The following is a 55,655-nucleotide window of genomic DNA, read 5'->3' as shown; positions in this document are numbered from 1 at the left end:
GATGCGTTGCCTTACCGGGCTATCAAGTCTTTTCTATAAGCCTTCTCACGTATTCATAATCCTCAGAGAATCCGCGCACCTGGCAAGCTAGGGTTTTACTTGAAGCTTGCGGCTTGAGGCTTGTAGCCGCTCTAACGGGCGGGCACAAAAAAGGGCGACCGAAGTCGCCCTTTTTTACAGCTGGAAAGGCTTAGTTGCCCTTGCCTTCCATCTGCTGCTTGATCAGATCACCAATGGTGGTCGGACCAGCGGCCAGCATTTCCTGCTTACGCAGATCCTGCATGGCTTCTTTCTCGTCTTCAACGTCCTTCGCCTTGATGGACAGGCTGATAACGCGGCTCTTGCGGTCGACACCAATGATCTTGGCTTCGACTTCATCGCCAACGTTCAGAACGTTGCGAGCGTCTTCGATACGGTCACGGCTGATTTCGGAGGCTTTCAGAGTGCCTTCGATGTCGTCGCCCAGAGTGATTACTGCACCCTTGGCATCAACTTCCTTGACGGTACCGGTGATGATGCTGCCTTTCTCGTTCAGGGAAACGAAGTTGGAGAACGGATCATCTTCCAGTTGCTTGACGCCCAGGGAGATACGCTCACGCTCCGGATCAACAGACAGGATGACAGTCTCGATCTCGTCGCCTTTCTTGAAGCGACGTACCGCTTCTTCGCCAGCTTCGTTCCAGGAGATGTCGGACAGGTGAACCAGACCGTCGATGCCGCCATCCAGACCGATAAAGATACCGAAGTCGGTGATGGACTTGATGGAACCGGAGATCTTGTCGCCCTTGTTGAACTTGCTGGAGAACTCTTCCCACGGGTTCATCTTGCACTGCTTGATGCCCAGGGAGATACGACGACGGTCTTCGTCGATGTCCAGAACCATGACTTCCACTTCGTCGCCAACGTTGACAACCTTGGACGGGTGGATGTTCTTGTTGGTCCAGTCCATTTCGGAAACGTGAACCAGGCCTTCAACACCTTCTTCCAGCTCGGCGAAGCAGCCGTAGTCGGTCAGGTTGGTGACCTTGGCAGTCACGCGAGTGCCTTCCGGATAACGACCGGTGATAGCGACCCACGGATCTTCGCCCAGTTGCTTCAGACCCAGGGAAACGCGGTTACGCTCACGGTCAAACTTCAGGACCTTGACGTCGATCTCGTCGCCAACGTTGACGATCTCGGACGGATGCTTGATACGCTTCCACGCCATGTCGGTAATGTGCAGCAGGCCATCGACGCCGCCCAGGTCGACGAACGCACCGTAATCGGTGAGGTTCTTGACGATACCCTTGACGACTTGACCTTCCTGCAGAGTTTCCAGCAGGGCTTCGCGCTCGGCGGAGTTCTCGGCTTCCAGGACAGCACGACGGGAAACGACAACGTTGTTGCGCTTCTGGTCCAGCTTGATGACCTTGAATTCCAGTTCCTTGTTTTCCAGGTGGGTGGTGTCACGTACGGGACGTACGTCAACCAGCGAGCCCGGCAGGAACGCACGGATGGTGTTGACGTCGACGGTAAAGCCACCTTTGACCTTGCCGTTGATGACGCCCTTGACGACTTCTTCTGCAGCGAAAGCAGCTTCGAGGACCTTCCACGATTCGGCGCGCTTGGCCTTCTCGCGGGACAGCTTGGTTTCACCGAAACCGTCTTCAACGGCATCCAGTGCAACGTGCACCTCATCACCCACAGCGATGGTCAGTTCACCCTGCTCGTCCAGGAACTGATCACGCGGGATGACACCCTCTGATTTCAGACCGGCGTGAACGGTGACCCAATCGGAGTCGATGTCCACAACGATACCAGTGATGATGGAGCCCGGCTCCATATCAAGGGTTTTTAGGCTTTCTTCAAAAAGTTCGGCAAAGCTTTCGCTCATTTGGAATCCTGTAAATTAAGTATTTGGGATGCTACCGCATAGCCGCTCAAGAGCGCGCTGTGCAGCCACTGTCCCGCCACGCCACCAGCTTGCGTGGGTTGATTATCTCAATGCGCCTTCCGGTGTCGCTGGTTGCCCGGAAAGTACCAACTGATCAGCCCAGCAAATTACGCTCAAGCGCCATTGCGTGGACTGTTTCAAGTACTTCTTCGATGCCCATCTGCGTGGAGTCGATCTGAATGGCATCGTCCGCCGGCTTGAGCGGAGCGACGCTGCGATTCATATCGCGCTCGTCACGTGCGACGATCTCATCTAGAAGACTCGCCAGATTAGCAGTTTCGCCCTTTTCGAGCAACTGTCGATGACGACGGGACGCACGCTCCTGGGCGCTGGCCGTCAGATACACTTTAAGCTGGGCGTCGGCAAAGACCACTGTGCCCATATCGCGACCGTCAGCTACGAGACCGGGTGCCTCGCGAAACGCACGCTGACGCTGCAGCAGCGCGTCGCGCACGGCCGGCAGCGCCGCAACCTGAGAGGCGCCAGCGCCGACCGCTTCGGTGCGAATAGCCCGGCTGACGTCCTCGCCTTCCAGGATAATCTGCTGTTCGCGCCCGTCTTCGGCAGCAACAAACTGCACGTCCAGGTGCGCAGCCAAGGCCTCAAGCGCGGCTTCGTTGGTCAGATCAACCCCGTGATTGCGGGCGGCAAATGCCAGCAAACGATACAGCGCCCCCGAGTCGAGCAGATTCCAGCCAAGTCGGCGGGCCAGCAGACCGGCAATGGTCCCCTTGCCTGAGCCGCCGGGGCCGTCGATGGTAATGACGGGGGCCTGTTGATCAATCACGCGCTTTCCTCCAGTTGGACTTTCATGCCGACCGACTGCGCCAGTTCGACAAAGCCCGGGAACGACGTTGCCACGTTGGCGCAGTCCTTGATGTGAATATCACCGGTGGCGCGCAGCGCGGCTACCGAGAACGACATGGCAATACGGTGGTCTCCGTGGCTTTCAACGCTGCCACCGCCAATCGGGCCGCCGTCGATGATAATGCCATCCGGAGTCGGCTCCGCCTTGACGCCCAGCGCCTGCAGACCATCGGCCATGACTTGGATCCGGTCCGACTCCTTGACCCTCAGCTCTTCGGCGTCACGCAGGATGGTGCGCCCTTCGGCGCAGGCTGCTGCAACGAACAACACCGGGAACTCGTCGATTGCCAGCGGCACCTGGTCCACCGGGATATCGATACCTTTGAGCGGAGCGTAACGCACGCGAATATCGGCAACCGGCTCACCACCTACTTCGCGCTCGTTCAGCAACTCCAGGTTGCCGCCCATTTCGCGCAGGATGTTGATGATGCCGATGCGAGTCGGGTTGATGCCGACGTGCTCGAGCGTCAGATCCGCGCCCTCGCAGATGCTGGCGGCAACCATGAAGAACGCCGCAGAAGAGATATCTGCCGGCACGTCGATACGACAGGCAGTCAGCTTGTGACCTGACTCGATAGTGACGGTATCGCCATCGACTTTGACCGGATAACCGAAGCCCTTGAGCATGCGCTCGGTATGATCACGGGTCGGCGCTGGCTCGGTCACGGACGTGGTACCGGAGGCATACAGGCCGGCAAGCAGAATGCAGGACTTGACCTGCGCACTGGCCATCGGCATCTGATAATCCATGCCCATCATGCGACTGCCACCCTTGATACGCAGCGGCGGACGCCCTTCATCACCGGTTTCGATCTGCGCGCCCATCTCGCGCAGCGGCTTGGCCACCCGTCCCATCGGGCGCTTGGACAACGACGCATCGCCGGTCAGCACGGTGTCGAACTCCTGCCCCGCCAGCAGGCCGGAGAGCAGGCGCATGGAAGTACCGGAGTTACCCAGATATAGCGAGCCCGGCGGCGCCTTCAGGCCATGCAGACCCACACCATTGATCGTGACTCGACCATGATGCGGACCTTCGATAACCACACCCATATCGCGAAATGCCTGCAGTGTTGCCAGGCTGTCCTCACCCTCGAGAAAGCCCTCAACCTCGGTCACACCCTCAGCCAGGGAGCCGAGCATGATGGAGCGGTGGGAAATGGATTTGTCGCCCGGCACGCGAATGCGGCCGCTCACCTGCCCGCCAGGGCGCGCGATGAAATTGAATTCTTTGCTTTGCATAGGTTCCATGTAAGCCCTGCGGGCCAGAATAGTGCTGAAATGCTCTCGTGCCGACTTGGCTCGGGTAAACACACCGAGCAGCGTGTTGGCATCGCGGGTTTCCACCGCCTCACGCAGCCGACCCAGATCCTGAGTAAAGGCATCCAGGCTGCGAAGTACCGCATCCCGGTTGGCCAGAAACACATCGCGCCACATCACCGGATCACTCGCGGCAATGCGGGTAAAGTCCCGGAAACCACCTGCCGCGTATCGGAAAATCTCAAGATTCTCGTTACGCGACGCCAGCGTATCGACCAGCGAAAAGGCCAGCAGATGCGGCAGATGACTGGTGGCCGCCAGGACTTCGTCATGGTCGGCCAGTGACATCTGCTCCACATCGGCGCCCAGCGCCTGCCAGCAACGCTGCACCAGCTCGATGGCACTATCGGCCGTCTGCTCCAAAGGCGTCAAAATGACCTTATGATGACGAAACAGATCGGCGCGGGACGCTTCCACACCGCTCTTTTCAGAACCGGCGATCGGATGTCCCGGCACGAAGTTGGCCGGCACCTGTCCAAAAACCTCTTCTACCGCCAGCGCCACCGCACCCTTGGTACTTCCCACATCGGTCATTACCGCCTGACCGAGGTCCATCGCAGCCAACTGGGCCAGTACCGCGCGCATACCCAGCACTGGCACGGCCAGCATGATCAGATCGGCACCCCGGACGGCTTCCGCCAGATCCGCAGTCGTACCGTCAACCACACCAAGGGGAACAGCCTGACGACGGGCAACCGGGTCCAGATCACAACCAATGACTTCCCGACAAAGGCCGCTCTCGCGCATACCCTTGGCAAAAGAGCCGCCAATCAGCCCCAGACCGATAACAGCCAGGCGCCCGATTATCGGCGTGCCCTGTGACAGCGTGGTTACGTTAGACACGCGCCAGCACCTGCTTCAGGGCATCGAGAAAACGCTGGTTCTCGGCCGGCAAGCCTACGGTCACTCGCAGGTAATTCGACATGCCGTAGTTGGCCACCGGCCGCACAATCACACCCTCACGCAGCAGCCCCTGGAACACCGGAGCAGCCTCGCGCCCCAGATCAATAGCCAGGAAGTTGCCACGGGACGGAATCCAGCTAAGCCCAAGCGCGGCACATCCTTCTTCCAGCTGCTGCATGCCAATACGGTTGATGCGGCGACTTTCGATCAGGTACGCCTCGTCCTCCAGGGCAGCCAGCGCAGCGGCCAGCGCGAGGCTGTTGACATTGAACGGCTGACGCACCCGATTCAGTGCATCGGCAATCGCCGGATGTGACAGGCCGTAGCCCACCCGCAGCGCCGCCAGACCGTAGGCCTTGGAGAATGTGCGCGACACCAGCAGGTTGCTGTAGCGCCCGAGATAGTCGACACCGTTGGGAACGTCGTCGGTTTCAACGTACTCGGTATAGGCCTCGTCCAGCACGACTATCACGTTCTCGGGTACGCGATCCAGAAACGCTTCCAGCGCATCGCGCTCAATCCAGGTACCGGTCGGATTGTTCGGGTTGGCGATAAAGACCACGCGGGTAGACGGCGTGATGGCCGCCGCCATGGCGTCCAGATCATGCCCCCAGTCCTTTGCCGGCACCGATACCGCCTTGGCACCAACCGCCTGGGTCACAATCGGATACACCGCAAAGGCATGATCACTGAACACTACTTCATGTTCAGGCCCCACGAAGGCACGAGCAACCAGCTCAAGAATATCGTTGGAACCGTTACCCAAAGTAATACCGGCAGTATTCACTCCCGACTTCGCCGCCAACGCCTGCTTCAGCGCAAAGCCGTTACCGTCCGGATAACGAGTCAGCTCCGGCAACGCAGCGGCAATGGCCTCGCGCACCGCAGGGCTGGGACCAAGCGGGTTCTCGTTACTCGCCAGCTTGACGATATCCTGAGGGCGCAGCCCAAACTCGCGCGCCAATTCCTCTACCGGCTTACCCGGCACGTAAGGGGACAGCTTCTGCACGCCTGGACGCGCCAGGCTGAGAAAATCGCAACTCATAGAACACAAGCCTCAAGCTACAAGCAGCAAGCTTCAAGTCACACCAGGCCGCAGATGCTTGCAGCTTGCGGCTTGCAGCTTGTCGCTGATGATTTAGAGCACCGCCTTCGGATACGACCCCAGCACCTTGAGTGCCACCGAGTCGTCGTTGATCTTCTCCAGCACATCCTTGATCAGCGGATCGTGCTGATGACCGAAGAAATCGATAAAGAACACATAGGTCCACTTGCCGCTGCGCGACGGGCGGGTTTCGATGCGACTGAGATCAATGCCATTGGAATGGAACGGCTGCAGCAGATGATGCAGAGCACCCGGCTTGTTGCGCATGGAGACGATGATCGATGTCTTGTCGTCGCCAGTCGGCGGAACCTGCTGGTTACCGATGATCAAAAAGCGCGTGGAGTTGTCCGGGCGATCCTCGATCTTCTCGGCCAGACGGGTCAGACCGTAGAGGTCGGCCGCCATATCGCCGGCGATCGCCGCCGAGTTCCACTCGCCCTTGACCCGCCGCGCCGCATCGGCGTTGCTGGCAACCGCAACGCGCTCCACGTTCGGATAGTGGGCATCGAGCCATTTACGACACTGGGCCAGAGACTGGGCGTGGGAGTAGACGCGGGAAATCTTGTCGGTCTTGGTGTTCTCACCCACCAGCAGATGGTGGTGGATACGCAGCTCGACTTCACCGCAGATCACCAGATCATGCTCAAGGAAGCTGTCCAGCGTGTGATTGATCGCGCCTTCGGTGGAGTTCTCTACCGGCACCACACCGAAATGCACCGCGCCTGCAGCAACTTCACGGAAGATCTCGTCAATTGCCGCCATCGGCACACTGACCACCGAGTGACCAAAATGCTTGAGTGCAGCCGCTTGGGTAAAGGTGCCTTCCGGGCCGAGGTAGGCCACACGCAGCGGCTCTTCCAATGCCAGGCAGGCCGACATGATCTCACGGAACAGGCGGGCCATTTCTTCGTTATCGAGCGGCCCCTTGTTCAGCTCCATGATGTGCTTGAGCACCCAGGCTTCACGCTCGGGGCGATAGAACACCGGCTTGACGCCAGGCTCCAGCGCCTTCTGCTTGACCTGAGCGACCGTCTGCGCACAAGTTGCACGCTCACTGATCAGGTCAAGAATCTTTTCATCAATGGTGTCGATGCGCTTGCGCAGCGCCTTCAACTGATCTTCATCAGACATGAGTATCAACCGTGCTGCTGTTCGAACTCGGCCATATAGGCCACCAGAGCGTCAACCGCCGCTTGCGGCACCGCGTTGTAGATGGAGGCACGCATGCCGCCCACCGAACGGTGACCCTTCAGGTTCAGCAGGCCGCGCTCTTCTGCGCCAGCCAGGAAGGGTTTGTCCAGGCGATCATCGGCCAGACGGAACGGGATGTTCATCCAGGAGCGATCGGCCACGTTGATCGGGTTGGTGTACAGCTCGCTGGCATCAATCGCCGAGTACAGGGTTTTCTGCTTGGCATCGTTGACGCGCTTGACCGCCTCCAGACCGCCCTGCTCCTTCAGCCACTGGAAGATCAGGCCAGACAGGTACCAGGCAAAGGTCGGCGGCGTGTTGTACATCGAATCGTTCTTGGCGGCGACGGCGTAGTCCAGCATGGTCGGACAGCTGGCACGCGCTCGACCCAGCAGGTCTTCACGCACGATCACGACGACCAGACCGCTCGGGCCGATGTTCTTTTGCGCGCCGGCGTAGATCATGCCGAATTGCGATACATCAACCGGGCGCGACAGGATGGTCGAGGACATATCTGCTACCAGCGGCACCTCGCCGGTCTGCGGCACCCAGTTGAACTCGAGCCCGCCGATGGTCTCGTTCGGACAATAGTGCACATACGCCGCATCGGCGGCCAGCTGCCATTCATTCTGACCGGGAATCGCGAAGTAATCGTATGCCTTGGCGCTGCCGGCAACGTTCACGTTACCAAAGCGCGAGGCTTCCTCGATGGCTTTGCGCGACCAGATACCCGTGTCGATATAGTCAGCACTGCCGCCTTCGGGCATCAGGTTCAGCGGAATCTGGGCAAACTGCTGGCTGGCACCGCCCTGCAGGAACAGCACCTTGTAGTTATCAGGAATGGACATCAGGTCGCGCAGGTCCTGTTCGGCCTGCTGGGCGACGGCAACGAACTCATCACTGCGGTGACTCATTTCCATGATCGACAGGCCCTTGCCCTGCCAGTCAAGCAGCTCGGCCTGAGCCCGCTGCAACACCGCTTCCGGCAACGCGGCCGGCCCAGCACAGAAATTGAACAGACGCTTACTCACGATTACTCCTGATCATCCACGGGTTGCTGCTCATCACCTGCCGGGAGCTGGGCCTCGCCATCGGCGGCCGCCTCACCTTCCAGCTCAACATCTTCTTCGTCTTCGTCAGACGGTTCCTGCACGCGCTCCAGACCGACAAGCTTCTCTTCCGGCGCCAGGCGGATCAGCATGACGCCCTGGGTATTGCGCGACAGACTGGACACCTCGCTGACCCGGGTCCGGACCAGCGTACCCTGATCGGAAATCAGCATGATTTCCTCACCATCAACTACCTGTACAGCACCAACAAGCGGGCCATTGCGTTCATTGGACACCATCGCGATCACGCCCTGACCGCCACGACCGCGACGGGGGAACTCTTCCAGCACAGTGCGCTTGCCGTAGCCACGCTCGGAGGCAGTCAGAATCTGTGCTTCGCGCTCCGGAATCAGCATCGAGATCAGGCGCTGACCGGTCGGCAGGCGCATACCACGCACACCGCGGGCAGTACGCCCCATGGTGCGCACGTGGCGCTCCTTGAAGCGAATGACCTTGCCGCCGTCGGAGAACAGCATGATGTCGCGCGAACCATCGGTGATGGCTGCAGCGATCAGGGTGTCGCCTTCTTCGAGACGCAGCGCGATTAGACCGTTGCTGCGCGGGCGGCTGAATTGCACCAGCGGTGTTTTCTTCACGGTGCCGCGCGCGGTTGCCATAAAGATGTAGGCGCCGGTCGGCTCATCGCTGTCGTCATCGTCGCCATCTTCAGCATCAGCGTCAGCGTCATCGGACTCGACCTCAACAGCCTCGCCTTCGATCACACTGTTTTCATCATCCAGCTCTTCGCCTTCCTCGGCACTCTGTTGCTGCAACGCTTCCAGATCAATCTGCAGCATCGCGGTAATCCACTCGCCCTCTTCCAGCGGCAGCAAATTCACCAGCGGACGGCCGCGCGCAGTGCGCGAAGCCTCAGGAATTTCGTAGGTTTTCAGCCAGTAGACCTTACCGCGGCTGGAGAACAGCAGCAGCGTGGCGTGGCTGTTGGCAACCAGCAGGTGCTCGACGTAGTCTTCATCTTTCACACCGGTCGCCGCCTTACCACGACCACCCCGGCGCTGCGCCTGATAGTCGGTCAGCGGCTGGCTCTTCGCGTAACCACCATGGGAGATGGTAACCACACGCTCTTCTTCGGTAATCAGGTCAGCCAGGGTCAGATCCATGCGGGAAGCGACGATTTCAGTACGACGCGCGTCCCCGAAGGCTTCCTTGACCTGCTCCAGCTCCTCGACGATCACTTCCATCAGGCGCTCGTGGCTGTTGAGGATGCGCAGCAGCTCAGCAACCTGCTCGAGAATCTGCTGGTACTCGGTGAGCAGCTTTTCATGCTCCAGACCGGTCAGGCGATGCAGGCGCATGTCGAGAATCGCCTGGGCCTGTTCGGCAGACAGGTAGTACTGACCGTCGCGCAGGCCAAATTCCTCACCGAGCCCATCAGGGCGGCAGGATTCGGCACCAGCGCGCTCGACCATTTCGATCACCGTGCCCGGCGCCCAGGCAGTCGCCAGCAGGCGCTCCTTGGCTTCGGCCGGGGTCGGCGACTGCTTGATCAGCTCGATCACCGGATCAATGTTGGACAGCGCAACCGCCTGACCTTCGAGGATGTGACCGCGCTCACGGGCCTTGCGCAGCTCATACACGGTACGACGGGTAACCACCTCGCGGCGGTGGCGTACGAAGGCTTCCAGCAGCTCCTTTAGGTTCAGGATCTTAGGCTGGCCATCGAGCAGGCCGACCACGTTGATGCCGAAAACACTCTGCATCTGGGTCTGAGCATAAAGGTTGTTGAGGATAACCTCGGGCACTTCGCCGCGACGCAGCTCGATTACCACGCGAATACCGTCCTTGTCGGACTCATCGCGCAGCTCGGTAATACCCTCAAGCTTCTTCTCTTTTACCAGCTCGGCGATCTTCTCGATCAGACGTGCCTTGTTGAGCTGGTAGGGCAATTCGGAAATCACGATCTGCTGGCGACCACCAACCTTGTCGATATCTTCGATATGGCAGCGAGCACGGACGTAAATGCGACCGCGCCCGGTACGGTAGGCCTCAACAATGCCGGCACGGCCGTTGATGATACCGGCGGTCGGGAAGTCAGGCCCCGGAATGAACTCCATCAGCTCGTCGATGCTGATATCGGGATTGCTGATCACCGCCAGACAGCCGTTGATCACTTCGGTCAGGTTGTGCGGCGGAATGTTGGTCGCCATACCGACAGCGATACCACTCGAGCCGTTGACCAGCAGGTGCGGGATCTTGGTCGGCAGAACGTCTGGAATCTGCTCCTTGCCGTCGTAGTTGGGTACCCAGTCGACGGTTTCCTTGTCCAGATCGGCCAGCAGCTCATGGGTCAGCTTGGCCATCCGCACTTCGGTGTAACGCATTGCTGCCGCGTTATCGCCATCGATGGAACCGAAGTTGCCCTGACCGTCGACCAGCGGATAGCGCATGGAAAAGTCCTGCGCCATACGCACGATAGTGTCGTATACGGCAGAGTCACCGTGCGGGTGGTACTTACCGATCACGTCACCAACAACACGGGCCGACTTCAGGTACGGCTTGTTCCAGTCGTTGCCCAGTTCGCTCATCGCGTACAGCACGCGACGGTGCACCGGCTTGAGGCCATCGCGCACGTCCGGCAGTGCCCGTCCGACAATTACGCTCATCGCATAATCCAGATAGGACTGCTTCAGTTCGTCTTCGATATTGACTGGAAGGATCTCTTTGGCCAGTTCACCCATGAAACGGCATTCCTTTTATTGTCGGCAACCCATTGATGCCAATAGCATTAGTCACATGCGCAAGGAGGACGAACACGCCGACCAACCCGCACCGCAGGCCGAGGCCCGCAGCGGGACGCGTCCCGCCCGATCAAAGCGGCAGAGGATACCACAGACAACCCGCCGGCGGGAGCATGAAGCACACCTGCGCCAGCGTCTCAGTGCAGCTGACGCACACTCATCAGATTGGCAATTTTGCCCTCGTCCGGTTGCTCGATAATGCCCTTTTCAGTGACGATCGCGTCTATCAACTCGACCGGCGTCACATCCAGTGCCATCTCCCCGCCACCGAACCCACCGGGCGCACATCCCAACTGATCCGGCCTCAGATCATCAGCATCAGGCAAACTCGAATCAATGGTGGCTGTGGATGCCACCACCATAAAACGCAGACCGTGGTGCATTGCCAGAATGGCCAGCGCGTAGCTGCCCAATGGACCGATCACGTCGCCATTGGCCGCAATTTTCTCCGCGCCAACCACCACCCAGGTAACCCCGTCATATTTCATCAGCCGCCCGGCTTCGACGTCGGCATGCAAGGAGGCGGATACCCCGTCACGCACCAGCTCGAAGACACCCGCCTCCGCGTGCGGCATGGTTGAACGGGCCTCGTTGACCAGCACCTCGCCCACCAGCCCTGCCGCACTTGCAGAGCGCACGACCCCATAGGTGGTGCCACCACCGCCACCGGACAGGTCGCCACCATAGCCATGCAGCATGATCCGATGAACAGATGCCTTGTGGCGCCGCAACAGCTGCACCCCGAGCCGCGCCATCACCTGATTGGCCTCACGATCGGCGGCCTGAATAGCCTGCGCCGCCTGCAGCAGCCGCAGCGCCATATCATCCCCCGGCTTCGAACTGACAACCGTTTGACGCATGATGCCCAGCGCCCACTGCAATGCCGCTGCCATCGGCTGTATCGCCGCCAGTTCATCCATCAGCGGCTGCAATGCTTCCATCCAGGCAACCGGAGGAACCGGCCTGCGCGCAGCCAGCGCCAGCGCATAGGCTGCAGCGATCCCCAGCGCAGCCCCTCCGCAGACGGCGCCATCACGCATCAACGCCAGCACCTCGGCCGGCGCCGAGCAGGTAGCAACTGCCGGCTGACCATTAAGCGTGCGCAAATCCAGCACCCGGAGCTTTCCCTCGGGCAACCAGACCAAGCCCTGCAACGGATGGTCTACAGCTACAGTCTCTACATGCAACATGAGCGAATCCCCTATTTCGATGCGGCGACCTGTCAGCAACCGCCGCCACTTTCACGCTGCATTTGCGCACCACCAGCAGGTATACTTGCCGACCATGATGCAAGGTGAACTGAACATGACCACGCTGCCCCGCGAGCTCGACCTGCTGATCGTGCCACGCTGGATCGTGCCCGTTGTCCCGCACGGCCAGGTGCTTGAAGATCATGCCCTGGCAGTCCATCAGGGGCGCATCGTCGGCATGGTACCAGTGGCCTCCGCCAACGCGTTGAATCCGCGCGAGCGACGCGACCTGCCAGACCATGTCCTGATTCCGGGTCTGATCAACGCCCATGGCCACGCAGCGATGACGCTGTTCCGTGGTCTGGCCGACGATCTGCCACTGATGACATGGCTGACAGACCATATATGGCCCGCAGAAGGCCGCTGGGTCAACGCCGATTTTGTCCGTCTGGGCACTGACCTTGCGATTGCCGAGATGCTGCGCGGCGGCACGACCTGTTTTTCCGACATGTATTTCTTCCCGGACGTAGCCGCGGCCGCCGCCATGGACGCGGGTATCCGGGCCCAACTGTGCTTTCCGGTCATAGACAATCCGATACCGGGCGCACGCAATGCTGAAGAGGCCATTGCCAAGGGATTGCGCCTGCGCGATGACACCCGTCACAACGGCCTGATCAGCGTCGCGTTCGGCCCACACGCTCCCTACACCGTCGGCGATGAGAACCTGGCCCGCATCCGCACCCTGGCGGACGAACTGGACATGCCGATTCACATGCATCTCCACGAGACTGCCGGCGAGGTAGACGACGCGGTAGCGCAGACCGGCCTGCGCCCGTTGCGTCGCCTGCAACAGCTGGGTCTGCTGAGCCCGCGCCTGCAGGCCGTGCATGTAACCGAGATCAACGACGACGACCTCGACCTGCTGGTCGAGCACGGCGTACAGCTGATCCACTGCCCCGAATCAAACCTGAAGCTGGCCAGCGGCATGATGCCGGTTCAGCGCCTGCTGGACGCCGGCCTGAATGTGGCGCTCGGCACCGACGGCGCCGCCAGCAACAATGATCTCGACATGCTTGGCGAAATGCGCACCGCTGCCATGCTGGCGAAGATCGTCGCCGGCGCCCCGACCGCACTGGATGCCCACAGCGCCCTGCACATGGCTACGCTCGCCGGCGCACGTGCGCTGGGACTGGAGGAGGAAACCGGCTCCATCGAAGTCGGCAAGGCCGCCGACCTGACCGCAGTCAACCTGTCCGGTCTGGCCCAGCAGCCGCTCTATCATCCCGTGTCCCAACTGCTTTATACCTGCAGCGCCAGCCAGGTCAGTGATGTCTGGGTTGCCGGGCGCTGCAAGCTGCGTGACGGACAACTGACCGAAATCGATCCACAACCCATTCTGCAGCAGGCTCGCAGCCTGGCTGAACTCATCGCCAAAGGGGATACCCATGAGTCTTAACGTCGATCGCGCCGAAATCGCCAAGTTTGAAGCGTTGGCCAGCCGCTGGTGGGACCGCAACAGCGAGTTCAAACCACTGCACGAAATCAACCCGCTGCGTACCAACTGGATCGATGAGCGCGTTGGTCTGGCGGGCAAGAAGGTACTGGATGTAGGTTGCGGTGGCGGCATTCTGGCCGAAGCCATGGCCCAGCGCGGAGCCCAGGTCACCGGCATCGACATGGGCGAAGCGCCGCTGGCCGTGGCCCGCCTGCATCAGCTCGAATCCGGCGTCAGCGTCGAGTACCAACAAAGCACCGCCGAAGAGTTCGCCGAGCAACACGCCGGCACCTTTGACGTGGTGACCTGTCTGGAGATGCTGGAGCACGTACCCGACCCGGGCTCGGTCATTCGCGCCTGCACCCGCCTGCTCAAGCCCGGCGGCCAGGTGTTCTTCTCGACCATCAACCGCAACCCCAAGTCATTCCTGTTCGCCATCGTCGGCGCCGAATACGTCCTGCGCATGCTGCCGCGCGGCACCCACGAGTTCGCCAAGTTCATTCGTCCGGCCGAGCTGGGCGGCTGGATTCGTGACGCCGGGCTGGACCTTCACGACATCACCGGCCTGACCTACAACCCGCTGACCCGCACCTACAAACTCGGCAGCGATGTCGACGTGAACTACATGGTCTACTGCCAGCTGGGAGCCGACGCCTGATGCTCAGCGGCGTTCTGTTTGATCTGGACGGCACCCTGTTGGACACCGTTGACGACTTCATGGCCGTCATCGACGCCATGCTGGACGACCACCAGCGTCCACGCGTGGCACCGGCGCTGATCCGCGCCCAGGTATCCGACGGCTCCATCGGCATGCTGTCAGCCGCCTTTGCCACGCGCCCGGGCGAGCCCGGCTTTGATGCCCTGCGGGAGGAATTTCTCAGTCGCTACGAGCAGGCCTTGAGCGTGCACACTCGACCGTTCCCCGGCATCCTGTCGCTGCTCGACTGGCTGGAAGCCGAGGGCCTGCCCTGGGGTGTTGTGACCAACAAGCTGAGTCGTTTCAGCATACCGCTGATGGAACAGATTGGTCTGGCCGAGCGCTGCGCCAGCCTGGTCTGCCCGGATCAGGTCAGTCGAGGCAAGCCGCACCCGGAACCGGTGCTCAAGGCCTGCGCCGAGCTCGGCGCCGATCCGCAACGCTGCGTCTTCATAGGCGACCACCTGCGCGATATTCAGGCGGGCCAGGCAGCCGGACTGACAACCATAGCCGCACTCTACGGCTATCTGCCGCCAGACGAAGACCCTGCAAGCTGGCAGGCTACCCACAGTGTTCAAACCGCCAGCGATCTGCAGCCCTGGCTGCGCGGCCGGCACAACCCGGAGACAATGCATGTTTGACTATACCGCCCCCGCCGACCTGCTGGCCGGACGCGTGATTCTGATTACCGGCGCCGGCGATGGCATCGGCCGCGCCTGCGCGCTGAGTTGTGCCGCCCATGGCGCGACAGTTGTGCTGGTGGGCCGTACCCAGAGCAAACTGGAAGAGGTATACGACGCCATTGAGGCAGCCGGTCATCCGCAACCGGCGTTGTGCCCGCTGAATCTGGAAACAGCAACGGAAAAGGACTACGAAGACCTGGCCGACCAGCTGTTCGATACCTTCGGCAAACTCGATGGCCTGGTACACAACGCCGCCGAACTCGGGCCGCGCACCCTGCTGGACAACGTCAAGGCGGATGCCTGGATGCGGGTAATGCAGGTCAACGTCAATGCTCCCTTCCTGCTGACCAAGGCCATGATGCCGCTGCTTAGAGCGTCCGCGGATGCCTCCGTGGTTCTGCTCTCATCCAGCGTCGGCCGCAAGGGGCGCGCCTACTGGGGACCCTACGCCGTCAGCAAGTTTGCAGTGGAAGGCATGATGCAGGTTCTGGCTGACGAGCAGGACGGCACCAGCCATATCCGTGTCAACAGCCTGAACCCGGGAGCCACGCGCACACGCATGCGGGCCAAGGCCTATCCGAACGAGCCGGTAGAAACCAATCCGGCGCCGGATGCCATCATGCCCGCATTTCTCTATTTGCTCGGCCCCGATAGCCAGGATTGCAATGGTCAGGCGATCGACGCCCAGTAAGACGGGATATTGACGATCCCTTGCCGCGCCACCATCGCCGCCCCGGTCGAGGGCGGCATTTTTTTGCCGCAAGCAGCCATAACCCAGAACAAATAAATACTAAGGCATTGATTATAAAGAACTTTAAATAATGGCACATTGCTTGCTTTACCTACCTTGTCAGTAGACTAGCGGATAAAGCAATCATGCCAGTTCAGGGAAATACCATCGACTTCGACTTGGCGCGCGTAAAGCTCGGTCAAACCTGCTCGCAGCGACGTCGCAACGGCAAGCCCAATATCACCCTGCAGGACACCCGACGCGAGTTGACCCAAACGCTGCAAACCAGCCTTGAGCTTGAGCGCGTGCTGGGCATGTTTTACGACGCCTTGCGCGAGCTGCTGTATATCGATGGGCTGGAGTATCGCCATACCGGCGCAGCCAGCCCGATTCTTCATGGACACTACGGAATCCACCGTTGCAGCTATCGCATGTCGCACGCCGGAGATTACCTGGGAGAACTGCAATTGAGTCGTCAGACGCGGTTCGACGAGGCTGAGCTCGTCAGCATTGAGGGACTGCTGGCCACCCTGCTGTTCCCCCTGCGCAACGCACTTCTCTACCGAGAAGCTCTGACCTGCGCGCTGAACGATGCGCTCACTGGTGCAGGCAACCGGCTCGCGCTCAACCAGAACCTGGAACGCGACATTCGCAGCAGCAAACGCAGCGGGCAGCCGCTCTCACTGCTGGTACTGGATGTTGACCACTTCAAAAGCGTCAATGACAACTACGGTCACGCATACGGAGATGAGGCGCTAAAGGCCGTAGTCGACTGCGTCACAGCGACATTGCGAAACGTAGACGGGCTTTATCGATTGGGCGGCGAGGAATTCGTGGTCCTGCTGAACAACACTGACGCCGACGCCTGCAACCTGGTAGCCGAGCGCATCCGACAATCGATTGAACAGTTGCAGTTCCAGATTGACGGCCAGCCACTGCCAATGACGGCCAGCCTTGGCCATGCCACGCTGCGACCCACCGACGACGCACGCAGCCTGCTGGATCGCGCAGACCAGCGCATGTATGCGGCAAAGCGCAATGGCCGCAATCAGGTTGTCGGGGAAGAGTAGGAAAGAGATAGCAAGAAACGGGGCGACGAGCGCCGCCCCGTCCAGACTCAGTGAGTCTGTGCCGGCTTGTTCGCCAGATAGTCTTCAAACAGCAGATTGGCATTGCCCAGCGACATCAGGTGGGCGTAAACCCAGCCGAGGAACCCGGCCTTATTCAATGCCAGGACCTGCTCGTCAGCCAGTGCCAGGAAGCGCTCTTCATCAACGGCGTGGAAGTCCTTCAGGACAAAACTCTCGCCACTGACATGGGTCAGCTTCAACGTACGCGGTACCAGCAGATCCATTTCCCGCAGCATTGCAACGAACTGGCGGGTGCGCTGCATTTCGGCGGTGAAGTTCTGCAGGAACTGGATCATCTCGTCCAGATAGGGGCTGTTCTCACCGGACTCGGCAAACAGCTCACGGCCTTCCTCTTCGTTCCAGCCGGCATAGGCCTCATCAAAGCAGACCGTAAACTCATCGTTGTCCGATTGAGCAAGCACAAAAGGATAGCGACGAATGAACGCGGGCACGTATGTGTTGCTGCGCCACTGCCCGGAATCGCCAACGAAACTGTTCAATCCCTGTTTTAGACCCATCAACGCAATCGGACTGAGCCCATCGCCTTCACCGATAAATACAATGGGATAACTGCGTGCAGCCTGGAAAAACTCCAGACCAGCCAGCGGCACAATGTGTGTGCCTGCGGCAAACTCGCAACCCTTATCGGTTTTCAGCTTGAGCGCCTTGTGCTGATCACGATTGAGCGCCTTGATTTCCTTGTAAAGCAACAACGTTGACATCCTTCTACTCCCTGTCCGGACTTGGATCCGGTTATTTCGTTTTTTCCAATGCCCGAGCCTATCGGAAAACCAGCTGCAGCAATACCTGTCCGCTGTCCTGGTCGGGCACTACGTCCTTGAATGCGCCTGCAACCACCAGGCTTGCAGACACCCGATCATTCCACCAGCGGCTGTTGATACCGGCGCCGCCGCTGATCAGGTCCACATCTTCATCGCCCAGCTCCATAGCCCTGCCGTAGTCCATGAATACAAAGGGCTGCCAGCGTTCGCTCAGATGCCAGTATCCTTCAACGCTGGCGTTGACTCCCCATGGGGCCGTAATGATGCCGGGTTCATAGCCGCGCTGGGCACTGATCCCGCCAAACTGTTTGTGCAGCGCCGAGGGCAACTCGTCCTGACGGGTTGCATATTGCCAGCCCGCTTTGCCCACCAGTTCGTACGCCTCACCCAACTGACGCGACGAGTACAGGTCGCCGGTCAGAATGGTAAAGTTGCCGCTCTCTCCGGTCAGGGCGTTATCCGGCGAGGCCTGACGAAGGCGCTGTTCGTAGCGGGAATACCAGGGTGCGGCACGGTACTCGAACTGGCCCTTGAGAAAGACCTCCTGAATGTCCACTTCACTGAGCGTCACACCCTCCAGCGTCGTTTCAGAGGTTTGAAAGGTGTAACCCACGCCGCCCAGCAGCAACCAGCGGTCAGACAGCCACCACGGCTGATCAAAGCCCAGGCCGTAGTTGCTGGAGTCCCCTTCGATATTGAGATCAGCCAGCGGACCTCGCTTGATCTCCATGCTGTTGGCCCCCGCCTCAACCCAGGCAAAGCCGTTGCTGCGGGTAACCGGACGGGTGTAGCGCAGATTCAGATACTGGCTACCACGCGTACCGACCAGCACTGCGCTGATGTTGTCCGCCATGCCGGTCGGCGAGAACCAGTTGAACGTGCCACCCAACTGCTCGTAGCCCGTTCCCTCACTTCCGTAGTTGTTAGCAAACAACGACCAGTCGAAGCGTTTCGGCTCGAAACGCTCCAGATCCACCCGCGTTGTGCCGAAGCGCTCGCCTGGAGCCAACCCTGCAGAAAGCTGCGGCCCCTGACTGGTCGCATTGAAACGGCGAATCGCCTCGATCAGCATCGGACTGTCCAGCGTCTCCCCGTCGGTCAGATCAATCCGGTCGCGATAAAAAGACTCGTCAACCTGTTGCCGCTCGCCACTGAATACCACGCTGTCCAGCTTTGCCTCTACCAGCACAACACGGAGCTGACCGTCCTCCAGGGACTGCGGCGGGATAATCGCCCGGGCCGTCAGCTGACCACCGTCGGTATACAGCTGGTTGACCTGCCGAATCATGTCATTGAGGTCAGCAAAGGTAATCTCGCGTCCCACATACTGTCCGGCGATATCCTTCAATTGCGTCTGGGTGAGAAAGACCGACGGGTTGAAGCTGATGCCACTCAGTACAAAAGGCGGGCTGTCGCTCGGGAGTGCATCATCCTGCTCCGGCTGCGCGCCCTGCAAAGCCGGTATCTCGATTCGGCGCGCACGCTCTTCAATCTGCTGCTGACGCTGCTGGGCATCAATTTGCTCGCGTTGCAGACTCGGGTTGACCTGCCCGGCGCTCACGCCACCGGGCAATACTACCTGAGCGTGGGCAACGCAAGGCAGCAAGGCCATTGCCGCCAGCGTCCATACTCGCTTGGTGCTCCATGCATGCGCTGCCATCAGATTTTCCACCGCTGTTCATCATCCTCGTTGTTGGTTGCACCCTGTGGCCACTGCAAATTCAGCGGGCCCGTCATTTCAGGGACCTGCACCTGCTCCTGTGGCACCTCTCCGAGACCCGCAGCGCGATTCATCAATTGGCCAAGGCGAAGGTGCATCATGTCCGGCGACAGCATTGCCTGGGCATAACGCGCAGCCGTAATGCCCTGGTAGTCGACGCCACCGTCCTGGTGCCCTTCGGCAAAGTTCGGCACCCGCACCAGATGAGTCGCATCGCGGTGCAGCACATAGGCGTTGGTATAGGTCGATACATCGCTTTGATACAACCAGAAAGCCTTATCCAGCTCGTACAGCTGCACATTGGCGTCCGCGCGATAAGCCGGTGACAGGTTATCCGCGATCAGCAGCGCCTGAGGCGTGCTCAACTGGAAGAAGTCGGCATTGCGAATATCGTCGAAGTCGGCGATGGCAGCGGTCGTTTCAAAGTCGGTGTAGACCATGTCCAGCAGCGAGGTTGTAACCGCACTGCCCTGCAGCCGCAGGACAAAACGATCACCGGCCGCGCCGTCGTTGTTCAGGCCGGTCACCAGCAACTGCAGAGCACCGCTGCCAGTTTGCTGCGCACCCAGCTCAACGTCCTGCGCATGCAGATCGGCGGCGACACCCAGTTGCGCATCGGCGACCCGAATAGCCGAGCCGGCCCACAGACTCATGGTCGGTGTTACCACCTGCCGCAACGCGATAACCGCCGGCGTGGCAGCGCCATCGCGCCAGCCCGCATTTGCGGTCAGACCGCCGTCAGCTACTACCTGATCACCCGTGGTATCAAGCAGGCTGTCGAGCAACACCTGACCACCGGCCAGCAGACGCTGGAAGCTGATTTCCTCATCGGCACTCCAGTCCTGGTCGCCGCCGCTGGTGCTCTCACCAACCGCTATCGCGCCCAGTGCCAGCAGGTTGATGTCCTGCTCGGCAATCAGGTTATCGAACGACAGGTGGTGACCGTCAGCGTCAATCTGCCCCAACGCTGTGCTCACTGTCCTGGCGCGGATGTCACCAGATGCGGTCAGGTGAATATTGCCGCTCAGCGACTCACCTTGGTAGGGCACGCCGGTAGAGATAATGTCGTTGCCGACGGTAATGTCGCCGTTTGCCGCATCCAGCAGAATATTGCCTCCGGCCACGACGCTGTCGTTAATGTTGATGTACTCGCCGGAGGTGATGCTCACATGCCGGCCGGCCGTCACATTGGCCAGATCAACAGAGCCGCCGACCACAAAGGTCAGATCACGGCCCGCTTCTGCCGACCCACCCAGACTCATATCCTGTCCGATACCGACAGTCAGGTCGCGGCCAGCCTTCAACGAGTAGGTGCCACCGTAGCGAACCGTCGGCATCAGCAGGTTGCCGTTGGCCAGGATGGCCACATCTCGGGCAGCCTCGACCATCAGGCCGGTGATGTTGCCGTCGCCCTGCTCCGCGTCGCCAGTTGCCTGCAGGAACACATCGGTGCCGAGACTCTGGGCGCGACCGAAGAACAGGTTGCGACCAATCATCCGGACTTCACCTTCGGCCTCGGCATTGCCGCCAAAAACATCACCGTCGGTTTGCACCAGCAGGTCTGCTCCCGAGTAAAGGTGGGCAGGAACCAGCACATCGACGGCCTCGGCGTCGGCCAGCTCGCCGAAGCGGATGGTACCGAGCGATCCGGCTTCGGTAGTCAGCGTGAGATTGCCGCCACTGCGACCAGTCCTGATAGTCAGGTCACCGAAGGTGTGCGCATCAAGGGTCGAATAGGCCTCAACATCCCCCAGCAGAGCGGAGCCGGCCTGCAGGTCAACCCATTGCGTCCGGCTTGTCAGCTGCTCGGCGGCAAACAGCGAGCTGGCTGCCAGCGACAGGGTGCCGGTAATGCTGTCGACACTGCCCAGATCGGCGCTGCCAACGTCGAACACCACGTCGTTTTCAACAGTGGCCTCGGTACCTTGCCAGTCACCTGCGCCATCCACAGTCAAATCGCCGCCGATAATCAGGCTGCCATACTGCAGCGCAGTACCGGCAACACCACGATGCCGCAGCAGTGCGTTGCCATCGACCTCGGCGCGGGTCAGCACCAGTTCACCATCAACCAGCAATTCCAGATCACCCGCTGCGTCCAGGGAGCCGATATCAACAGCACCGCTGGCATCAACGACCATATCGTCGTTACGCGCCCAGATTTCGGTCGCAGTCAGGCTGCCACCTGTGAAGTCGAATAAGTGATAGGCATCCAGTGTGCCGGCCGACAGCAGCCCGCCATTGTTGCCCAGCGCCACGTGACCGTCATGCGCCAGCAGGCTGCCGATCGACAGGTCGTTACGGTGTTGCAGATAGATATTGCCACTCAACGCCTCGACCGACGTCAGCTGCGGCAAGTCGACCAGCAAGGCAGTGGTCTCGCTACCGATGCCAAGCCCCGCCTCGATCTCGGCGATGCCTGCGTGCGAACCAGTGAGGTTGACCTGGCCGTCGCCGTTGCCGCGTACGAAGCCACCAGCCTTGAGCAGGAACTGGGTGGCGGCGGTACCGGTATTTTCCAGCAGCCCCAGATGCATGTCGCCGACAGTGGTCAGCGCCAGCGTGCCGCCGGCACTGAAACGGCTGTCGTCAGCCATGTCCAGGCTGCTCGCCAGCAGGGTCAGATTGCCATCTGCCTGCGCACTGCCGGTCAGGATCGCATCAGACAGCGTATTGATCAGCAGATTGCCGCCCGCCTGGGCCTGCGCGACGGTGATGTCACCCTGGGCATCAAGCTGCATGTTGGCACCTGACTGCACATCACGCACCTGCAGATCAACAGCGCTGCTCAGACTCAGATCACCCTCGGCAGCCAGCTCGCCAACCGACAGGGCTTTGCCGCTGCTCAGGTCAGCATCGCCGCCGGCATAGCCAGACAGCTCACCCGCACTGGCAGACTGCAACTCGATCTGCAGCGCGCCGTCGACGCCCCGAATGTCGTCCCTGGCAACCAGGTGGATGTTGCGGCCACTGACGCTCACCTGATCGAGCACACCGATCAGACTGCCGTCGATGGCGTCCAGATGAATGTCGCCTACAGCAAACACCTGGCCAATCTCGAAGTCGCCATTGGCCCAGCGCAGCGCCACATCCTGACCTGAGGATGCCGCAAGCAGGCGCCCGCCGACATTCAGGGTCAGCATGGTGTCTACACTCTCGCCTGTGCCCAGACTGCCGGTGCCCGCTTGCAGGGTCAGATCCTGACCAACCTGGAACTGGCCAAAGCCACTGCCCTCTGCGGCCAGAATGCTGCCGGCTGCGGCCAGCCGCGCATTCTCTCCGGCACTGACCGAGCCAATCTTCAGGTCACCCGCCGACTGCAGATACAGCGATCCGGTCACGTCGGCATCAAAACGCTCGGATGCCTCTACATAGAAAGGTGCAGTTCGGCTAACCGACAGACTGACCACTTCACCGGCATCATTGCGGTTGAACACCACATCACCCGGTGCATTGGCCAGCGCCAGCGCGGCAGCCTGCTCGGCACTGAGTGCACCGGACTTGAGGTCTGCCAGATCAATCAGCAACGCATCAGCCAGCTGACCAACATCACCGGCAACCTGCACAGTGACATGACGCCCGGTCAGGTTAGGCTCGGCAGAACCCACAGAGGTGCCCGAAGACGGACGCAGCGCCGCCAGCTCGATCGCGTACAGCAGTTCATTCTCGGTCCAGATCGCGTCACTGGTAAGCGACTCGATCTGCGCTGCCGATGCCGTGTAGGCAAACAGCGCGTCATAACTCTGGAATGCGCTCTGCGACCGCCAGTCGCCCGCAACATTATTGCTGAAGAAGGATTCCAGCTCGGCAAAGCGTTCGCTGGCAAACTGTTGCACCTGCGCATCAGTCAACCCGGAGACACCCAGCTTCAACTCAGCCAATGGCCGCATGAACGCCAGATTGCCGGCATCAAGCACAAACTCCGAGCCGCTGACGCTGCCCAGCGCCTTTAGCTGCCAATATTCACGGTAGCTTGCATCCACCAGATCCTGGAACGGCTTGACCGAGGTGGCGTAAATATTATCTTCGGCGCCATAGGCTTCGGTCAGTCGCAGTTTCTCCCAAACCGCCTTGCGCTGGGTTTCATCCAGCGTGTCGGAGGCGAGGCGACGACCTGCATCGTACAGAGAGCCCTGCTCAACCCGCAGCCAGACGTCGCCGGTTTCCGAGCGGATACTGCCGACCCAGCTGTCGCCTTCGGTTTCGTGCAGGTAGATACCGCGATTGGCAGTAGCGTTAAGTACCCCGTGCTCAACACCGCCATTGAGGGTTGAAACCTCTTTGGCATGAACACGCAGAGCCTTGCCGCTCTCGCCAATGCCGCCCGACAGGCTGGTCAGTGTAATGTTGCGGCCGCGAACGTGCGGGGTAGCAGCAGCGGTTTGCTGGCTGCCAAGCAGGTCACCGGAAGCCGAAATAACCACATCGCCACTGCCGTTACCGGCATCAACACGCTTGATAATGGCATCAGAACCCAAGTTCAGGTTCACACCAGCCGAGCCGGCCTGAACGGTCAGGGTACCGCCCGGCGCCAAACTCGCGGAGAAGCGATTGCCCGCGTTACCGATCTCGCCACCGGCGTTAAGGGTCAGATGCCCGGTATAGACGCTGCCGTCAGGCATATCGATGATATCGCCACCAGCCGTCAGCGTAGTCGAGCCGCCCGGGTTATTCAGACGACCGCCCACATACAGGTCGTTGAGTGTGGTCGCTTCAATCAGCCCTGTCGCGTTTCCGATAAAAGCAATCTGGAACGGATTATCGGCCTTGACCGAATGGCGAATAGTGATCGATGCGTCGAGCGGGAAACGATAGTTCCACTGCGAGTAGTACTCACCGGCGCGATCGCCGCTGGTGTACTGGCCACTGGCCTTGAAGCCCCAGTTACAACCGGATCCCAGGCTTTCACCGCAACCGTGGTAGTTGACGTTGAAACCTTTGAAGTTGCTCAGCGAACCACTGATATTCTGCTCATACACGCCTTGCGAAGCGTTCCCGTAAACCACGTTTCCGGTGCTGACATTCCAGGGATCATTCGGCTGCCCTGACGGGTAGACCCACGCCCAGTCGCTGACATAGTAACTGTCGCCGTCGTAGCTGTATGTGCGATGGAGTGATGCATGCTGACTCCATTCATAGCGCAGATTCGTACTCGGTGAATACGTTGCACTGCTGGCCGAGGAGCTGCTTACCAGGTAGGCGTTGGAGATAGAGGTGCCGCCATTGCGGTTATCGAAAACCGACAGACCGCTGCCCTGGGTATGCACATACCAGGACGTGGCGTGCTGGCCGGCGACTGGGGCCTTGAGCGTATCGACGATCTGTACGATACCCACCGATCCCGCGCCGGTATCAATGGCACCCAGCTGCAGTTGAGCCTGCGACAGGTTGTCGATACTGACCTGACCGTAGCCGTTGTTGACCTCAATCCGCCCCAATGGATTGGTACTGATGATTCCGCCCTTGAGGTAGACGTAACCGCCACCCGAGGCGTTGACGTCATCGACCAGAATGCGTTGATTGACAAAGTCGTACTTGGCACGAATCAACGAGCTGCCACCGGTCGCGGACAGGTATTCCAGCGGGATGTCGACCGCCGAAACACAGGTATTGCTGGCGCAGTAATGGCTGGCAAGCCAGTTGTCGAGGCTGGCACTGACGGTCAGGGTGCGGCTGGTTGCCTGACCACTCGAAATGGTGCCGTTAATGTCGATATAGCGGGCCTGAATGCCAACCTGACCGCCGACTATTCGTTTGCTGGCAGCGCTGCCGCTCAGATCAGCCGACGCATAGCTGGCGGTACTGCTGTGAAGATTGCGCTGGCGCAGAATCGGCATCCAGGACGCAGCGTTATCGATGCCACGGAACTGCCACGCCAGCCCGGTGTAGGACTTCCCGGTACTCTCCGAGCAGTTACTGCCGCTGCTTACCGACGCAGGCAGACACCCTCCAAACAGAACATCACTGCGACCGGACTGTCCACTGCTGGGCGCTCCCTGCAGGAGCAGACCCGCATTGTTGTTCGACAGTCCACCGCTGCCGTAAACATAGTTGGCAATCAGTTCGATGGCGACAGTGGTGGAACCGGTCACGCCGGCGAAGCTCTTCCACTCCGAAAGCGGGTTTGAGCCGACAGACCAGTAGCCGTTCGGCTGGAAGACCGACATCGAGCCTTCCGGTACCTCAACCAGCACCTGCTGGCCGAAGGTAGCGCCGAACTGTCCGAGCGAGCCCTTGGCATTGGAGATATGAACCAAACCACCCAGGTTGTAGATATCGCCGGTCAGGAAAATGGCCGGGCCATAGCTGACGTTGCCCGAGTAACCGCTGTAACTGTTGTCAATGCGCACCTGGGCTCGCCGATCAGCGTTGACCTCATTGATGGTGCCACTGGTGAAGCGCGAGCGATCGGCTCCCCCGGTGAACAGCACATGGCCGCCCGGCTCATCCGGAATCAGCACGTCACCTACCAGCAGATACTTGCTGCTGCGGTTGGTCACCTGGATCTTGGGACCGCCGTTGGCCGTCAGGGTACCGGCGCCCGATAGCCGGTCGGCATTGACGGTGATATTACCGCCTGCCGCCAGCATGGAACCCAGCTCCACCGAACCGGTGGCCGAACTGGAAATGGTACTGCGCAGGATCTGCTTGGTAACCGGGTCAATACCCGAGTAACTGTCAAGGAAATCAGTCGGAACAAAGCTGCTGGTGCTGAGAACCAGAACCGGCAAACCGGCACTCTGGGTCACATTACCGTTGGGCGCGATATCGATGATCAGCTCGTTATAACGGCCGGCCAGGAAGTTACCATCAAGATGGGCGAAGCTGTCGCGCACGACATTGGTTCTGCTGTCACGGTTGGTAACCGGGATAAAACCGAGCTGATAACCTCGCGCCTCGCCATCGGCGAGCGCGGCGTTAAGCCCGTTGTAACCGCCTGCGGTGATGTTGCGCGCGGCAAGAACCGAAGCACCCTGCTCAACGGAAACGCCGGCAACGTTAGTGATCAGACTCTCGGCGCGCGCATCAGGCACCGCAATAATACCGCGCACGACACTGTGCGCTACGGTATCGGCATTGATGCGTGTCTGCCACAGCCCCTCGGGATCACGGCCTGCCGACAGATCGATATTGCCCAGCGCAGACAGCGTCGCGCCCTCGCCTACGGACACGGATTGCTGGCTGGCAATATCGGCCTTGGCATTCGCGACACCGACACCTGCTGCTCCCCAGGTGCTGACCAGGGATTCGATAGCTGACGACGATAGGGTGTAGGTACCCAGACCGATCTGACCATAGGCCGTGAGGGTTGCCCCATCACCCACGTTGACCGCATTGGTAAAGCTGGCATCGTGAACGTTGTCCGCACCGCCGCCGGCAATCGCACCACCGGTGCTGAGCGTGACACTTTCGTTTACCTCATGGCGAGTAAAGGCACGGGCAATCAGCTTGCCGTCATAATCGCCACCGGCCAGTCCGGCAACCAGAATTACCCGTTCGCCGATATCCACCAGCGAATCAGCCGTCACATCAGACCGATTGGTGACCGCCTGGCCGCTGATCACGCCGCCACCGGCACCGCTGGCAGCAGAACCAAGATGACGCGTGTAGATGTTGGAGTTGGCGCTGAGCAATGCGTCCTGCCCAAGGTACAGTTCGGCATCATTACCGATCCTGGCTCGGGTAGTGACTGTCACCTCATTATCGGAGCTGGCACCACTGCCGCCCACTACCGCGGCGTTGACCGAGTTGGCATGGGTCCCGTAAAGGGCATTGAACTTGGCGGTAAGCGCCAGGCTATCGGCAGCAATGTCAACGGCTTTGCCGATCTCGGCATACACGTTCCCGGTAGTGCGGGTCCGGGCGATGGTGGCATTGCCCGCGACGAGACCGCCGCTACCCGCGATGCTCTTGGCCTGATTGATGTCCTCGCCGTCGGCAGAGACGACCAGATCAGTCAGCAGCGACGCGCCCTGACGATCATTGGCGCGATCACCCAGCTTCGCCTCGGTGGTGGTTGTCGAGCGCGCCTCGGCAACAGATGCCCCAACCGCCAACCCACCGACCGCAATCCCGGTGGCTTCGGCGTACTGTTGGGTTTCGCTACGGGCATCGATTTCAACCCGACCGGAGGGCAGTTTGAGGTCAGTTCCTGTGGTAGCGCTGACGGTAGAGCTGTTAACCGCCTCGGCAACTGAACCATTGGCAGAGAAATACAGGCCGCCACTGCCGGCAACCGAACGCGCCCGGACCGCTGCCTCGTCGGGATCAACCTCGTTACCGCTGCGCTGGTTATCCAGTTTGGCAGCGACCTTGAGACCGCCGGTGCCCTTGATATCAACGGCATTACCCAGCTTGGCCGTGACCCGAGTGCTGCCTTGCGCCCGGGCGTAGGAGGCACCCACGCCGGCACCTGCAGACACACTTGCGCCGATGGCACTGACATCAATCTGCGGCGCTGCGGATGCCTGCACTGTCACGCCGCCGGCCTTGCCGTCCAGCATGGCACCATCACCCACTTCGGTGGCAACCCGGGTACTGTCGATACCCAGCGCCGCGACGGCGGTACCTGCGGCAAACAGACCACCCGCCGCACCAACCGTATCTACGCTGAGCAAACCGGCACCATTGGCCGACAGACTGATGCCGTTGGCCGTCAGACTGCTGCCTGCCGTCACGTTGACACCCACAGTGCTGTCGCGCAGACCGGTACCGATAACCAGACCGGCTGCCACGGCGCCCAGAGCGGCACCATCGGCCTTCACCGAGAGTCCCAGGGTATCTTCTGCAGTCGCGCTGAGAGCATTGCCGTATTGCTGGTCACCACCCAGATTGACGCCGATGGTGTTGTTCATATCGGCAACCGATACAGCCGCACCAATACCGGCAGCAAATCCCGCAGCGCCGGTGTAACTCTCGACCTTGACTGCAGGCTCGCCGTTAAGGGCCTTGCTCTTGGCCGTCGCCGACAGCGAAGCGGCACGTACGGTCGCATCGACCTCGGTACTCACCCGGGCATTGGACAGGGTATAGGCCACCGCAGCGCCCACTGCCGCGCTGCCTGACAGCTGAGCGGAGCCGGTGAGATTGCGCGTTGCAATCGAGTCGAGCGCGCTGACCGTGACGGCTCCCTGACTGTCAACACGCCCACCCTTGATGCGGGCCAGCGTCTCGTGGGAGTAGGTGGTGCCTGCCTTGAGGCGATCCGAACTTGAGCCGACCTGCCCGCTTCGATTGAGCAGATTGGTCTCGTCTGTGTTACTGCGACGCTCGATGACGTACTCACCGGTTGCGCTGTCATACACCACGGTGTCATAGCCGGTCTCGGCGGTTTCCCGACTGGTGAAACCGTCAACCATGGACAGTGTGCCGTTACCGCCACTGTTCAATTCATCCAGCGGATCGGTACCCTCGACCGAGGTCGCGCCGGAACCCAGCATCAGCAGACCGACACTGCCACCCAGCGCAGCACTGCCACCCACACCACCGGTGACGGTGTAAAGCTGCACATCCACATCGCGCGCAGCGGCAACCTTCACCTCTCCGGTGGTATACACCTGCGAGTCGAGCAGCATCGCGCGGGTCGCATTGTTGGCGACCAGCACGTTGGCACTGGCGCCAAGGGATACATTGCCGATCGCGGCAGAACCGGCATTGCTCAGCGCAATCAACTTGTCGTAGGCGTCTACCGTCAGACTGCCGGCCCGGTTCGCAGACGTACCCAGATCCAGCTTGCCGGCTCCGGCTTCGGTGACGTTCTCAACGATAAACACGTTCACCGAGCCCGCCATGGCAGCGCCACCACCACTGACGCTGACACTGTTGCCAAGCAGACGGGTCACGCTGTCGGCCTCGACACTGATTGCGCCGGGGCTGGTGATCTTGGTGCGGGCCTCGCTACTGCCCTGCTGGGCACCCAGCCAGGCACGCACGGTACTGCGGTTGTAACCTACCGCCACACCGGCACCGGCGCCAACCGCGCCACCACTGGCGGTATCGGCACTGGGCGCCAGGCTGTTGATCGCATCTGCACTCACATTGAGGCTGCCAACGGTCAGATCACTGCCTCCATCGACCAGCGCCTCGGTGTTGCCTTCAAGCACCAGCACAGCGGCACTGCCGGCTACACCGACAATGGCACCGGAAGCACTGACAACAATGCTGCTGGCCGAGTTGGTAGCACTGGCATCAACGTCCATCGCACCACGGCTGGTGACTTTGGCGCCACGCACCCGTGCGGTAACGTCGCGACTGATCACGCCGGTATCTGCGGTCACAGCGACCGCTGCAGCGCCAAGCGAAAGCGCCGCGTTGAGCACACCGCCGAAGCTGTAGCTATGGCTGGCGGCACCCACGCTGACCTGCTGATCCGCTGCAGCGCCCGCATTGGACTGGTTGATCTGCGCATCATCAATCGCCGCCAGTGTGGAGCCACCCAGTACCTGGGTATTGCTCACACCACCAACCGAGGCGCTGGCCAATGGGACCAGAGATACGGCAGCACTGACGCTGGTCTGACCGGTCTGCTGCAGCGATGTGGCTCTTACCGCCACCCCTTTGACCAGCTCGGAGCCAGTCTGCAGATTGAGCACAGGATTGAACTGTTCGGCATCAGCCCAGGCATCGGTATCCGGCGCATTGGCTACTTCGCCGTTATCAACCGACACGCCGGCACCCAGTGCCAGCGCGGTTACCTCGGTTGTCGCACCGCGAATCGCTGCTTCGGTTTCGCTCTGCAGCACATTCACTGTTACCAGACCGGAGACAGCCGCGTTGCCGCTGCCGGCGACAACACCGGCATAGGAATTGACGGTGTCATTGTTGAACGCCGTCACTGCGACGTTGTTGCGGGCCAGAATTGCCGCACCACCATCGATAAGCGCGCGCGCGCGGGTATCCAGAATGCTGGTTGAGATACCACCATTTACCGCAGCGGTACCGGAGAAGCCGCCGGAGACCGAGATGGTATTTATCTCGGCATTCGACTCAGCCTGCACCGCCAGGTCATTCAGCGTGAATCCGCCGTCCGCATGGCGGCCGGAGACACGGGCTTCGATATCGTTGTTGATGCGGTTCACCGCCGTCGCGACGCCGACGGCGACACTGCCAGCGGCTGCAATGCCACCCGACAGCGAATTGATGCTGGAGGCATCACGCGCCTTGACCAGCATCCGGTCCGCGTCACCGCCACTGTTGAGCACCCGCGCATAGGTACGCGCATCGATATTGTTGCTGGTATTGGAGAAAACGGCAGCGGCAGTGCCCGCACCGGCACCGCTGAGCGCCAGGGTATCGATGTTGGCTTGGGTGAGCGCCTCGACACGGGCATCGGCGCCGCTCGCCAGATCCACAGAGCTGTCGCTGATCCAGGCCTGACGCACCTGAGTAACCGTGCTGACTGCGACCGCTCCGGCACCGGCACCGCTGCCGGCGCCCTGCACGTTACCGGCGAGGGTTTTGATATCGACCTCGCCGCGAGTTACCTCGACCGTCAGTTCACTGGCACCGTCGATATCGCTGTTTTCAATGCTGGCAGACTCTTCGCCAGCCACCACGTTGACCGCGATGGAGGCGCCGACTGCGGCAGTGCCGGCACCGCCGCCACCCAACGCGGCGGAGCGTATCAGCGCATCACCGCCACTGCTCAGATTCAGGGTTCCGGTCAGTGCGATGGCCGACTCGTCAATCTTCGCCACTCGTTTGGCAAGGATGATGTTATTGACGTTCGCAGCCCCTACCGCAGCGGTGCCGGCGCCATTGACAACCGCACCAAGGCCCCAGATGGTGCGGTCTCCCTCCGCTGCAGACAGCGACAGGTTACCCACGTTGTCGAGCTGGCTATCGAGAATCTCTGCCCGCTCCTCGCCATCCAGAATATTGGTGGTGGTCGCGCCGTTAACGGCTACCGTACCGGCACCGCCACCGGCAACAGCGATCGAATAGATCGCCTGCTGCACACCGCTCTTGAGGCTGACATCGGCAAAGCCATCAATCAGGCTGCCGCCTCCGATCACTGCGCGGCGATCAGCGGCAATGCGGTTGACCGACGCAGCAAGACCCACCGCAGCGGTACCGCCTCCGGTAATCGAACCGGCCAGCGAAGCGATGGTCAAGCCCTGACCTGCGCTGGCATCCAGTGACAATGTCTGGTTGCTGCCGGCAGCGTTAACGGTGCTGCCGAAAATGCTGACTTCGTCCTTGCCGTTAATGTTGTTGGCCGCGAAGGAGCCACCCACGCCCGCGGTCCCACCACCGGCGGCATCGATACCGATGCTCCAGATTTCGCCATCCAGGGCCGATGTCATAGCAGCATTGCCGCTGAGATTGACAGTGCTGTTGCTCAGTTTTGCTTCGCGTTCGGCGTCAATCAGGTTGACCGCCACACCGGCGCCAACGCCGGCAGATCCCCCGCCGGCAGCCAGGTTGAACGCCAGCGACCAGATGCTGGCACCGAGATTCGGCTGACTGGCGGAAATGGTCAGATTTCGTGCGTTCAGCAGCGCCGAGCTGAGCTCTGCGGTGGTCGCGTCGGCAATGCGGTTGTAGGTCATGGCGGCACCGACTCCGGAGCCGCTGGCGGAGACCGAACCGGACAGCGCAGCGGTAATGATTCGGCTCTGCTGCGCAGCACTGAGTGTGGCGTCACCGGTCAATTCATAGGTGCCACCGACGATATTCGCTGTCGCGCTTTGCTGCATGTCGTTGATGCTGAATGCCGCACCAACGGCAGCCGTGTTACTGCTGCCGGCAATACTGCCGGCCAGCGAGTAGAAGCCGCCGGTTTTCAGCGCCTGAACCGTCAGATCGTCGGCGTTCAGGGTGCGACCGGTCATATCCAGCTCAGCGGATACGGAGCCGCGGCCGATCAAGGCCGTAGCAGAGCCGGCAACAGCAATATCTGCGGCCCCCGCGGCGCCAATCGTGCCGGCGAGAACATCGCTTTCATTGCGTGCGACAACCGCCAGATCGCCGGTCAGGCCAATATCGGTGTTGGCGACATTGGCACTGTAATCACTGCCGTTGTACACCACGCCAATGGCGCCACCCACAGCAGCCTTGCCACCGGTGCCGGCAACACTGCCGGCAATCGCCAGTACCGCCTCACCCGCGATGTCGCCACTGTCGAACAGGTTGCGGGTAGTGGTATCGGCAGTGCTTGATGTCTCGTCGGTATTGGTATCGATACCGTCTTCGCTGAACAGCTCATCGTTGGTTTCAGCTTCCACCTCAATCTGTGAGGTGGCGCTGCTGCCGGTCATATCGAGACCGGTTTCACTGAGCGTGGTGTCGGCGCTGGCGTCGTAGTTGAAGATATCGTTCAACGCGTCGCCACCCGGCACACTGGCTGCAGCAACTGTCACGTTTGCGCCAGTCAGCGAGGAGTCATTGCTGTCTGTCTTGTCGACGTTCGCCTTGACCTTGTTGTTCATCACCACAACGAACAGCGATCCGGCACCGGAGCCACTCTGTTGCCCGGTACTGGCAGCAACAGCCAGCGCACCGGCCAGCACGCGAGAGGCACTGTTGGCCTTGACTTCCAGGCTGTCAAAATCGGTTGCGGAGCTGCCCAGCCACTCGGCTTCCAGCTCGTTACCCATAATGGCCAGCACCATGGAGCCACCGCCACTGCCGCCCTTGTCCTTGCTGACAGCAAATGCACCACCGCCCAGCAGCGAGCGGGAACGATCGTAAGCGTTGACCCCAATGACGCCTGGCGCTGCAGCGCGCTGCTCGATCTGGCTATCGATTACCGCGGCACGGGTCTTGTTATTGAACACCCCGGCCGAGCCGGAGAGCGCGACCGCGACATTAGTCTCGCCACCGGCCGCGACTGACAGCCCAAGCCCCATGGCGATCTGATCGCCACCACTGGCAGCCTGGACCTTGAGCAGGTCGTTGCTGCGCAGAACGGTGTCCTGCATCAGGGCTTCGGTGAGGTTGTTAAGCTGATTGAATGCAACCGCACCGGACAGCGCCGCGCTGTGCTGGCTCTTGTCGCCGCCCGACAGGGTCAGGGCACCGGCACCGGAGCCACTGAACTGGTGGGTCTGGTTCAGCGACAGCACATTGACCTTGCTGCCGGCGGCATCGCGCGGATCCAGCACGATGTTGCCCAGGTGAGCGCGGTTCTTCTGTCCCGATACGTTGACGCTGGCAGAGGCGGCAGCCGCGAGGCTCAGGCCTTCCTTGGTAGTACCGTCACTGCCGTCGCTGCTGCTGTCACCATTGAATGCGGTCTGCAGCTTTTCCCAATATTCGCCGATCTTGTCCATTGCCGCTTCCCCGGAGGAAACGGCCTTATCCTTGGCGTTCTGCACTTCGCCGGTAATCAGCGCCAAACCATTGGTGAGCGAGGTCTTGATCGCCTCGCCGAGGCTACCGGCCTTCTCCTGCGAGCCGGCATCGGCACCACCACTCTCGCTGGCCACCTCGTCCTGCTGGGCCTGTTCCTGCTCGGAGCGCGCCAATGCACCGGCAATCGAGAAGGCACCGCTCTGGCCAGAGCTCTGCGCACTGAGCGTCAGATCGTTGACCAGCCACGTACCCTTGCTGCTGTCGTTCAGGCCATCAGACAAATAATCCGGACGCCAGCCCTTATTGTCGCCAACCAGGGCGTAGACGTCGGTGTTGACGACATTGACCGCAACACCCGCTCCAACGCCGACGTTTTCGGAAGCAGCGATGGCGCCGGCGGCGCTCCAGAGACCCAGCTGATGCTCTGCATCGATATTTACGCTGTCGGCAGTCACATCGGTGCTGCTGTGAATCGAGCCTTGCACGCTGCTGTCTACAACGCTGACGACGATCGAGCCGTTGCCGGCAACACTCGCTCCCTTGCCCGCAGAAGGGCTGACCGCGATGATCAGCTCATCCTGCAGTGCCCCCACGTTAATGGCTTCGGCAGTCAGGCTGCCGTTAGCGCCGATCCCCGCGATGGCCTGGTTATCCGTAATCTGAATGTTGATCCCGGCACCAACCGCACCACCCTCCCCGCTGGTAACACCGAACAGCGCATCGAAGTTCCCCGAGATGGCCAACTGCTCAAGCTGATTGTCAGCGGTCACTTGCAGCGGAGCAGACCATTCCCACCCGAGAGTACGCAGCGCCTCCCGACGCGCCTCCAGCGCGGCTGTGCTGTCCAGTTCGGGCAGCACCGCGGCCAGCAGACTCGCCCAGGGGGCATCATCGGTGGAGGTAGCGGTCAGATTGACGTTGTCTCCGGCCCAGGCAAGGGTATCGATGCGGTTCTGCAATATCGACAACGAGCCAGCCATACCGAGCTTGTCAGCCTCGCCAGTCGAATTCGCGTATTGGGTAGCGATCTTGCCAATAACGGCCTGCGGACCTTCGCTCAGCAGCTTGAGGTTGGCGTAAACCTGCTTGAGCGAACTCCAGCGGTCCAGCCCCAGCAGCCCGATGGGCTGATCAAAGCGCGCGCCCACGCCGATTCGGCCGGCGGTCACCTGAGTCCCGTCACCAATGATTGCGTGGGTTTGCTGATCGAGCTCGGTATAGACGGCAGCGACGCTCAACGACACCGCGGCACCATCGGTACTGCCATCATCGCGTTTTGCGGAGGCATTGACCGTACTCTCGGCGGCGTTGTGCAGATTTTTCTGCTGTTGCCAGGCCTGGACGGCCAGGTCGCCACTGATGTCGATAACCGGTGCACTGCTACCACCGCCCAATACCGACTTGACGCTGTGGTCGGACAGGGTTACGTCAATTGCCGAGGCCAGACGGAACTTGCTGTCAGTTGTCGGCTTGGCGCCGCCCTCTTCCTTGGACTCGGGCTTCATGCCAAAAAAGTCCTTGAGGCTATCACCGAGGTAGTCGGTAACCGGTTTGGCTACCTGCTCATTGGCCTTTTCCTTGAGCTTGTCCAGATAACCCGGCTCGGAGGCACCGGCAGAGACGGTGACCGAGGTAATCTGCTTGTAGACCACATTGGCTGCATTGACATTCAGATTACGCGCGCCGTCCAGGTCGGCGCTGAACTCGGCATAGGTATCGCTGTTATAAAGCGATACGCCAACCGCGGGGCCGCCGGTTGCGCCCTCGCCACTGGCCTTGAAGCTGACGCTGGTCTCAAGTTCCTGCTCGGTCAGGGCGAGCACGTTGACATCCCGGTCAACCGTCAGGTTGGCGCCGTCGGCAACCACGGCACGGGTTGTGATATTACTCATCGCCATGCCGAACCCAAGACCCATGGTCTTGAGTGCACTGCCTTCGCCATCGACGCTGTTTTCTGCAGCAGCGGTGACCGACAGGCTGTTGTCACTGTGCGCGACTACCGACAGGTCCCGCCCAACATCAAGCGTAGCGCCCGAGTTCACTACGACCTCGGTCAGGCCGGAAATCTGGCCGTAGGCAGCATCGAAGCCAAAGGGAATTTTCTTTCCGAGCACCGGAATGCTCCAGGTGGAGCTGTCTACCGCGCGCTGAGTGGTTGCCCAGGCGGTCAGATCGTTACTGGCGTTGATATTGGCTGTGGCGCCAATATCGACGACAGCGTCGGCCTTGGCGATGTAGGCCGACAGGTTCGGCACCAGCAGGGTCAGTTCGGAAAAGTTGGTCGGTGTTTCCAGAAACGCGTTGGTGTCTGCCGTTCCGGCGTAGGCCTTGATAGGATCGGCCAGGGTATCGAGCACATTGGCCCAGGTTTCTGCCTCGCTCCAGCCATTGTCGGAAGCCAGCTGGGCGATGTCGTCCTTGAGGTCATACTTGCTGAGCAGCATGCCGAGAATATCGCGAGAAACCTCGGCCCGCGCGTCAGCGGTGATGGTGACATTACGTCCGGTGACAGTGCCGTCAACATCAATCCGCGCACCGGCTTCGGCGTATCCGGCCATTTGCCTGTTCAGCCCGTAGGCATCCAGGGTGACATCGCCGGCGTTGTCACCGGTGGCGTGTCCCGCGTCCAGCACAGCGTTCTCACCGACGATGATTTCGGCTTTGCCCAGATTGGCGGATAACCAGGGGTTGGCCTGATACTGAATGCCGGTTTTCAGGTCATCGAGGGTCTGAGCTTCGGCGTCTTCGTCACAGAAGGTACAGCTGATATCACTGAGCGCGTTGAGCGCAATATCGCCCGAGCGACCCGCACCGGTGGCGCGGGTAACCACCTGAGCATTGTCGGAGAGCGTAATTGACGGCGCCTCCAGGGTGACATTACCGCTGTCCTGCCCATTCTCGCCTCGCGTACTGATCAACGCATCGCCATTCAGTTCCAGCGACTTGCGAGCTGCGATCTGAACCTGCGCCCCCGAGTCATCCGCCATCAGCGCAGCCAGCTCGCCGGAGATTTCGACATTGTCAGTCGCGGTGATAACGATTCCGCCATCAGCACGGGCAACCGCGTCGCCAATCGCCAGGCCCTCGGTATTTACCGTGCTGTTGAACACAGTCCGGGCAACGTCGGTGCCGGCCTGCAGGTTGGCAGTGGCCTCAACCAGTACCGCAGCACCGTGGAGGTTGATCGAACCGTTGGTATTGACCATGCCGCGAATGACAATCGCATTACTGCCATCACTGGCCAGCTCGGCGCTGGGCAGCTCGCCGGCAGCCAACCTGGCGACGTAGTCATCGGCCTGACTGTCGGTCACAGCACCATCAACTGCCGCAATCCGGTGCAGCTCGTCCATGGTCGCGGTATTGGGCGTGGTGACGGTCAGGCTGCCGACGTTGACCACACCGGAGGCGCCAACAACAAAGCCGTGCGGGTCCGCAAAGATGATATTGCCGCCAACCTTGCCACCCTTGAGGCCGTTCAGGGTACCGTTGATGACCGCGCGCGAGTCGTGGACGAGGTTGACGAGATTGCTCGCGCCACCGGGCACGTGCAGATTGACCGTATTGCCGGCGTCGACAGTGAAGTTACCGAAGGAGTTGAAGCCGGTTTGACCACGCACCGTTGCGGTGGTGATGTCGGTATTGGCGCCGTTGACCGCAATCGTGGTGGCGGTCTGCCCTCCACTACCGGTGTGCAGCGTGATGTCGTTGGCCAGACTCCAGCCAGGCATCATGCCCGAAGCCAACATCAAAACTGTTAACGGATGACGGTTGAATACAGAAACCTGAGTCGAACGCCCACCCGATTTCTTCGCTTTCCCTGCGCTGGCCATGCCAACCTCACTGTCGACAATAAATTTTTGACAGCGCACTGTAGCAAAACGCCAAGCAATCAACAACGGTGCAAAGGGCGAACCGATGACGCCGAAACCCGGAGATGACGCGGCGTGACAGTAATCTGTCACGCCTACTTACAAATACCTCAGCGCGAGCGCGTCGGCTTGCGCCCACCACGCGGCTGACGAGCCTGATGCATGGACGGCTTGCGGGCCAGACGCTGCAGTTTTTCCTTGTCGCTGGTTTTCATCGCCGGCAGGGCAATCGGCTCCAGCCCCACTTCCATGCTGAGAGCATCCAGCTCGTTCTGTTTCAGCTCGCGCCAGCGACCGACCGGAAGCTCTGCCCCGAGGAAGACCGGCCCGAAACGCACCCGTTTCAGACGATTGACGCGCACGCCCTGCGATTCCCACAGACGGCGGACTTCGCGGTTGCGGCCTTCCATCAGGCAGACGTGAAACCAGCGGTTGATACCTTCGCCGCCGGAGGACACGATGTCGGTAAACTTGGCCGGACCGTCTTCGAGCATGACACCTTCCTTCAGACGCTCGATCATCTCGTCATCCACCTCGCCCATGACCCGCACCGCGTACTCGCGGTCCATCTGCCAGGACGGGTGCATCAGCCGGTTGGCCAGCTCGCCGTCGGTGGTGAACAGCAGCAGGCCGCTGGTGTTGATATCGAGACGGCCGACATTGATCCAGCGGCCGTGCTTGAGACGCGGCAGGCGATCAAAGACCGTCGGGCGACCCTCCGGATCATCGCGCGTACAGACCTCGCCCTCGGGCTTGTTGTAGAGCATCACGCGACGCACAACCTCGGTGCTCAGGTCACGCCGCAGCGGGCGATCATCGACACTGATCTGATCCATGCCGTCAACACGGCAGCCCAGCTCGGCGCGCTGACCATTTACGCTGACGCGACCGGCTGCGATCCAGCCTTCCACTTCGCGGCGCGAGCCCAGCCCCATGCGGGCCAGCACTTTCTGCAGCTTTTCGCCTGCGGCGGGGGCCGCCGGGCTGTCGTTTACTTCAAATTCGTCGGTCATTGGAGCACCTCCCGGTGTAGATAAAAGCCGAGCAGGATAACACCGACGCCGTGCGCCAGCTATATCAGTTCACAGGCTCTTCGTCGGAATCATCTGGTCGATCGTGCTCATCGGCGACCGGCATGTCCGAGACCGGCATGTCCGCTACCGGCATGTCATCAAAATCACTCTTGAGATTGGCCTCCATCGCATTGAGCTCATCAAGCAGATTACGGAAACCGCTCTGCCCCTCTTCTGAATCCAGTGGCTTGAGCGGCTCAACCGGGAGCCAGGGTTCATCGACTGCCCCATCAACAGACACTGGCTGTTCACTCTCTCCAGACAACGCCAGCTCAGGCTCAAGGTCCAGCTCATCCATTTCACGCACCGCAGCGAGCGGCGGCAGCTCGTTCAGGCTGCGTAAATTGAAATAGTCGAGAAACTGGCGAGTAGTCGCGTACATCGCAGGGCGGCCCGGTACATCTCGGTGCCCGACGATACGCACCCATTCGCGATCCAGCAGGGTTTTGACGATCTGGGTGCTGACCGCCACGCCGCGGATGTCTTCAATCTCGCCGCGGGTGATGGGTTGGCGGTAGGCAATCAGCGACAGGGTCTCCAGCAGAGCGCGGGAATAACGCTGCGGGCGCTCCTCCCAGAGCCGCGCCACCCAGGGGCCGTAAGCCTCGCGCACCTGCAGGCGCCAGCCGCTGGCAACCTCGCGCAGCTCGATCGCCCGCCCCTCGTAACTGGCAGCAATTTTTTCCAGCGCCTTGCGAACGTCGTCAAAACCCGGCATCCGGTCTTCATCAAAGAGTTCGCGCAGACGGTCGATCGACAACGCGCGACCGGCAGCCAGCAGGGCGGCTTCAATGATGTGTTCAATCGGCGGCTGACTCATCCTCTCCCCTCGCCTTGACATGAATGGGTGCAAACGGCTCGTTCTGCACCAGATCAACCAGTTGCTCCTTGACCAGCTCCAGCACCGCCATAAAGGTAACAACCACGCCGAGCTTGCCTTCGCTGGCGGTGAACAGGCTGACAAAGGGCACGAATTGCCCTGACTTGAGCCGGTCAAGCACCTCGGCCATGCGCTCGCGGGTCGACAGCGCCTCGCGGGTAACCTGATGGCTTTCAAACATTTCTGCCCGGCGCAATACCTCGGACAGCGACAGCAGCAACTCCTGCATGCTGACCTCCGGATGGGCACGCCGGCTGGGCAGCTCACCTACCTCCACCCGCACAGCCCAGGTTTCCCTGCCCATGCGCGACAGTGCATCCATATCCTCGGCGGCTTTCTTGAAGCGCTCGTACTCCTGCAGCCGGCGGATCAGTTCGGCACGCGGGTCGCCTTCGTCATCCTCCATTTCTTCGGGGCGCGGCAGCAACAGGCGGGATTTGATCTCGGCGAGCATCGCCGCCATCACCAGATACTCTGCCGCCAGCTCCAGCCGCACCGCCTTCATCAACTCGACGTAGGACATGTACTGACGTGTTATTTCAGCAACCGGGATGTCGAGAATATCGATGTTCTGCTTGCGAATCAGATAGAGCAACAGATCGAGCGGACCTTCAAAGGCTTCGAGAAAAACCTCAAGGGCTTCAGGGGGGATATACAGATCCTGCGGGACCTCGGTGTAGGCCTCGCCGTAGACGACAGCCAGGGGCAGCTCCTGCTGCCGCCCGACACCCCGGGAGCGATCCACCGGGGCATCGGAGTCGGGTCTGACCTCAGCGTCCTGCGTTGGGTCAGCCATCGGTTACTGGCGGTACTGCAGGCCCATGGCCTGACGCACTTCGATCAGGGTGTCCCGCGCGGCGTCACGGGCGCGCTCGGTGCCCTCGTTGAGGATCATGCGCACCGCGTCCGGGTTGGCTTCATACTCCGCCGCGCGCTGCTGCATCGGCTCAAGCTCAGCGCTGATCGCGTCGATGATCGGCTTCTTGCAATCGATACAACCGATACCGGCGCTGCGGCAGCCTTCCTGCACCCAGTCGTGGGTGGCCTTGTCGGTATACACCTGATGCAACTGGTAGACCGGACACTTGGCCGGATCACCCGGGTCGTTGCGGCGCACGCGGGCCGGATCGGTCGGCATGCGGCGCACCTTCTCGGATACCTCATCGGTGGTGTCGCGCAGGGTGATGGTGTTGCCGTAGGACTTGGACATTTTCTGACCGTCCAGACCCGGCATTTTCGAGTCCGGCGTCAGCAGTGCCTGCGGCTCAGGCAGGATGACCTTGCCGCCGCCTTCCAGATAACCGAACAGGCGCTCCTGATCACCCAGAGTGATGTTCTGCTGCTCTTTCAATAACGCACGAGCCGTTTCCAGCGCCTCGGCATCGCCCTGCTCCTGATACGCCTTGCGCAGCGAGGAATACAGCTTGGCGGCCTTTTTGCCCATTTTCTTGACGGCTGCTTCGGCCTTTTCTTCGAAGCCGACTTCCTTGCCGTACAGATGGTTAAAGCGACGCGCCACTTCACGGGTAATCTCGACGTGCGCGACCTGGTCAGCACCAACCGGCACCTGGCCGGCGCGGTAAATCAGAATATCGGCACTCTGCAGCAGCGGGTAACCCAGAAAGCCGTAGGTTGCCAGATCGCGATCCTTGAGCTTTTCCTGCTGATCCTTGTAGGTCGGTACGCGCTCCAGCCAACTGACCGGCGTCACCATCGACAGGAGCAGATGCAGCTCTGCGTGCTCGGGCACCTGTGACTGGATAAACAGGGTTGACGAGGTACCGCTGACACCGGCTGCCAGCCAGTCGATCAGCATGTCCCAGACGTTCTGCTCGATGCTCTGCGGATCTTCGTAGTGCGTGGTCAGCGCGTGCCAGTCGGCAGCGAAGAAGAAGCACTCGTACTCATGTTGCAGCTTCACCCAGTTTTTCAGCACACCGTGATAGTGGCCCAGATGCAAACGCCCGGTGGGACGCATGCCTGACAAAACCCGGCGCTGCGAATCGACAGAACTCAAGGGGAACTCCTGAAAAGACGTATTGGGATGGTTAACCAGCGGCGATTATACCGATAAAGCGCCAAGCGTCAGCGCCCGACAGCAATCAGTCAAGGTTTTCATCGCGACTCAGACCGAACGGCTCCGGATCACCGCGCCCCTCGCGCAGCAACTCCGCCTCACCGTCAAGCAGGCTGATCACGGTCGTTGGCTCGACTGTACAGGCTCCGCCATCGATGATCAGATCAACCAGTTTGCCCAGCCGATCCCGAATCTGCTCCGGATCGGTCAGCGGCAACGGATCGTCCGGCAGGATCAGCGTTACGCTCAGCAAGGGCTCGCCCAGCGCCTCGAGCAGATCCAGCGTGATCTGGTGATCCGGCACCCGCAGGCCAATAGTGCGGCGTTTGGGATGCAGCAACAGACGCGGCACTTCACTGGTGGCATTCAGAATGAAGGTATAGGGCCCGGGAGTCGCCGCCTTGAGAAGGCGGAACGTAGTGTTGTCTACCTTGGCGTAGACACCCAGCTCGGACAAGTCCCGACAGACCAGCGTGAAGTTGTGCTTGTCATCAAGCTGACGCAGGCGCCGAATTCGCTCCAGCGCGGCTTTGTTGCCCAGCTGGCAGCCCAGCGCATAGGCCGAGTCGGTCGGGTAGGCAATCACGCCACCCTGCCGAACGATGTCAGCCGCCTGACGAATCAGGCGGACTTGCGGATTATTCGGGTGGATCTGGAAGAATTGACTCATGAGCCGCCTCTGAAATGGTTTACCCGCAGTTTAGCCGCAGAACACACGATCCTCCCAGACCGGATCGCAATCAGCTGGCAGAGCCGTCATGTTACCCAGGCTGGTCCAGGGCGAATCCGGACTGTGGAAATCGCTGCCACAACTGGCCAGAAAACCGAATTCGACACTCAGCTTGCCCAGATAGGCCACCTGGTCGACCGGTTGCTTGCCGTTCACCACTTCAATGCCCCGGCCTCCGGCAGTGGCAAATTCACGCAGCAACGCTCTCAGCTTGCTGCGGGTCAGCCCGTAATGCCAGGGGTGCGCAATAACCGCCACCCCGCCGGCAGCCCGAATCTGGCTCACGACCTCGGCGACGGTCGGCCAATGCTGGCGAATGTCGCCGAGCTTGCCGGCACCGAGCCACTTGCGAAATGCCTCACCGTGGTCGCGAACATGACCGGCCTGCACCATCCATTCGGCAAAGTGCGGGCGCCCCGGCGGCTGCGACGCATCGCCGCCCGCGGCCTGCTGAACCGCCACCGCGCCATCGAACGCCCCAGGCATACGCTTGCCCGCAAGCCGCTCGCTGATCTGATGAGCGCGGCTCCAGCGCCCCTCGCGCACCGCTGCGAGCGCATCGACCATTGCAGGTGCATCGAGGTCAAATCCATAACCCAGAATATGCAATGTGTGGCCAAACCACTGGGCGGACATTTCCACCCCACTAACCCATCGGACACCCAGCGCGCGGGCAGTTGTCGCGGCTTCTACCTGGCCATCGATACAGTCGTGATCGGTCAGTGCGACCAGATCAACGCCGGCCGCGTGGACGCGCTGCATCAGCACCTCGGGGCTGAGACTGCCGTCAGAGGCGGTGCTGTGCATGTGCAAGTCGACAATCACGAAAACTCTCCTGGCGGGCCGCTTGACGCCACGGCGGGACTTTCGCCTATTATGCCGGCTATATACTCAGGCAGGTAAGTCCGCCCGTGAATCAACGCAGCCTGCGAACGAGTTCGCCGGCCCGCCACCCTGCATTTGTCCGCCCGAATCACACAGCAAGGATTCCGCATGTTCTACGCCATCATGGCTACCGATACCCCCGACAGTCTCTCCGCCCGTCTGGCCGCCCGCCCGGATCATCTGGCCCGCCTGCAGACACTGCAGGAGCAAGGCCGCCTGCTGCTGGCAGGACCGTTGCCGGCAGTCGACAGCGAAGATCCGGGCAGCGCCGGCTTTACCGGCAGCCTGGTGGTCGCCGAGTTCCCGTCACTGGATGATGCACAGCAATGGGCCGATAACGATCCCTATGTTGCAGCCGGAGTCTACCAGCAGGTCACCGTCAAACCCTTCAAGCGCGTATTTCCGGCCTGATCAAGGATGCAGCCCATGTTACGACCATTCACCCTTGCGCTAATGTTGTGCGGCCTGGTCAATGCCGCGACAGCACAAACTGCCGATACCGCGCCCGAAACAGTCGCACCCGAGACAGCGCCGAGCGCAACGGCGAACAGCCAACAGGACATCGGCACGCTCCAGGCCGAACTGGCCAGTGTGGAAGCTGAACGTCAGCGCCTCGCCGACCAGCTCGCCGCCGGTGGCGAATCGGAAGAGATCAGCCAGCTGCAGGAAGAAAACCAGCAACTGCGCGCGGATAATCTGGCAGCGCGCATGGAGGCCCAGAGCCGCCTGGTCGCGCAACAGCAGCGCTGGTTCCTGGTCGGCGGACTGACGGTTGCCGGCAGCCTGCTGCTGGGCTTCATGCTGGCCAAGCTGGGCCGCCAGAAACGCCGCGAATGGCTGAACTGACCCCTGTCCTGATCATCGACGACGATCAGGAACTTTGCGACCTGCTGGCCGACTGGCTTGCCACCGACGGCTTTGCCCTGAGCGCCTGCCACGACGGCCCCAGCGGCCTCCAGGCTGCGCGCTCCGATCACTTTGCCGTCATCATCCTGGACGTCATGCTGCCCGGCATGAACGGACTGGAAATCCTCCGTGAACTGCGCCAGAGCTGCAGGACTCCCCTGCTGATGCTCAGTGCACGCGGCGAACCGGTGGACCGTATTCTCGGCCTCGAACTGGGCGCTGACGACTATCTGGCCAAACCCTGCGACCCGCGCGAACTGGTCGCCAGACTGCGGGCCCTGCTGCGCCGAAGCCAGCCGGCACAAGACAGCGCCAGCGAGGTATTGACCCATGCCGGCCTGCGCCTGGACAGCGGCAGCCTGATGGCCTGGCTGGACGACGAGCCGTTGCAACTGACGCAAAGCGAAGCACTGATTCTGCGTGCGCTGATGACCCGACCCGCTCAGGTAGTGGACCGCCAGACACTGTCGCGCGAGGCGCTCGGCAAACCACTGGGCACCTACGACCGCAGCCTCGACATGCATATCAGCAATCTGCGCCGCAAACTGGGCCCATATCCGGACGGCCGCCCGCGCATCCAGTCGATCCGTGGACGCGGCTATCTGCTTGGCAGCTGATTTACACACTCTTTACCCTGTGCAGGCCGCCGCTGACAAAAGGGTCACTAGACTCTGCAGGTAATGAGCGGATTTCCCGGTCAGATATCCACGGAGAACGACCATGAAAAACACCCTGCTTGCTACTACCCTGCTGCTGACTGCCAGCCTGTCTGCCGGCCTGATGGCCGCACCTGCAGAGCCTCGGGACGGTTCAATACACCAGCGCGGTTTCGAGCGCATGGCTGAAGAGCTGTCGCTGACTGACGAACAAAAAGCGCAACTGAGCCAGATTCGTGAAGAAGAACGCGCCAGGTTCCAGACCTTGCGCGAGGAAAGCAAGGCGCGCTTTGATGCCGTCCTGACCGCCGAGCAACGGCAAAAGATGGAACAACTGCATGAACAGCGCCGCGAGCAGATGCAGGAACGCCGCGAAGGCCGCCTGTCGCGCGGCGAACCCTGTAACCGCTGAACCTGACCAAGAGAACGCTGCATGCGCCTGTTCTGGAAAGTATTTGCCGTACTCTGGCTGGCAACCCTGCTGGTCGGTGGCTCAGGCTTTCTGGTCAGTCGCGCACTGCAGCAGGACTGGTTGCTGCTGCAACTGAATCCCGAGCTGCGCGACTTTGCAGCGCAGCTCGCGACCGTCTACGAGCAGAACGGCCCAAGCGCCGCTCAGCAGTGGCTCGAACAGCAACGCAGCGAACGTCGCCTGCGCGCTCGCCTGTTTGACGCCGCCGGCGACAGCCTGCTGCCTGGCACCCTGTCGCGCCGGCCGCGACTACAGGCCGAGTCACATTTACCGTCGGGGCCACCCGAACAGCCTCCCGGACCAGGACGCCTGTTTCAGCTGGCCTGGACTACCGATCAGGCCAGCTACATCATCGCCCTTCATGTGCCCGCCCCAACCCTGTGGCGGAGCCAGCGCACCCCGTTAACCCTGCTGCTCAATATTGGTCTGGCGGTCGTTGTGCTGGCTCTGCTGAGTCTGCTGCTGAGCCGCTATTTGACGCGCCCGCTGGGTGATCTGGGCGCTGCCGCCCAGTCGCTGGCCAAAGGCGAGTTCAATGCACAGCGACTGCAAAGAACCACGGCCCGTCGCGACGAGCTTGGCGAACTGGCCCGCCGTTTCGAAAGCATGGCCGAGCAGGTCCAGACACTGCTGGACAGCCAGCAGCAACTGCTGCGTGATGTATCCCATGAACTGCGCTCGCCGCTGGCGCGGCTTCGCGTCGGATTGGCGCTCGGCAGCCAGCAGAACCTGCCAGCCAATGACCCGCTCTGGCAGCGTCTGGATCGCGAATGCGACCGCCTGGACCAACTGATTGACGGCATTCTGACCCTCAGCCGGCTGGATACCCGGCGCGAGCCGGCCAGCGCGTTTGCCCTCGACCCGCTGATTGCCGAGATTGTTGAAGATGCGCGCTTTGGCGCATCCGATCTTGCCATTGCCCTGAGCGGTGAAACCGGTTTAACGCTCCACGGCTGGCCGGACCAGTTGGCAGCCGCCATCGATAACCTGCTTCGCAATGCTGTGCGCTTCAGCCCGGAGAACGGCGAGATTCAGATCAGCCTGCGCCGCAGCGCAGGGCAGGCACTGATTCGGATCGATGATCAGGGTCCGGGGGTTGCCGATGAATGGCTGGACAAACTCGGTGATCCCTTCTTCAGGGTGCCGGGCCAGAGTCAGGACAGTGGCTACGGCCTGGGGCTGACGATTGCCCGGCGAGCCATCGCGCGACACGGCGGCCGTCTGTGCTTTTCACACAATCCGGCAGGCGGACTGCGGGTCGACATCAGCCTGCCGACCGTTCAGCACTGAGTCAATCTTGTGCCGGCCAGCGAGTGAAGAACCGATCAACGTCCAGGGCCGGCACCGCCTTGCGTTCTCCGGCAGGATGGCCGACGTAGAGAAAGGCCAGAATGTGCTCGTTTTCCTCTAGCGCCAGCCCGCGACGCACCACCGGGTGATAGGCCAGCGCTCCGGTACGCCAAACAGCCCCAAGCCCCATCGCATGTGCTGCCAGCAGCATGTTGCCGACGGCAACACCGCAGGCCAGATCCTGCTCGATCACCGGCACCTTGGCGTGTTCCTGATGGCGGCTGATGGCCACGATCATCAGCGGCGCCCGCAACGGCAACCCCTGATAGCGCGCCAGCGTATCCGCCGACAGGTCCGGCGTATCGGCCAGCGCGGCCCGGCCAAACAGCTCACCCAGAGCGTCAAGACCGCTACCTTCGATGACCAGAAAACGCCAGGGACGAAGATAGGCATGATCAGGCGCCCGCAGGGCAGCCAGAAACATCGCCTGTTGCTGCTCGACAGTCGGGGCCGGGCCAACCAGGCGCGGCACGGAAACCCGCTCATGCAGCAGGGTCAAGGCATCCACGGGTATCATTCCTCCTCGGACTGGTCCTGCAGTACCTGTTCACGATACTGGCCCGGCGGCAGGCCGAACCAACGCTTGAAGGCACGAAAGAAATTGCTCGGATCGGCAAAGCCCAGCATGCAGGCGATCTCGAACAGTGTGAGTTGGGGTTGACCCAGATACTGCAGCGCCAGTTCCCGGCGGGTACGCTCAAGCAGTTGCTGGAAGCTGACACCCTCTTCCTGCAGGCGACGCTGCAGGGTCCGCGTGCTCATGTTCATGGCACTGGCAACCGTCTGCCGCTTGGGCTCGCCCTGGGGCAACAGGCGGCAGAGTACCTGACGGGTCTGGTGAGTGACAGGGTCGGATTCAAAGCGGGCCAGAAAATCGCCAGCGAAGCGATCGTGCAACTTGGCCAGGCTGTCATTGGCGGTGGCCAGAGGTGCTTCCATCAACTGACGGGACATAAGCAGCGAATAGCTCGGCGTATCGAACTCCAGCGGGCAATCGAAAAGTGCGCGATAGGGCGTGGTGTCCTGCGGCTCGGGTCGGGCGAAGGTGGCTTTGAGCGGCACAATGGGTTCCGCGGTCATCCAGCGGCAGAACGCCAACGCGTAGGCCATGGCTGCTTCCACGCTCTGCCGCGCTGCGGGCAACCGATCGCCGTGGATGGCAAATTGCAGCCGGCAGGTATCAGGTTCGATCTGCATTACCATATCGGCCGACTCGCCGATCAGCCGCTGATAGCGCACCACCCGGCCAAAGCCTTCTCGCAGCGTGCGACTGGACATCAGCGAGTAACCGACCACACTGAAATGACCTGGCCGCACCACCCTTGCCATATTCAGGCCGATAGCCGGATTGCCACTGCGCTCGACCGCCAGCTGCCAGACCCGGGTCATGCTGTCCTGGCTGATCCGCGCATCCGGGTCGGTCAGCACCTCGGCATCCAGCCCCAGCTCGCGGAATATTGCAGCAATGTCCAGCCCGTCGACGGCCAGAGCGTGGCCGATGGCAGAAACCCAACCTGCTGATGTGGTCCGTATTGCGCGATCCATGATTTCTCGCCGCTGTGAGCGGATTCAGACGTTCGTTTTTGGTATCCGGCGGACGATCATAGACTAAAGTGCGGGCGAATAAAAAACCTGCACAGCTCGACTTGGCCGCGATAGCCATACCCGTCTGTTACTGCATTGTCTAAGCTGATGTCACGCGCCTCAGCGGCCGAGTCCAACCGTTTCTGCCACCTACAGGACCGCTATCATGCCAGCATCCAGCACACCCGAACCGACTCGCTTTCGCACCTTTGCCGAGTTTTACCCCTACTACCTGAGCGAGCACCAGAACGACACCTGTCGCCGCCTGCACTACGCCGGCAGCAGTCTGGTGATCATCCTGCTGCTTTACAGCCTGCTCAGCGGCAATCTCTGGTGGCTGCTGGCCCTGCCGATCGCCGGCTACGGTTTTGCCTGGGTTGGCCACTTCTTTTTTGAACACAACAAGCCGGCGACCTTTACCCATCCCTTTTACAGCTTTCTGGGAGACTGGGTCATGCTGCGCGATGCGCTGACCGGCCGAATCCGCTTCTGAGCGGTGAATCGCCTGAATGTCAGCACAGCGACAGTCACCTCCAGCTATCGCCTCTATGATGCCTGCAGCCTGACCCAAAACAGATAACAAGAGGAGATCCATCATGGGTGAGCAACACGCCACGTTCCGTGCCATGCAGGAAGGAACCGCCGAAGACTGGAGCATCATCTCCGAGCACTTCCGTCCGTTCGCCAAGAATCTGCCCGACCGCATCCTTGCACACCTGCGCCTGCTGGACGGTGACTACGGCGGATTTCCGATCGATCGCCTGGAACATTCGATCCAGACCGCGACGCGCGCCCACCGTGACGGCCGGGATGAGGAATATGTCATCTGCGCGCTGCTGCACGATATTGGTGACACCCTGGGCAGCTACAACCACCCGGACATTGCCGCCGCCATCCTCAAGCCGTTTGTGAGCCCGGAGAACCTCTGGATGGTTGAAAAGCACGGCGTCTTCCAGGGGTACTATTTCTTCCACCACCTCGGTATGGATCGGCATCTGCGCGACCAGTTCAAGGATCATCCGCAGTATCAGTACACCGCCGAGTTCTGCGCCAAGTACGATGCACCGGCTTTCGATCCGGATTATGAAAGCGAGCCGCTGGAATTCTTCGAACCCATGCTGCGCCGCGTATTCGCCAAACCGCGCAACAGTATCTACAAGGTCTAGGCAAGCAGCGGGGGCGGCGCACGTACCGGGTATTGCGCTACGCCCGGTTACGCGCGGCATTGATCCGCACCTCGCCAGCAACTCGCAGCCTGTCCGCGCGGCATTGTCCGCCGTGCGGATTACGGCCTATCATGCCCAGTCACAGACACCCGCTCGGTGCTCTTGCCCGGCCACGGATTCGACTGAACATGATCACCGACACCCACAAACCGCTCGCCAAACCACCCCTTGAAGGTTATTACTCGCGCACGATTGCCTACCTGTGCGTCGCTTTGACCTTCAGCGCCGTGCTGGTCGAACGCGGCCATCAGCTGGCTTATCTGATCAGCATTCTCTATGCGCTTGCCTATCCGCAACTGGCTCACCTGATCAGCCGTAAGGTCCCGCCCCAACACTCAACCACCAAGCGCCTTACCCTGCTTGCCCTCGATGCCGTTCATACCGGCGGGTTCATGGCGGTGCTCGGATTCACCGTGGTACCCAGCCTGGTGTTCTTTCTGCTGGTGGGCTTCTCCTGCCTGATTGCCGGGGGTTCAACCTACCTGATCGCCGGCAGTCTGCTGACTATCGCCGGCGCCCTGCTGGGCGCGGCAGCCTTTCAGCCACAGTTGGTCTTCGCGAGTTCGAATCTGGTGACCCTGGTCAGCCTTATCAGCGGAGGCTTCTTCCTGTTGATCGTCGCGGCATTCGTGCATCGCCAGGGCCGCCACCTGGAACAGGCCCAGCAGCAGCTGCAACGCGAGCAGGAGAAGACGTCACGGCTGGCCGCCAACCTATCCAAATACCTGTCGCCGCAGGTCTGGGAATCCATTTTTTCGGGTAAACGCAGCGCTCGACTGGAAACACGACGCAAGAAGCTGACCGTATTTTTTTCGGACATTCGCGGCTTCACCGAACTGGCCGAGGAACTGGAAGCCGAAGCCCTGACCGACCTGCTGAACAACTACCTGGACGAGATGTCGCGTATCGCCCTGCAATACGGTGGCACCATCGACAAGTTCGTCGGTGATTGCGTCATGGTCTTCTTTGGCGACCCGTCAACACGTGGCGCCAAGCAGGACGCAGAGGCTGCGGTCTCCATGGCCATTGCCATGCGCAAGCATATGAAGGTGCTGCGCCAGCAGTGGCGCAGCCGCGGCATCACCAAGCCGCTGGAAATCCGCATGGGGCTGAGCACCGGTTACTGCACCGTCGGCAACTTCGGCACCGCGACCCGCATGGATTACACCATCATCGGCCGCGAGGTGAATCTGGCCAGCCGCCTGGAGGGCGCAGCCGACGCCGGCGAGATTCTCATCTCGCACGAGACCTACTCCCTGGTGAAGGAACTGATCATGTGCCGCGACAAGGGCCAGATCAGCGTGAAAGGCTTCTCACGACCGGTGCAGATTTACGAAGTGGTCGGACTGCGTCGCGAACTGGGCGCCGCGCCGACCTATGTGGAGCACGAACTGACCGGTTTCTCGATGTATCTGGACACCACTCACGTTCGCAACTATGACAAGGAACAGATCATCAAGGCACTGGAGCAGGCCGCCCGCAAGTTGCGCGACAAGGTCATTGTCTAGACGGCATCAGGCCGCCCGTCCCTCAAGCGCTTCGTTCACCGGCTGCAGCATTTGCGCTTGAGCATCATGCCAGCGATAGAGCTCAATATGGCCATCCTGGTGTTCGATCAGCGCCGTACAAGACTCAACCCAGTCACCGCAGTTGAGATAATCGATACCGCTGACCCTGCTGATCTCGGCATGGTGGATATGCCCGCACACCACGCCATCCAGACCGCGCTTATTGCACTCGTGCGCCAGCGCCTCCTCAAACTCGCTGATGAAGTTAACCGCTTTCTTCACCCGATGCTTGAGATAGCCTGACAATGACCAGTAGCCCAGGCCGAAGCGCGAACGCCAGTGATTGAGCCAGCGGTTCAGAACCAGACTGAACTCATAGGCGTGATCGCCGAGAAAGGCCAGCCAGCGGTGGCAGCGGGTAATGACATCGAACTGGTCGCCGTGGATTACCAGCAGCCGGCGTCCGTCATCGCACTGATGTACCACCTCGTCAACCAGTTCGATATTGCCCAGCACCAGAGTGGAGTAGCGCCGCAGAAACTCGTCGTGATTGCCGGTGACATAGGTTACCCGGGTGCCGCGCTTGCTCATGGTGAGGATACGCCGCAATACGTTGGTATGCGCCTGGGGCCAGTAGATACCCTTGCGCAGCCGCCAACCGTCGATGATATCGCCCACCAGATACAGCTGATCGCACTCGACAGACTTGAGGAAGGTCGCCAACTTGTCGGCCTGGCATCCGCGCGTGCCCAAATGAAGATCCGATATCCACAGCGTCCTGACCCGCTGTTTTTGCGCCTCTGGCAACAACACCGCTGTATTCATGCGCCTGCCTCCTCGGGAAGTTGTCTTCACGCTACCGTCCGGCAGTGACCGGACTGTGTCATCCGGATGACCGCAATATGACAACACCACAGCACCGCAGGACTTCGCCGCTTCGTATACAATGGCGACCTCCAGCCGTTGCCTTATCCGGACCCACACCATGTTCAAACGCCTGCTGCCGTTACTGTTGCTGATCCTTTCGGGCTGGACCGCGGCCGAACCCTTGCGTACCGGTCTGGTGCTGTCCGGCGGCGGTGCCCGTGGCCTGGCCCATATCGGCGTACTGAAGCAGCTGGAAGAACTCAACATCCCGATCCACGCCATTGCCGGCACCAGCATGGGCGCGGTCATCGGCGGCCTTTATGCCTCAGGCTACAGTGCCGAAGAACTGGAGAAGCTCGCACTCGAACTGGACTGGCAGGATGCGCTGAGTGACTCCCCCCAGCGCGAAGACATACCCTACCGTCGCAAACAGGACGACCGTGACTTCCTGGTCAAGCAACGGCTCACCTTCAACAACGGCGTTCTCAGCCTGCCGCTTGGCCTGCTGCAGGGCCAGAACATGGGAGTGGTGCTGGAAAGCCTGCTGGTCCACACCAATGAAATCGACAACTTCGACAGGTTGCCTATCCCGTTCCGTGCCGTGGCGACCGACATTGCCACAGGTGAAGCCGTGGTATTCGACCACGGGCACCTGCCGCTGGCCATCCGAGCCAGCCTGGCACTGCCCGGATTCTTCGCCCCGGTCGAAGTTGATGGCCGCCTGCTGGTGGACGGAGTACTGAGCAAAAACGTGCCCATCGACGTCGCCCGAGCCATGGGCGTGGATCGGGTCATCGTGGTCGACATCGGTACTCCGCTGAAGTCTGCCAGCGAGCTGACCTCGGTGCTCGACATCATGGATCAGACAACGACCCTGCTGACCCGCACCAACACCGAGAAGCAGCTTGCCACCCTGACCGATCGTGACCTGCTGCTGCAACCGGCGCTTGGCAACATGGGGTTCAGCAGCTTCGCCGACGCACAGCAGGCCATTGATGCCGGCGCCCGCAGCCTCGCCGAGGCCAATGGCGTGCTGGCCTTCGTCGCCCCGGACGGTGCCGACAGCGGCGGCAACCTGGCCAGCAGCAGGCCTCAGCGCCAGGCCATCATTCATGCCATCGAAGTGGACAACAGCGGCAAGGTGGCCGACGAGGTTGTGCTCGGCATGATCCGCCAGCCAATCGGCGAGCCTCTGAATCTGGCCCGCCTGCAAACCGACATGGGCACCATCTACGGCACCGACTATTTCAGCCGAGTCACCTACGAAATCGTCCACGACCAGGGCCGAAACACCCTGCTGGTACATACGGCCGGCCGCCGCACCGGCACCGATTATCTGCGTCTGGGCCTGAATCTGGTAGACGACTTTGAGGGCGACAGTCAGTACAACGTTGGCGCCAGCTTTCGCGTCAACGGTCTCAACCCGCTCGGCGCGGAATGGCTGACCCGGCTGCAGGTCGGGTCGGAACAGGAGCTTTATACCGAGTTCTACCAGCCGCTTGACTATGGCTCACGCTATTTTGTTGCGCCCTTTATCGATGCCGAAGCGCGCAACATCGACGTTATTGACGACGACGATCCGATCGTTGGCTACCGCCAGAAACGCTATGGTGCCGGCCTGAATCTGGGCCGCCAGATCGCCAACAGCGGTGAAGTGCGCTTCGGCCTGTCGCGCTACCGCGGAAACTCGCGAGTACGCATCGGAGACCCCGACCTGCCCTCCATCGACTTCAACGAAGCCTTCTATTCGCTGGAGATCGACCGCGACACGCTAGACGATGTGAACTTCCCGCATTCGGGGGAAGAGGCCCGCCTGAGCTGGCGCCAGTCCGAGCCGGATCTGGGGGCCGACGCGCGTTACCAGCAGATCGAGTTCAGGGTCAACAAAGCCTTCGGCTTCGGCCCCAACAGCCTGCAACTGGGCGGTTTTATCGGTCGTACCGACAGTGACGTGGATGTGGCGCAAAGCAGCTTCAGTCTCGGCGGCCCCGGCTGGTTTTCCGGTTTCCGCCAGGACGGCCTTGCCGGTCAGAACTACCAGCTCGGCCGGCTGGTCTATTATCGGCGCCTGGCACCCAGCTACTTCAACACGCTCAGCCTGCCATTCTACCTGGGCGCCAGCCTGGAATACGGCCGGGTATACAACCGCGATGACGCAGGCTTCGATACCGGTTACTTCGGTGCCGGCAGCCTGCTGATGGGCATGGATACGCTGGTTGGCCCGCTGTTCTTCGGGCTGGGCGTCAACGAAGAGGGCCACGAAGCCCTGTACATGAAGCTGGGCCAGACGTTCTGAACCGGCAGCCCCCTAGCCGCTGATTTCCAGCACCAGGGCGGCACGGATGCAGTGCAACACCCCTTCGTCAACCGGCTCGTCCAGCTCGCGCGCCAGGGTTTTTACGCCGGGCAGATCCTCGCCGTCGAAATTGAGAAAGGCATCCTGCAACCGCTCAAGCTGAGCGGGTCCGATATCGATGGCCTGCTCCAGGGTCAGGTTGCCGGTGGTAATCGCCTGCGCCAGCTGACCGTAGACCTTGCGCAGCGGTTGCCCCAGCTGCATGGCTGCCTGTTCGGGGCTCATGCCGGCGCGCACCATGGCAATCGCCTCATGGGCATCACGGGCCTCCTGAGCCTGTGCCGCCGCTCCATCACCGGCCAGAACCTGAAGAAAATCAGCGCCATAGCGCTCAAGTTTGTGCGAACCGACGCCACTGACCAGCGCCATATCCTGCAGGGTAGTCGGCCGCTGACGCAGCATATCGACCAGCGTATTGTCGGTGAAGATGACATAGGGCGGCACACCGTGAGCGTCCGCCAGCTGTTTGCGCAGGGTGCGCAACGACTCCCAGAGGGCGCGATCAGCCTCGGCAATCACTGGCTTGTTGCTGCCCCGGCTACCCCAGGCTGCCGGCTTGCTGACATCGCGGCGCAGCTGCAGGCTCTGCTCGCCACGCAGCAGCGGACGGCAGCGTTCGCTCAGGCGCAGGCTGCCATAGCCATCGAGATCCACCTCGACCAACGCGCGGGCGATCAGCTGGCGGAACACTGAGCGCCATTCGTTTTCGCCCAGTGACTTGCCAATCCCGTAGGTAGACAGATGCTGATGACCGGCGCTGCGCACCTTCTCGTTATCGCGACCGAGCAGAATGTCGATGAGGTGACCCACACCATAACGCTGGCCGCTTCTATAGATGGTTGACAGCGCCATCCGCGCCGCCTCGCTGCCGTCCCAGGTCGAAACCGGCTCCTGGCAGTTGTCACAGTTACCACAGGGTTGCTCCAGGGTTTCACCGAAGTAGCCCAGCAGCGTCTGCCGGCGACAGGTAGTCAGTTCGCAGAGGGCCAGCATGGCGTCAAGCTTGTGCCGCTCAATGCGCTTATGGCGCTCGTCACCTTCCGAGCCGGCCATGATCTGATTGAGCATCAGCACATCCTGCAGGCCGTAGGCCATCCAGGCGTCGGCAGCCAGACCATCGCGGCCGGCACGACCGGTTTCCTGGTAGTAGGCCTCGACACTCTTGGGCAGATCCAGATGGGCGACAAAGCGCACATTGGACTTGTCGATACCCATACCGAAGGCGATGGTCGCGACCATTACCAGCCCCTCTTCGTTGAGGAAGCGGCGCTGATGCGTGGAGCGCAACTCCTGCGGCAAGCCCGCATGATAGG

At 61.1% G+C, this 55,655-nt stretch carries 35 protein-coding genes (1 of these 35 cut by a window edge); 14 read left to right on the top strand and 21 right to left on the bottom strand.

Annotated features, from left to right (window positions below):
• Positions 1–190: 190 nt before the first annotated feature.
• From rpsA to B7O88_RS03385, 8 genes are all read right to left on the bottom strand, one after another.
• Entirely contained in the window at positions 191–1,873 is a 1,683-nt protein-coding gene (gene rpsA, locus B7O88_RS03420; RefSeq protein ID WP_088273772.1) for a 30S ribosomal protein S1, read from the bottom strand.
• A gap of 154 nt (positions 1,874–2,027) precedes the next feature.
• Entirely contained in the window at positions 2,028–2,717 is a 690-nt protein-coding gene (gene cmk, locus B7O88_RS03415; protein ID WP_088273939.1) for a (d)CMP kinase, read from the bottom strand.
• Positions 2,717–4,960, bottom strand: coding sequence for a bifunctional prephenate dehydrogenase/3-phosphoshikimate 1-carboxyvinyltransferase (locus tag B7O88_RS03410; protein WP_088273771.1), 2,244 nt, complete (start codon positions 4,958–4,960; stop codon positions 2,717–2,719). Before B7O88_RS03410 ends, cmk begins: the two co-directional genes overlap by 1 nt.
• Positions 4,953–6,065, bottom strand: a complete 1,113-nt coding sequence (gene hisC, locus B7O88_RS03405; RefSeq protein WP_088273770.1) for a histidinol-phosphate transaminase — start codon at positions 6,063–6,065, stop codon at positions 4,953–4,955. Before hisC ends, B7O88_RS03410 begins: the two co-directional genes overlap by 8 nt.
• A gap of 93 nt (positions 6,066–6,158) precedes the next feature.
• Positions 6,159–7,256, bottom strand: coding sequence for a prephenate dehydratase (gene pheA / locus B7O88_RS03400; protein WP_088273769.1), 1,098 nt, complete (start codon positions 7,254–7,256; stop codon positions 6,159–6,161).
• 5 nt (positions 7,257–7,261) lie between these two features.
• Positions 7,262–8,347 (bottom strand): 3-phosphoserine/phosphohydroxythreonine transaminase, encoded by a 1,086-nt coding sequence (gene serC / locus B7O88_RS03395; RefSeq protein ID WP_088273768.1) that lies wholly within the window; start codon positions 8,345–8,347, stop codon positions 7,262–7,264.
• Positions 8,348–8,349: 2 nt separating this feature from the next.
• Positions 8,350–11,124 carry a DNA gyrase subunit A gene (gene gyrA / locus B7O88_RS03390; RefSeq protein WP_088273767.1) on the bottom strand — a complete coding sequence of 925 codons (2,775 nt, stop codon included), beginning with the start codon at positions 11,122–11,124 and terminating at the stop codon, positions 8,350–8,352.
• 197 nt (positions 11,125–11,321) lie between these two features.
• Complete coding sequence (locus tag B7O88_RS03385) at positions 11,322–12,374, bottom strand: translation initiation factor eIF-2B alpha/beta/delta subunit family protein (RefSeq protein WP_088273766.1); 1,053 nt, start codon at positions 12,372–12,374, stop codon at positions 11,322–11,324.
• 115 nt (positions 12,375–12,489) lie between these two features.
• On the opposite strand from B7O88_RS03385, the gene B7O88_RS03380 reads away from it, so the two are divergent.
• The 5 genes from B7O88_RS03380 (at position 12,490) to B7O88_RS03360 (ending at position 17,049) form a co-directional block, all read left to right on the top strand.
• Positions 12,490–13,830 (top strand): TRZ/ATZ family hydrolase, encoded by a 1,341-nt coding sequence (locus tag B7O88_RS03380; protein ID WP_088273938.1) that lies wholly within the window; start codon positions 12,490–12,492, stop codon positions 13,828–13,830.
• On the top strand, positions 13,820–14,527 hold the full coding sequence (gene ubiG / locus B7O88_RS03375; RefSeq protein ID WP_088273765.1) for a bifunctional 2-polyprenyl-6-hydroxyphenol methylase/3-demethylubiquinol 3-O-methyltransferase UbiG: 708 nt from the start codon (positions 13,820–13,822) through the stop codon (positions 14,525–14,527). The genes B7O88_RS03380 and ubiG overlap by 11 nt, the downstream gene beginning before the upstream one ends.
• On the top strand, positions 14,527–15,207 hold the full coding sequence (locus B7O88_RS03370) for an HAD family hydrolase (protein WP_088273764.1): 681 nt from the start codon (positions 14,527–14,529) through the stop codon (positions 15,205–15,207). The genes ubiG and B7O88_RS03370 overlap by 1 nt, the downstream gene beginning before the upstream one ends.
• Positions 15,200–15,940, top strand: a complete 741-nt coding sequence (locus tag B7O88_RS03365) for a YciK family oxidoreductase (RefSeq protein ID WP_088273763.1) — start codon at positions 15,200–15,202, stop codon at positions 15,938–15,940. Before B7O88_RS03370 ends, B7O88_RS03365 begins: the two co-directional genes overlap by 8 nt.
• A 185-nt stretch (positions 15,941–16,125) precedes the next feature.
• Positions 16,126–17,049, top strand: coding sequence for a GGDEF domain-containing protein (locus B7O88_RS03360; protein WP_088273762.1), 924 nt, complete (start codon positions 16,126–16,128; stop codon positions 17,047–17,049).
• Between the two features lie 47 nt (positions 17,050–17,096).
• On the opposite strand, the gene B7O88_RS03355 is transcribed toward B7O88_RS03360, so the two are convergent.
• The 9 genes from B7O88_RS03355 to B7O88_RS03315 form a co-directional block, all read right to left on the bottom strand.
• Positions 17,097–17,831, bottom strand: a complete 735-nt coding sequence (locus B7O88_RS03355; RefSeq protein ID WP_088273761.1) for a SapC family protein — start codon at positions 17,829–17,831, stop codon at positions 17,097–17,099.
• 58 nt (positions 17,832–17,889) lie between these two features.
• Positions 17,890–19,551: a ShlB/FhaC/HecB family hemolysin secretion/activation protein gene (locus tag B7O88_RS03350; RefSeq protein WP_088273760.1), complete on the bottom strand. Its 1,662-nt coding sequence runs from the start codon at positions 19,549–19,551 to the stop codon at positions 17,890–17,892.
• Entirely contained in the window at positions 19,551–37,634 is an 18,084-nt protein-coding gene (locus B7O88_RS03345; protein ID WP_160003135.1) for a leukotoxin LktA family filamentous adhesin, read from the bottom strand. Before B7O88_RS03345 ends, B7O88_RS03350 begins: the two co-directional genes overlap by 1 nt.
• Before the next feature lie 248 nt (positions 37,635–37,882).
• On the bottom strand, positions 37,883–38,785 hold the full coding sequence (rluB, locus tag B7O88_RS03340) for a 23S rRNA pseudouridine(2605) synthase RluB (protein WP_088273758.1): 903 nt from the start codon (positions 38,783–38,785) through the stop codon (positions 37,883–37,885).
• Positions 38,786–38,849: 64 nt separating this feature from the next.
• Positions 38,850–39,665 (bottom strand): SMC-Scp complex subunit ScpB, encoded by an 816-nt coding sequence (scpB, locus tag B7O88_RS03335; protein ID WP_088273757.1) that lies wholly within the window; start codon positions 39,663–39,665, stop codon positions 38,850–38,852.
• Positions 39,646–40,521 (bottom strand): segregation and condensation protein A, encoded by an 876-nt coding sequence (locus tag B7O88_RS03330; RefSeq protein ID WP_088273756.1) that lies wholly within the window; start codon positions 40,519–40,521, stop codon positions 39,646–39,648. Before B7O88_RS03330 ends, scpB begins: the two co-directional genes overlap by 20 nt.
• Before the next feature lie 3 nt (positions 40,522–40,524).
• Positions 40,525–41,742 (bottom strand): tryptophan--tRNA ligase, encoded by a 1,218-nt coding sequence (locus B7O88_RS03325; protein ID WP_088273755.1) that lies wholly within the window; start codon positions 41,740–41,742, stop codon positions 40,525–40,527.
• Between the two features lie 85 nt (positions 41,743–41,827).
• Entirely contained in the window at positions 41,828–42,472 is a 645-nt protein-coding gene (locus tag B7O88_RS03320; protein WP_088273754.1) for an L-threonylcarbamoyladenylate synthase, read from the bottom strand.
• Positions 42,473–42,502: 30 nt separating this feature from the next.
• The gene (locus tag B7O88_RS03315) at positions 42,503–43,357 is read right to left on the bottom strand and encodes a PHP domain-containing protein (protein WP_088273753.1); all 855 of its coding nucleotides are present in this window, start codon (positions 43,355–43,357) and stop codon (positions 42,503–42,505) included.
• Between the two features lie 168 nt (positions 43,358–43,525).
• Between B7O88_RS03315 and B7O88_RS03310 the strand changes: the two genes are divergently transcribed.
• The 5 genes from B7O88_RS03310 (at position 43,526) to B7O88_RS03290 (ending at position 46,741) form a co-directional block, all read left to right on the top strand.
• The gene (locus B7O88_RS03310; RefSeq protein ID WP_088273752.1) at positions 43,526–43,828 is read left to right on the top strand and encodes a YciI family protein; all 303 of its coding nucleotides are present in this window, start codon (positions 43,526–43,528) and stop codon (positions 43,826–43,828) included.
• 15 nt (positions 43,829–43,843) lie between these two features.
• Positions 43,844–44,263, top strand: coding sequence for a hypothetical protein (locus B7O88_RS03305; protein WP_140418555.1), 420 nt, complete (start codon positions 43,844–43,846; stop codon positions 44,261–44,263).
• Positions 44,260–44,940: a response regulator transcription factor gene (locus B7O88_RS03300; RefSeq protein ID WP_088273937.1), complete on the top strand. Its 681-nt coding sequence runs from the start codon at positions 44,260–44,262 to the stop codon at positions 44,938–44,940. The genes B7O88_RS03305 and B7O88_RS03300 overlap by 4 nt, the downstream gene beginning before the upstream one ends.
• A 103-nt stretch (positions 44,941–45,043) precedes the next feature.
• Positions 45,044–45,391: a Spy/CpxP family protein refolding chaperone gene (locus B7O88_RS03295; protein WP_088273750.1), complete on the top strand. Its 348-nt coding sequence runs from the start codon at positions 45,044–45,046 to the stop codon at positions 45,389–45,391.
• Positions 45,392–45,412: 21 nt separating this feature from the next.
• On the top strand, positions 45,413–46,741 hold the full coding sequence (locus B7O88_RS03290) for a HAMP domain-containing sensor histidine kinase (protein WP_088273749.1): 1,329 nt from the start codon (positions 45,413–45,415) through the stop codon (positions 46,739–46,741).
• A gap of 1 nt (position 46,742) precedes the next feature.
• Here the strand turns inward: B7O88_RS03290 and B7O88_RS03285 are convergent, their stop codons facing one another.
• Both B7O88_RS03285 and B7O88_RS03280 read right to left on the bottom strand, forming a co-directional pair.
• Positions 46,743–47,309 carry a nitroreductase family protein gene (locus B7O88_RS03285; protein ID WP_088273748.1) on the bottom strand — a complete coding sequence of 189 codons (567 nt, stop codon included), beginning with the start codon at positions 47,307–47,309 and terminating at the stop codon, positions 46,743–46,745.
• Positions 47,310–47,314: 5 nt separating this feature from the next.
• On the bottom strand, positions 47,315–48,346 hold the full coding sequence (locus tag B7O88_RS03280) for an AraC family transcriptional regulator (RefSeq protein WP_088273747.1): 1,032 nt from the start codon (positions 48,344–48,346) through the stop codon (positions 47,315–47,317).
• A gap of 205 nt (positions 48,347–48,551) precedes the next feature.
• On the opposite strand from B7O88_RS03280, the gene B7O88_RS03275 reads away from it, so the two are divergent.
• The 3 genes from B7O88_RS03275 to B7O88_RS03265 all read left to right on the top strand — a co-directional run bounded on the left by B7O88_RS03275 (position 48,552) and on the right by B7O88_RS03265 (position 51,119).
• On the top strand, positions 48,552–48,878 hold the full coding sequence (locus B7O88_RS03275; protein ID WP_088273746.1) for an Mpo1-like protein: 327 nt from the start codon (positions 48,552–48,554) through the stop codon (positions 48,876–48,878).
• A gap of 103 nt (positions 48,879–48,981) precedes the next feature.
• Positions 48,982–49,551, top strand: coding sequence for an HD domain-containing protein (locus B7O88_RS03270; RefSeq protein WP_088273745.1), 570 nt, complete (start codon positions 48,982–48,984; stop codon positions 49,549–49,551).
• Positions 49,552–49,739: 188 nt separating this feature from the next.
• Positions 49,740–51,119: an adenylate/guanylate cyclase domain-containing protein gene (locus B7O88_RS03265; protein ID WP_088273744.1), complete on the top strand. Its 1,380-nt coding sequence runs from the start codon at positions 49,740–49,742 to the stop codon at positions 51,117–51,119.
• 6 nt (positions 51,120–51,125) lie between these two features.
• On the opposite strand, the gene B7O88_RS03260 is transcribed toward B7O88_RS03265, so the two are convergent.
• Entirely contained in the window at positions 51,126–51,944 is an 819-nt protein-coding gene (locus B7O88_RS03260) for a UDP-2,3-diacylglucosamine diphosphatase (RefSeq protein WP_088273743.1), read from the bottom strand.
• 160 nt (positions 51,945–52,104) lie between these two features.
• Between B7O88_RS03260 and B7O88_RS03255 the strand changes: the two genes are divergently transcribed.
• The gene (locus B7O88_RS03255) at positions 52,105–54,282 is read left to right on the top strand and encodes a patatin-like phospholipase family protein (RefSeq protein ID WP_088273742.1); all 2,178 of its coding nucleotides are present in this window, start codon (positions 52,105–52,107) and stop codon (positions 54,280–54,282) included.
• A gap of 12 nt (positions 54,283–54,294) precedes the next feature.
• On the opposite strand, the gene recQ is transcribed toward B7O88_RS03255, so the two are convergent.
• Positions 54,295–55,655, bottom strand: partial view of a DNA helicase RecQ gene (recQ, locus tag B7O88_RS03250; RefSeq protein WP_088273741.1) — the 3' portion only. It continues 769 nt past the right edge of the window; the window shows 1,361 of its 2,130 coding nt (coding positions 770–2,130); the start codon falls outside the window, past its right edge; the stop codon is at positions 54,295–54,297.

It is taken from the genome of Halopseudomonas aestusnigri (genome assembly GCF_002197985.1).
In the GTDB taxonomy this organism is placed as follows: domain Bacteria; phylum Pseudomonadota; class Gammaproteobacteria; order Pseudomonadales; family Pseudomonadaceae; genus Halopseudomonas; species Halopseudomonas aestusnigri.
This window is presented reverse-complemented; position numbering and strand designations above follow the sequence as displayed.

Bases quoted from the DNA above. Each gene is read 5' to 3' on its own strand.
- rpsA (WP_088273772.1), bottom strand. From the start codon at position 1,873: ATGAGCGAAAGCTTTGCCGAACTTTTTGAAGAAAGCCTAAAAACCCTT.
- hisC (WP_088273770.1), bottom strand. From the start codon at position 6,065: ATGAGTTGCGATTTTCTCAGCCTGGCGCGTCCAGGCGTGCAGAAGCTG.
- pheA (WP_088273769.1), bottom strand. From the start codon at position 7,256: ATGTCTGATGAAGATCAGTTGAAGGCGCTGCGCAAGCGCATCGACACC.
- gyrA (WP_088273767.1), bottom strand. From the start codon at position 11,124: ATGGGTGAACTGGCCAAAGAGATCCTTCCAGTCAATATCGAAGACGAA.
- B7O88_RS03385 (WP_088273766.1), bottom strand. From the start codon at position 12,374: ATGTTGCATGTAGAGACTGTAGCTGTAGACCATCCGTTGCAGGGCTTG.
- B7O88_RS03380 (WP_088273938.1), top strand. From the start codon at position 12,490: ATGACCACGCTGCCCCGCGAGCTCGACCTGCTGATCGTGCCACGCTGG.
- ubiG (WP_088273765.1), top strand. From the start codon at position 13,820: ATGAGTCTTAACGTCGATCGCGCCGAAATCGCCAAGTTTGAAGCGTTG.
- B7O88_RS03370 (WP_088273764.1), top strand. From the start codon at position 14,527: ATGCTCAGCGGCGTTCTGTTTGATCTGGACGGCACCCTGTTGGACACC.
- B7O88_RS03365 (WP_088273763.1), top strand. From the start codon at position 15,200: ATGTTTGACTATACCGCCCCCGCCGACCTGCTGGCCGGACGCGTGATT.
- B7O88_RS03360 (WP_088273762.1), top strand. From the start codon at position 16,126: ATGCCAGTTCAGGGAAATACCATCGACTTCGACTTGGCGCGCGTAAAG.
- B7O88_RS03355 (WP_088273761.1), bottom strand. From the start codon at position 17,831: ATGTCAACGTTGTTGCTTTACAAGGAAATCAAGGCGCTCAATCGTGAT.
- B7O88_RS03350 (WP_088273760.1), bottom strand. From the start codon at position 19,551: ATGGCAGCGCATGCATGGAGCACCAAGCGAGTATGGACGCTGGCGGCA.
- B7O88_RS03345 (WP_160003135.1), bottom strand. From the start codon at position 37,634: ATGATGCCTGGCTGGAGTCTGGCCAACGACATCACGCTGCACACCGGT.
- rluB (WP_088273758.1), bottom strand. From the start codon at position 38,785: ATGACCGACGAATTTGAAGTAAACGACAGCCCGGCGGCCCCCGCCGCA.
- scpB (WP_088273757.1), bottom strand. From the start codon at position 39,665: ATGAGTCAGCCGCCGATTGAACACATCATTGAAGCCGCCCTGCTGGCT.
- B7O88_RS03330 (WP_088273756.1), bottom strand. From the start codon at position 40,521: ATGGCTGACCCAACGCAGGACGCTGAGGTCAGACCCGACTCCGATGCC.
- B7O88_RS03320 (WP_088273754.1), bottom strand. From the start codon at position 42,472: ATGAGTCAATTCTTCCAGATCCACCCGAATAATCCGCAAGTCCGCCTG.
- B7O88_RS03310 (WP_088273752.1), top strand. From the start codon at position 43,526: ATGTTCTACGCCATCATGGCTACCGATACCCCCGACAGTCTCTCCGCC.
- B7O88_RS03305 (WP_140418555.1), top strand. From the start codon at position 43,844: ATGTTACGACCATTCACCCTTGCGCTAATGTTGTGCGGCCTGGTCAAT.
- B7O88_RS03295 (WP_088273750.1), top strand. From the start codon at position 45,044: ATGAAAAACACCCTGCTTGCTACTACCCTGCTGCTGACTGCCAGCCTG.
- B7O88_RS03290 (WP_088273749.1), top strand. From the start codon at position 45,413: ATGCGCCTGTTCTGGAAAGTATTTGCCGTACTCTGGCTGGCAACCCTG.
- B7O88_RS03280 (WP_088273747.1), bottom strand. From the start codon at position 48,346: ATGGATCGCGCAATACGGACCACATCAGCAGGTTGGGTTTCTGCCATC.
- B7O88_RS03275 (WP_088273746.1), top strand. From the start codon at position 48,552: ATGCCAGCATCCAGCACACCCGAACCGACTCGCTTTCGCACCTTTGCC.
- B7O88_RS03270 (WP_088273745.1), top strand. From the start codon at position 48,982: ATGGGTGAGCAACACGCCACGTTCCGTGCCATGCAGGAAGGAACCGCC.
- B7O88_RS03265 (WP_088273744.1), top strand. From the start codon at position 49,740: ATGATCACCGACACCCACAAACCGCTCGCCAAACCACCCCTTGAAGGT.
- B7O88_RS03260 (WP_088273743.1), bottom strand. From the start codon at position 51,944: ATGAATACAGCGGTGTTGTTGCCAGAGGCGCAAAAACAGCGGGTCAGG.
- B7O88_RS03255 (WP_088273742.1), top strand. From the start codon at position 52,105: ATGTTCAAACGCCTGCTGCCGTTACTGTTGCTGATCCTTTCGGGCTGG.